The sequence below is a fragment of the Methylobacterium sp. TK26 genome (assembly GCF_055361565.1).
Window position 1 is genome coordinate 1,247,172 of the sequence record NZ_CM143965.1, and the last position, 57,671, is coordinate 1,304,842.

Sequence of the window (57,671 nt, forward strand, 5' to 3'; positions counted from 1 at the left end):
CATCGCCGAAGACCTCGGCACCGCGCCGGAGGGTTTTTCCGACGCGCTGATGAAGGCCGGGGTGCTGAGCTACCGCATCCTCGCCTTCGAGCGCGAGGGCGACGGCCGGTTCAAGGCGCCCGGCGCCTACCCGCGCGACGCGCTCACCGCCATCACCACCCACGACCTGCCGACCTTCGTCGGCTGGTGGCGCGGGGTCGACACCGACACTCGCCAGTCGCTCGGCCTCTACGATCAGGACCGGGCCGAGGCCGAGCGCGGCGAGCGCGTGGTGGAGCGCCGCCGCCTCGCGGAGGCCCTGGCCGGGGAGCAATTGCTGCCCGAGTCCGAGCCGCCGGAGGCCGCGCCCTTCGAGGGCGCCGCGCGCTACCTCGCCCGCGCCCCCTCGGTGCTGACGGCCGTGCAATACGAGGACGTGGTCTCCGAACTCGCCCAGGCCAACGTGCCGGGCTCGACGGAGGGCTATCCGAACTGGCGGCGCAAGCTCGACCGCGACCTCTCCGAGATCGCCGCGCCGGGCGGGCCGCTGGCCAAGCTCGCCGCCGCCCTCTCGGCCGAGGACCGGGGCGCGCGCAGCGCCTCGCGGCTGGCGGATGCCCCGCCGCGGGCGACCTACCGCCTGCAATTCCACAAGGACTTCACCTTCGCCGATGCGGAAGCCATCGTCCCCTATCTCGCCAAGCTCGGGATCAGCCACGTCTACGCCTCGCCCCTGCAGAAGGCGCGGCCCGGCTCGACCCACGGCTACGACATCGTCGACCATGGCCGGATCAACCCGGAACTCGGCGGCGAGGAGGATTTCGCGCGCCTCGCGGACGCCCTCCACGCCAACGGCCTGAAGCTCCTCCTCGACATCGTGCCCAACCACATGGGCGTCGGCGGGTCCGACAACCCGTGGTGGCTCTCGGTGCTGGAATGGGGCGCGCTGTCCCCCTTCGCGCACGCCTTCGACATCGATTGGCAGCGCCTCGGCGCCGGCCGCAACCTCGTGATCCCGTTCCTCGGCGAGCGCTACGGCGAGGCGCTGGAGAACGGCCTCCTCGAACTGAAGTTCGACCCGGAGAAGGGCGCGTTCAGCGTCTGGCACTTCGAGCACCAGCTTCCGATCCGGCCCTTCAGCTATCCGACGATCCTCAGCCGGGTGCTCGCCGCCATCGGCGCCGTCGATGACGACACGACGGCGGAACTGCTCGCCATCTCCGAGCGCCTGCGGGCCATGTCGCTCGACACCGACGAGACCCGCCGCCGGGGCTTCCCGGAGGAGGCCGAGGACCTGAAGCAGCGGCTCGCGGCCGTCTACGCCACGTCGCCCTCGATCCAGCAGGCGACGGAGCGGACGCTGGCGCTGCTCAACGGCTTCAAGGGCCGGCCCGACAGCTTCGGCACCCTGCACCGGCTGCTCGAATCCCAGGCCTACCGCCTCGCCCATTGGCGGGTGGCGTCGAGCGACATCAACTACCGCCGCTTCTTCGACGTGAACTCGCTGGCCGGCCTGCGGGTGGAGAAGTCCGACATCTTCCACCGCTCGCACGAGGTGGTCTTCCGCCATATCCGCGAGGGGCGGATCGACGGGCTGCGCATCGACCACATCGACGGCCTCGCCGACCCGGCGGGCTATGCCCGCGCCCTGCAGGCAGCGGTGGGCCCCGGCTTCTACGTGGTGGTGGAGAAGATCCTCGAACCCGGCGAGCGCCTGCGGCCCTGGCCGGTCGCCGGCACCACCGGCTACGACGTGCTGAACCAGCTCGACGGCGTGCTGGTCGACAAGGGGAAGCAGACCAAGGTCCGCCGCCTCTACGAGTGGGCGAGCGGCATGGACGAGCCCTACGGCGTGCAGCTGCGCGCCGCCAAGGCCGAGATCCTCGAGATCAGCTTCGCCAGCGAGCTCGAGGTGCTGACGAGCGACCTCAAGGAGGTCGCCGACGGCGACCGGCGCACCCGCGACTTCACCGTCAACGCCCTGCGCCGGGCGCTGATCGAGATCATCGCGCGCTTCCCGACCTACCGCAGCTACCTGCCGGCCGACCTGGAGGAGGGCGAGGTGGAGCCGGAGGACGTGCGGCTCATCGAGGGCGCGGTGGCCAAGGCCAAGCGCTGGTCGAGCCTGCCCGACCGCTCGGTCCACGACTTCGCGAGGGACGTGCTCCTCGGCCGGATCGAGACGACGGGCCCCGGACGGCCCGACCCGCACGTGGTGCTGCGCTTCCGCCGCCGTTTCCAGCAATTGACCGGCCCGGTCATGGCCAAGAGCCTGGAGGACACGCTGTTCTACCGCTACGCGGCGCTGCTCGGCCTCAACGAGGTCGGCGGCGATCCGGGCGAGTACGGCATCGACGTGGAGCATTTCCACGACCTGCAGGCCGCCCGCGCCCGCGACTGGCCGAACGCCATGATCGCCACCGCGACCCACGACACCAAGCGCGGCGAGGATGCCCGCTCGCGCCTCCTCGCCCTCTCGGAGATGCCCGAGGGCTGGGCCGGCGCCTGGGACCTCTGGCAGAAGACCACCGGCCCGCATCTCTTGCGGATCGACGGCGAGCCGGCGCCCGACGCCAACGACCAGTGGATGTTCTTCCAGGCCATCCTCGGGGCGTGGCCCCTCGAACTCCTGGAGGGCGAGGACCGGCCGGCGGTGGAATCGTTCCGCGAGCGCCTGAACGCCTATGCCGAGAAGGCGATGCGCGAGGGCAAGCGCCGGTCGAGCTGGGTCAACGTGGACGAGACCTACGAGGGCACCGTCCGCAAGCTGTTCGAGGCGATCATCGCGCCGGGCTCGGACTTCCTGCGGGAACTGCGCCCCTTCGCGCAGCGCCTCGCCCATCTCGGGATGCTCGCGGGCCTCGGCCGCACCGTGCTGAAGACGACGCTGCCGGGCCTGCCCGACACCTACCAGGGCACGGAGATCTGGGACTTCTCCTTCGTCGATCCCGACAACCGCCGCCCGGTCGATTACGCCGCCCTGACGCGGATGATCGACGGGGAGGGAGAGGTGGCGCCGCTCCTGTCGCATTGGCCGGACGGCCGGGTGAAGCAGGCGACGCTTCACCGGATGCTGGCCGAGCGGGCCGCCCGGCCGGAATTCTTCGCCCGCGCCGGCTACGAGGCGGTGGACGCCACGGGCGAGCGGGCGGCGCATGTGCTCGCCTTCCGCCGCACCGATCTCGATCCGGCCGGGGAGGGCGACCTCGTCGTCGCGGTGCCGCGCCTGTTCTCCGGGCTCGTCGGGGACACGATGTGGTCCGGCGAGGCCTTCGCCGGCACCACCCTGGCGCTGGGGGCGGGGACGCGCTGGCGCGACGTCGTCACCGGGCGGACGATCGACGGGGAGGGGGCCGACGCCGGCACCCTCTTCCGGGACCTGCCCTACGCCGTGCTGCGGCGGGTGGGGTGAGGCGACCCGAGACCGTCACAGGTCTCGGGCTAGGGCAGGGCACGCGTGAGGCCGGCACGGCAGGCCACCTCACGCGTTAGCGAGCAGCAGAAGAGGCATCCGCATGAACGCACCGACCAAGGCCGCAGCGCCCGCTCAGGCGACGGGAACCCCCGGCACGCTGCCGGCTTCCCTGGCGCCCCGGGCCGAGGGGCCGCGGATCTACAACCTGTTCCCGCTGCTCGTGGGACGGGTGTCGGACTGGGCGAATGAGTTGCCGCGCATCGCCGATCTCGGCTTCGACTGGATCTACCTGAACCCGTTCCACCAGACCGGCGGCTCGAAGAGCCTCTACGCGGTGGCCGACACGGACCATCTCGACGAGCGCCTGCGCGACCAGGACGGCACCCCCGACGACGAGCAGATCCGCCGGTTCTGCGCCGCCGCCCGCGCCGCCGGCATCTCGGTGATGACCGACCTCGTCATCAACCACACCGCCGACAACGCCCGCCTCGTGCAGGAGCGGCCCGACCTGTTCATGCGCGAGCCCGACGGCGCGATCATGCACCCGGCCGCCGTCGATCCCGACGACCCGTCGATCCGCACCGTCTGGGGCGACCTCGCCGAACTCGACTATCACAGCCCCGCCGCCCGGCAGGCGCTGACGGAAATCTTCACCGCCTACGTCGCGCGGATGCAGGATCTCGGCGTCGGCGGCTTCCGGTGTGATGCCGCCTACAAGGTCCCGCCGGAGGTGTGGCGCGTGCTGATCGCCGCCGCCAAGGAGAAGGACCCGGCCTGCCTGTTCGCCGCCGAGACCCTGGGCTGCACCTTCGAGGAGGCGCGGGCCACCGCCGGCGCGGGCTTCGACTACCTGTTCAATTCCTTCGCGTGGTGGGACCTCAAGAAGCCCTGGGCGCTGGAGCAGTACGAGCGCCTGCGGGTGCTCGCCCCCTCCATCGCCTTCCCCGAGAACCACGACATGCCCCGGCTCGCCGCCGGGATCGGCGGGGGCAAGGAGGCGGTCGCCGCGCAGTTGCGCACCCGCTACGCGCTCGCCGCCTTCTTCTCGGCCGGCGTGCTGATGCCGATCGGCTACGAATGGGGCTACCGCCGGGCGCTCCACGTGGTCGAGACCCACCCGGGCGACCGGGAGCACGACACCGGCATCGACATCTCGGATGCGATCCGCGCCATCAATGCCCTCAAGGCCGAGTTGCCCGCCGCCAATGTCGAGGGCGCGCAGATGCGCCTCTCGGCGCCGGATGCGGGCTTCGTCGCCCTCGTCCGCTACGACACCGGCCACCATGCCTCGGCGGGCCACGCGGTGCTGGTGCTCTACAACCCGACCGGCGCCCCGGTGCCGGTGGAAGCCGGGCCGCTCATCGCCCGCACGGGCGGGATGCTCGGCCCCTTCGTGGACCGCACGCCGGGCGCCGAGCCCATCGCCTTCCACGGCGGCAGCCATGTCGACCTCGCGCCGGGGGAACTGCGCATCCTCGCCGCGAGCCGCGCGGGCGTCGCCCGCCAGCCCTCGCGCGGTGAGCCCGAGGGCGAGGGCCGGGTTGTCATCGAGGCAGTCACGCCCGAACTCGACGGGGGCCGCTCGGCGGTGAAGCGCATCGTCGGCGAGGATGTGCGCGTCGAGGCCGACATCTTCTCCGACGGCCACGAGATCATCGCCGCCGCGATCCTGTCGCGGGTCGTCGGCACGACGGAATGGCGCGAGGACCCGATGGTCTTCGTGGACAACGACCGCTGGGCGGGCCGCTTCCCCCTGGAGCGCAACGCCCGCTACGAGTTCACCATCGACGCATGGCGCGATCCCTTCGCCTCGTGGATGCGCGACACGATCAAGAAGCGCGACGCGGGCGTCGATGTCCGCCTGGAGACCATCGAGGGCGTGACCCTCGTGGAGAGTGCCGCTTCCCTCGCGACCGGCCGTGACAGGGACCGCTTGGCGGCCCTGGTGGCGGCCCTCGGCGCCGAGCCAAGCGGGTCCGCCGCCCAGCTCGACAAGATCCTTCAGCCGGATTCCGTCGCCCTGGTGCGGCCCCATGCGGAGCGGGTGAACCGCTCGCGCTATCCGGTGGCGATCCCGGTCATCGCCGACCGCCTCGCGGCCCGGTTCTCGGCCTGGTACGAGATCTTCCCGCGCTCGCAGTCGATGGACGTCAACCGCCACGGCACGTTCGACGACGTGATCGCCCGGCTGCCGGAGATCCGCGAACTCGGCTTCGACGTGCTCTACTTCACGCCGATCCACCCGGTCGGGCGCACCAACCGCAAGGGCAAGAACAACACCCTGAAGGCGCTGCCCGGCGATGTCGGCTCGGTCTACGCGGTCGGCGCGGAGGAGGGCGGCCACGAGGCCGTGCACCCCGATCTCGGGACGCTCGCGGATTTCGAGCGTCTGGTGGCGGCGAGCCACGCCTACGGCATGGAGATCGCCCTCGATTTCGCGATCCAGTGCTCCCCCGACCATCCCTGGATCAAGAACCACCCGGAATGGTTCGAATGGCGCCCGGACGGGACGCTGAAATTCGCCGAGAACCCGCCGAAGAAGTACGAGGACATCTCGAACGTCCATTTCTACGGCGGGGCCCTGCCCTCCCTCTGGATCGAGTTGCGCGACATCCTGCTCGGCTGGTGCCAGCGCGGGGTGCGGATCTTCCGCGTCGATAACCCGCACACCAAGCCGATCCCGTTCTGGGAATGGGTGATCGGCGAGGTGAACGGCGCCTTCCCCGACGCGATCTTCCTCGCGGAGGCCTTCACCCGGCCGAAGATGATGAAGAAGCTCGCCAAGGCCGGCTACCAGCAGAGCTACACCTACTTCACGTGGCGCAACACCAAGGCCGAGCTGATCGAGTACGGCACGGAACTGGCCGGCGAGATGGGCGAGTATTACCGCCCGAATTTCTTCGCGAACACGCCGGACATCAACCCGTACTACCTCCAGACCAGCGGGCGCGCGGGCTTCGTGGTGCGGGCGACGCTCGCGGCCACCCTCTCCTCCGTCTACGGGATCTATAACGGCTTCGAGCTGTGCGAGGCCGCGCCCTATCCCGGCAAGGAGGAATACCTCAACTCGGAGAAGTACGAGTTGAAGGCCTGGGATTACGACCGGCCGGGCAACATCCGGGAGCACGTCGTCAAGCTCAACCAGATCCGGCGCGACAACCCTGCCTTGTGGGACTTCCGCAACGTCGTGTTCACGCCGGCCTGGAACGAGAACATCATCGCCTACGCCAAGACGACGCCGGAGGGCGACAACTGCGTGTTCGTGATGGTCAACCTCGATCCCAAGAACCGTCAGGAATGCAGCTACGAGGTGCCCCTCTGGCTCTTCGGCCTGCCCGACGACGGGGCGGTCGAGGTCGAGGACCTGCTGCAGGGCTACACCTTCTCCCTCCGGGGCAAGGGGCACCGTATCGCCCTCGATCCGGCGGAACGCTCCTGCGTGATCTGGCGTCTCACTCCACCACGCCGGGTTGCGGGCTGAGGCTGCCCGTGGCACCTGCGGCTCCTGACGACGGCCGCCCGGCCGCCGGCCAACTCCTGGCCGGCTCCTTCGACTTCATCGATGAGGCAGCGACGCGATGATCGATCGCAGCGATCCGCAATGGTACCGGGACGCCATCATCTACCAGATCCACGTCAAGTCGTTCTTCGACTCGAACAATGACGGGATCGGCGATTTCGAGGGGCTGACCCAGCGCCTCGACTACGTCCGAGACCTCGGCGTGACGGCGATCTGGCTGATGCCGTTCTACCCCTCGCCGCTCCGCGACGACGGCTACGACATCGCCGACTACGAGGGCATCAACCCGTCCTACGGGACGATGGAGCAGTTCCGTGCCTTCGTGGAGGCCGCCCACGAGCGCGGCCTGCGCGTGATCACCGAATTGGTCATCAACCACACCTCGGACCAGCATCCCTGGTTCCAGGCCGCCCGCGAGGCGCCGGCCGGTTCGCCGGAGCGCGAGTTCTACGTCTGGTCGGACACCGACGAGCCGTACAAGGACACGCGCATCATCTTCCTCGACACCGAGGCCTCGAACTGGACCTGGGATCCGGTCGCCAAGCAGTATTTCTGGCACCGCTTCTACAGCCACCAGCCCGACCTGAACTTCGACAACCCGAAGGTGCTGGAAGCCGTCATCGAGACGATGCGCTACTGGCTCGACATGGGCGTCGACGGCCTGCGCCTCGATGCGATCCCCTACCTGATCGAGCGCGACGGCACGAACTGCGAGAACCTCAAGGAGACCCACGACGTCATCAAGGCGATCCGTGCGGCGCTCGACGAGAGCTACCCCGACCGGATGCTGCTGGCCGAGGCCAACCAGTGGCCGGAGGAGACCGCGCAGTATTTCGGCGACGGCGACGAATGCCACATGGCGTTCCACTTCCCGCTGATGCCGCGCATGTACATGGCGATCGCCCGGGAGGACCGGCACCCGATCACCGACATCATGCGCCAGACCCCGGAGATCCCGGAGGGCTGCCAGTGGGCCATCTTCCTGCGCAACCACGACGAGCTGACCCTCGAAATGGTCACGGCGGAGGAGCGTGACTACCTCTGGTCGTTCTACGCCGCCGAGCGCCGCGCCCGGATCAACCTCGGCATCCGCCGCCGCCTCGCGCCGCTCCTGGAGAACGACCGGCGCAAGATCGAGTTGATGAAGTCCCTCGTCCTGTCGATGCCCGGCACGCCGGTGCTCTACTATGGCGACGAGATCGGCATGGGCGACAACATCTATCTCGGCGACCGCGACGGCGTGCGCACGCCGATGCAGTGGAGCCCGGACCGCAACGGCGGCTTCTCCCGCGCCAACCCGCAGAAGCTGTTCCTGCCCGCGATCCAGGACCCGATCTACGGCTTCGACGCGATCAACGTCGAGGCGCAGACCCAGGCGCAGACCAGCCTCCTGAACTGGACGCGGCGGATGATCGCCATCCGCAACAACAGCGTCGCCCTGGGGCGGGGCTCGATCCAGTTCCTCTACCCCTCGAACCGCAAGGTCCTGGCCTGGATCCGCGAGCACGAGGGCGAGCGCATCCTGTGCGTCGCCAACCTGTCGCGGGCGCCGCAGGCGGTGCAGCTCGACCTCTCCGAGTTCCGCACGGCGGTGCCGATCGAGCTGACCGGCGGCACCGAGTTCCCGGCCATCGGCGAGTTGCCCTACCTCCTCACCCTGCCGGCCTACGGCTTCTACTGGTTCTCCCTGTCGGCGGCCCAATCGGGCGTGGTCGGCCCGCAGCAGGAGCCGCCGGAACTGTTCACGATGGTCCTCACCGGGGGCATCGAGAGCCTGATGGCGGGGCGCGAGCGCGTCGCCTTCGAGCGCACCGTGGTGCCGCCCTTCCTGATGAGCCGCCGCTGGTTCGGGGCCAAGGGCTCGCGGATCAAGGGCGTGAAGGTGGTCGATTGCGCGGCCTTCGGCCCCCGCGAGGGCGGTGAGCCGCGCTACCTGCTGCCGCGCCTGGCCGTCTCGCTCTCCAACGGCGAGACCCACGAGTACTTCGTGCCGGTGGGCGTCGATGAGGGCCGCGAGGACGTGGACCTGATGGAATTCGCCGTGGCGCGGGTGCGGCGCGGGCCGCGCACCGGCCTGCTCTTCGGGGCGGCGGGCTCCAACGACTTCGCCGCCTGCCTCATCGAGGACATGCGCCAGCACCGGGAGATCCCGACCGAGCGCGGCCGGCTCGTCTTCGCCACCACCTCGGCCTTCGATCCGGGCGTGAGCGTGGACGTCGCCGACATCCGCCGCCTCAGGGCCGAGCAGAGCAACACCTCGATCGCGGTGGGCTCGAAGCTGATGCTCAAGCTCCTGCGCCGGCTCCAGCCGGGCACGCATCCCGAGATCGAGGTCGGGCGCTTCCTCACCGAGGTGGCGGGCTTCCCCCACACGCCGGCGCTTCTCGGTACCCTGGAACACGTCGCCGAGGACGGCACCCGCACCGCGCTCGCCGTGCTGCAGAAGTTCGTCCTCAACCAGGGCGACGCATGGACCCTGATGCTGGAGGGCCTGCGGCGGGACTTCGAGACCGTGGTGCTCGCCCCCGAGAGCGAGGCCCTGAGCCCGCAGGAGGCGTTCCGCGATCACATGCGCTGGGCCGACCTGCTGGGCCAGCGCACGGCGCAGATGCACGCCGCCTTCGCCATGGAGACGGACGACCCGGCCTTCGCGGCGGAAGCCTTCGAGGAGGACGACCTCGCGATCCTCGCCAGGGACGCCCGCCACCAGGCCGAGCGCGCCTTCCGGGGCCTGAAGGGCCTCGCGGAGCGCGGCCTCGATGCCGGCAAGGACGCCTGCGCCGACCTCCTCGGCCGCCGGGCCGAGGTCGAGGCGCTGATCGAGCGCCTGACCCAGGGCCCGCTGCGGGGGGCGCACAAGATCCGCATCCACGGCGATTATCACCTCGGGCAGGTGCTGGTCGCCGAGAACGACCTCATCATCGTCGACTTCGAGGGCGAGCCCTCGCGGCCGGCGGACGAGCGGCGGGCCAAGTCGATGCCGCTGCGCGACGTCGCCGGGATGATGCGCTCCTTCGCCTACGGCGCCGAGACCGTGATCCGCGAGATCGCGAGCCGCTTCGCGGATTCGCAGGACCGCGCCCGCGCGGCGGCCACGGCGTGGCGTGGCATGATCGATGCGGCGTTCCTCGACGGCTACCAGGGGGCCGTGGACGGCACCCGGGCCGCCGTGACCGACGAGCCGACCCGTGACCGTCTCCTGCGGCTCTGCCTCCTCACGAAGGCGCTGTACGAGGTCGATTACGAGGCCAACAACCGCCCCGACTGGATCGAAATTCCCGCACGTGGGGTTCTGTCCATTTTGGATGAGGACGGAGAGCGTACCGAATGACGGTGACCGACGAGACCTTCGCGCTACGGGCCGGAGAGGGAGCTTCCGGCTCGCCCGCTGGCTCCGAGCGTGCCGCGTCCCCGACGATCCCGACCGTCCACGCGGATGCGATCGCTGCGATCATGGGCGCCAGCCACGGCGATCCCTTCTCCGTGCTCGGGCCGCATAAGGTCGGCCCGAACCACTGGGAGGTGCGCGCCGTGTTGCCGGAGGCCCGCGCCGCGAGCCTGATCCTCGGCGAGCGCACCGTGCCCTTCGAGAAGCGGCACGCGGACGGCTTCTTCGTCGCCCGCGTCGAGGGCGACGGGCGGCCCCTCTACGAGATCGAGATCGAGGCCTGGGACGGCGCCACCCGCCGCCGCTTCGACCCCTACGGTTTCGGCTCCTCCATCGAGCAATACGACGTCGCCGGCCTGCGCGAGGTCGGCACCAACCTCGTCTACCGCATCCTCGGCGCCCAGGCCGGGCGCCTCGACGGGATCGACGGGTTCCGCTTCGCCGTCTGGGCGCCGAACGCCAAGAAGGTCAGCGTCGTCGGCGACTTCAACGAGTGGGACGGCCGGCGCCACCCGATGCGGCTGTGGCAGGACGGCGGGGTGTGGGAACTCTTCGTTCCCGGCCTCCAGCCCGGCGGGCGCTACAAGTTCGAGATCCGGGGGCCGGACGGCGCCCTGATACCGCTCAAGGCCGACCCGGTGGCCTTCGCCGCCGAGCATCCCCCGGCCACGGGCTCGATCCTGCACGGCCTCGGGGCCTTCGACTGGCACGACGACGGCTGGATGGACAGCCGCGGCGCCAAGGATCCGCGCCACGCCGCGATCTCGATCTACGAGGTCCATCTCGGCTCGTGGATGCGGGTGCCGGAGGAGGGCAACCGCTACCTCACCTACAAGGAACTGGGCGAGCGCCTCATCCCCTACGTCAAGGAGATGGGCTTCACCCATATCGAGATGCTGCCGATCACCGAGTTCCCCTTCGACGGGTCCTGGGGCTACCAACCGGTGTCGCTGTTCGCGCCGACGAGCCGCTTCGGCACGCCGGATGAGTTCTCGGCCTTCGTGGAAGCCGCCCACGAGGCCGGCATCGGCGTGATGCTCGATTGGGTGCCCGGCCACTTCCCCCTCGACGCCCACGGCCTCGGCCAGTTCGACGGCACGCATCTCTACGAGCATGCCGACCCGCGCCAGGGCTTCCACCAGGATTGGGGCACCTACATCTACAATTTCGGTCGCACCGAGGTCGCGACCTTCCTCACCGCCAACGCACGGTTCTGGCTGGAGCATTACCACCTCGACGGCCTGCGCGTGGATGCCGTCGCCTCGATGCTCTACCTCGACTACTCGCGCCGCCAGGGCGAGTGGATCCCGAACCGCTACGGCGGCAACGAGAACCTCGAGGCCATCGACTTCCTGCGCAAGACCAACGAAGCCACCTACAGCCACGCCCCCGGCACGATCACGGTGGCCGAGGAATCGACCTCCTGGCCGGGCGTCTCGCACCCGACCTACACGGGCGGCCTCGGCTTCGGCTTCAAGTGGAACATGGGCTGGATGCACGACACCCTGCATTACATGCAGGAAGACCCGATCCATCGCCGCTACCACCACCACAACCTGACGTTCGGGCTGCTCTACGCCTTCTCCGAGAACTTCATCCTGCCCCTGTCCCACGACGAGGTGGTGCACGGGAAGGGATCGCTCCTGTCCCGGATGCCGGGCGACCGCTGGCAGAAGTTCGCGAACCTGCGGGCCTATTTCGGCTTCATGTGGGGGCACCCCGGCAAGAAGCTGCTCTTCATGGGCGGCGAGTTCGGCCAGGAGCGGGAGTGGAACCACGATGCCAGCCTGGACTGGCACCTGCTCGACGATCCCCTGCACAAGGGCGTGCAGGATGTGGTGCGCGACCTGAACCATCTCTACGCCGCGACGCCGGCCCTTCACAGCCGCGACTCGGAGCAGGCCGGCTTCCAGTGGCTCGTGGCCGACGACCAGGACAACAGCGTCATCGCCTGGGCGCGGAAGGGCGCGGGGGGCGAGATCGCCATCGTGGTCTCGAACTTCACGCCGATCCCGCGCGAGGGCTACCGCGTCGGCGTGCCGGCGGGGGGCCATTACCGCGAGGCGTTCAACTCGGACGCCGCGCAGTATGGCGGCGCGAACCTGGGCAACGGCGGCGGCCGCACGGCGGAGGCGCAACAGAGCCACGGCCAGCAGCACTCGCTCAGCCTGACGATCCCGCCGCTCGCGACGGTGATCCTCGTGAGAGAGGGGTGAGGGGGTTCCCTCTCCCCGTTCGCGGGGAGAGGGCGGCGCCTTAGACCGTGCTCCACCGCAGGGCGACGCTGTTGCCGATCGCCCTGGCGTAGAGGTCCGCGTAGTTGTCGGCCGCGCGGTCCCAGCCGAAGCGGGTCGCCATGGCCCTGCGGCGCATGGTGTTGAGGCGCTTCTTCTGGCCGAAGGTGTCGAGCGCCCGGCGCACCGCACCCGTCAGCCCGCTGGGGGACGGGTCCGAGAAGGAGAAGCCCGTGGCGCCGTCCTCGACCGTGTCGGCGAGGCCGCCGGTCTGCCGCACGATCGGCAGGGAGCCGTAGCGCTGGGCGTACATCTGCGCGAGGCCGCAGGGTTCGAAGCGCGAGGGCATCAGCAGGAAGTCGCTGCCGGCGAAGATCCGGCGGGCCTGCCCCTCGTCGAAGCCGACATGCACGCCGACCTGCTCGGGATGCCGTTTGGCGAGGCCGCGGAGCGCCCCCTCGAACCGGCCCTCGCCCTGGCCGATCACCACGAGCTGGCCGCCCTCGGCGACGATGGTCTGGGCCGCCTCCAGGCTGAGGTCGATACCCTTCTGGTGCACCAGCCGCGAGACGATGGCGAAGAGCGGCCCGCGCGAGACCGCCATGCCGAAATCCTTGCGCACCGAGTCGGCGTTGGCGCGCTTGCCCTTCCAGTCGTCCGCCTCGAAGGGCAGGACGAGGTGCGGGTCGGTGCGCGGATCCCAGGATTCGTCGATGCCGTTCAGGATGCCCGCGAGGCGCCCCTGGCCGGCGCGCACCCGCAGCAGCCCGTCGAGGCCGCAGCCCATCTCCGGCGTCTGGATCTCGCGGGCATAGGTCTCGCTCACCGTCGTGACCTGCGAGGCGTAATAGAGCCCCGCCTTCAGGAAGGAGAGCTGCCCGTAGAACTCGCAGCCATCGACCTGGAAGGCCGAGTCCGGCACGCCGATCCGGTGCATCCCGTCGCGGGGGAAGAGACCCTGGTAGGCGAGGTTGTGCACGGTCAGCACGCTCGGCAGCCGCACGCCGCGCCATGCGAGATAGGCCGGGGCCAGGGCGGCCTGCCAATCGTGCAGGTGCAGGAGGTCCGCTGCCCAGCCGGCATCGACGCCCAGCGCGAGGTCCGCCGCCGCGAGGCTGAGGCGGGCGAAGCGCACGTCGTTGTCCGCGAAGTCACCCGCGGCGTCGCCGTAGGGCGTGCCCGGACGCTCGTAGAGTTCCGGCGCGATCAGCACGTAGACGCGCAGGCCGTCGGCCGTCTCGGCGAGGCCGAGGTCGCAGGAGGGAATGCCCGCGAGTCCTTCCAGGCGGGCCACCACCGGCATGTCCGGGAAGGCCGCGCGCACCTGCGGGTAGCCGGGGATCAGGACGCGGACGTCGTAATGCGCCCGCAGCGCCCGGGGCAGGGCGGCCGAGACCTCGCCGAGGCCGCCGGTCTTCACGAAATCGGCCATTTCCGGGGTGGCGTAGAGGATGCGCCGGCCCATCGGGATCGCAGAGGGCAGGGGCGTGTACGTGCACATGTCGGACGTCCGCGCGGTCAGTCCGGAGCGGTGCACGTGAAGCATGGGCGGTCTTCCAGCCCGGGAGAGATGCCCCGGATGCGCAAAGACCGGGTCAAACGAAACTGCCGCGATCTCAACCACGCCTAACGCTCCCTGTGCGCGACGGTTCCGCTGCGACGCACAAACGAGGCCACTTTTTCCGTTAAGGCTCGGTTATTGGTGGTTGCAGTGCGTCAATAAAAATCACGCCTGCGCTGTGAAAAGCAGTTGGGCCGGGCTTGCTAGTCTTTTGTGCAGAGCCGTCCAGGGGTCTGCCCTTGATCGTCAAGTCACTGTGCCTATAAAGACACAGCATCGAGGCACTGAGGCCGGAAATAGCGGCGTCACAAGGTGTTGCCTCGACTTTGCCCGAGACCGTCCACAGGATCGGTGCGATCGGGCCCGGATGCCGGCCCGTTCATGCGGCGGCAATCTGGAACAGAACATAATCCGCCGACGTTATTGGGGGTTCGACTGTGCTCACCGAAGTTCAGACGCGTGCCGCTTCGCCCAGTGCCCCGTCCGAGACCGGACGCGACTCCATGAAGGCGGCCGTCATCCCGGCGAAGGTGCGTCCGGTCCTCGCCGGAACCGGCGATCCCGTGGTCGACCTGCGGGAGGCGATCCGGGCCAAGCTCGGCATCGTCCTCGGCACGACGCCGGAGAATGCCCGCCCGCGCGACTGGTTCGTGGCGACGGCGCTCGCCCTGCGCGACCGGATCGCGGAGGCCGGCCTGCCGAACGCGGGCAAGATCCCGCACAAGCGCGTCTATTATCTCTCCCTCGAATTCCTCATCGGCCGTCTGATGTCGGACGCGCTGAACAATCTCGGCCTCACCGAGACCGTGCGCGAGGCCCTGGCCGAACTCGGCATCGACCTCGACGCCGTGCAGGACGCCGAGCCCGACGCGGCGCTCGGCAATGGCGGCCTCGGGCGTCTGGCCGCCTGCTTCATGGAGAGCATGGCGAGCCTGTCTATCCCCGCCATCGGCTACGGCATCCGCTACGATCACGGCCTGTTCCGCCAGTCCTTCAAGGACGGCTGGCAGCAGGAGGCGCCGGAGACGTGGCTCGCCGAGGGCAACCCCTGGGAGTTCGCCCGCCGCGACGCGACCTACCGGATCGGCTTCGGCGGCGGCGTGACTATGTCGCTCTCGGGCGAGGGGATCGAGCGGCGCTGGCAGCCGGCCGAGACCGTCCTCGCCGTGGCGCACGACGTGCCGGTGGTGGGCTGGCGCGGCCGGCAGGTGAACAGCCTGCGCCTGTGGAAGGCCGAATCCGAGGCGCCCCTCGACCTCGCCCGGTTCAACGGCGGCGACCATGTGGGCGCCCTCTCCCAGCGGATGCGCGCCGAGGCGATCTCCCGCGTCCTCTATCCGAGCGACGCCTCCGCCGAGGGGCAGGAACTGCGCCTGCGCCAGGAATACTTCTTCACCTCGGCCTCGCTGCAGGACCTCGTGGCCCGGCACAAGGCCGAGCGCGGCGACCTGCGCTCGCTGCCGGACCATGCCGCGATCCAACTCAACGACACCCACCCGGCCATCGCCGTGCCGGAACTGATGCGCCTCCTCACCGACGACCACGGCCTCTCCTGGGAGGATGCGTGGCACGTCACCACCAACACCCTGCACTACACGAACCACACCCTCCTGCCGGAGGCGCTGGAGACGTGGCCGGTGGAGCTGATGGAGCGGCTGCTGCCGCGCCACATGCAGATCATCTACCTGATCAACTGGATGCACCTCGAGGAGCAGGGCCAGTCGGGCAAGGGCGATGCCGCCCACCTCGCTTCGGTCTCGCTGATCGACGAGGCGAATGGCCGGCGGGTGCGGATGGGCCACCTCGCCTTCCACGGCGCGCGCCGGGTGAACGGCGTCTCGGCGCTCCACACCGACCTGATGCGCTCCACCGTCTTCTCCGACCTGCACGCGCTCGATTCGGACAAGATCGTCAACAAGACCAACGGCATCACCTTCCGCCGCTGGCTGCACACGGCCAATCCCGGCCTCACGAAGCTCGCCGTCGAGGCGGTGGGTGAGGGCGTGCTCGACAATCCCGAACTGCTCACCGGCCTCGACCGGTTCGCGCAGGATGCGGGCTTCGTCGCGCGCTACCGAGCCGTGCGCCGCGAGCGCAAGGAGGCGCTGGCGTCGATCGTCGCCGACCGCACCGGGATCGACATCGACCCCGACGCGCTCTTCGACGTGCAAGTGAAGCGCATCCACGAGTACAAGCGCCAGCTGCTGAACGTGCTGGAGACGGTGGCGCTGTATCAGGCGATCAAGGCCGAGCCGAACCGGAACTGGACGCCGCGCGTCAAGATCTTCGCCGGCAAGGCGGCGCCGAGCTACGTCCAGGCGAAGCTGATCATCAAGCTCGCCGCCGACGTCGCCCGCGCGGTGAACGACGATCCCGACGTGGCGGGCCGCCTCAAGGTGGTGTTCCTGCCGAACTACTCGGTGAGCCTCGCGGAGGCGATCATCCCGGCCGCCGACCTGTCGGAGCAGATCTCGACGGCGGGCCTCGAAGCCTCGGGCACCGGCAACATGAAGTTCGCCCTGAACGGCGCGCTGACGGTCGGCACGCTGGACGGCGCCAACATCGAGATCAAGGATCACGTCGGCGCGGAGAACATCTTCATCTTCGGCCTCGACGCGGCCGGGGTGACCGCCCGCAAGGCGGTGCCGGGCTATGCGAGGGCGGCGATCTCGGCCTCCCCGCGCCTCGCGGCGGCGTTGGACATGATCGCCTCCGGCCGGTTCTCGCCGGAGGAGCCGGGCCGCTTCCGCCCGCTCACCGACGACCTGCGCAACCGCGACCCCTACCTGCTGACCGCCGACTTCGACGATTACTGGCGGACCCAGCGCGCCATCGACGCCGCCTGGGGCGATTCGGCGACGTGGTGGGCCAAGGCGATCCACAACACCGCCCGGATGGCGTGGTTCTCCTCCGACCGGTCGATGCGCGAATACGCGCGGGAGATCTGGCGCGTCCGCCTGGACTGAGGGCGATCCCCAAGGGCGATCCCTTGGGTGGGGTGCCGGGGCGACGCCCCGGCATCGTCGGCGTGGAAGGACAGTGATGCGTACCGTGTTCCGGCTGGCCTTCTGGGGCATGCTCGGCCTTCTGGCCTTCGTCACCCTCTCGCCCATCGGGCTGCGGCCGGAGGTCGGCCCGGCCACCGTCGAGCGCGCCCTGGCCTACGCGGCCTTCGGCACGCTGGCGGCTTTGGCCTATCCGCGCCAGCGCCTCGCGATCCTCGTGTTCGTCGTCGTCGCGGCGGGCCTGCTCGAGGCCGGGCAGAACCTGTCGGCAACCCGCCACGGCCGGATCGGCGACTTCCTGGTGAAGGCCGCGAGCGGCGTCGCCGGCTGGCTCGCGGCGAGGGCAATCACCGCGCTCGCCCCGCGCCCGAAGGCCGGCTGACGGGGCCTAGTCCTCGTCGGAGCCGAGATAGAGGCCCTCGGCGATGCCGTCCTCCATCATCATCCGGGCGCGGGCGCGCAGCTTCTCGGTCTCGCTCTTGAGCTGGCCGCAGGCGGCCAGGATGTCTCGCCCGCGCGGCGTGCGTACCGGCGAGGCGTAGCCGGCGTTGAACACGATCTCTGAGAAGCGCTCGATCTGCTCCCAGTCGGAGCATTCGTAGCGGCTGCCGGGCCAGGGGTTGAACGGGATCAGGTTGATCTTGGCCGGGATGCCCTTGAGCAGCCGCACCAGTTCCCGCGCATCCGCATCGGAATCGTTGACGCCCTTCAGCATCACGTACTCGAAGGTGATGCGCCGGGCGTTGTTCAGGCCCGGATAGGCGCGGCAGGCGGCGAGCAGGTCGCGGATCGGATACTTGCGGTTCAGCGGCACCAGCTCGTCGCGCAGGTCGTCGCGCACGGCGTGGAGGGAGATCGCGAGCATCGCGTTCGCCTCGGCCCCTAGGCGGGGGATCTGCGGCACCACGCCGGAGGTCGAGACGGTGATGCGCCGCCGGGACAGGCCGAGGCCCTCCTGGTCCGACATCACGCCGACCGCATCGACCACCGCGTCGAAATTGTAGAGGGGCTCGCCCATGCCCATGAAGACGATGTTCGTGACGAGCCGCCCGACCTCGCCGGCGCCCCCGGCGTCGCGGCTCGGCATCTGGCCGGTCCAGTCGCCGAGTTCGTCGCGGGCGACGACGAGCTGCTGCACGATCTCGGCCGAGGAGAGGTTGCGCACGAGGCGCTGGGTGCCGGTGTGGCAGAACGAGCAGGTGAGGGTGCAGCCGACCTGGCTCGACACGCAGAGGGTGCCGCGATCCGGGCCGGGGATGTAGACGCACTCGATCTCCGCGCCGCGATTGTGCTCCTGCGCGTTGGTCGGCGCCATGCGGATGAGCCACTTGCGGGTCCCGTCGCGGGAGACCTGCCGCGTGACGACCTCGGGCCGCTCCAGGGTGAAGTGCTGGGCGAGTTCGGCCTTCAGGCCCTTGCCGACATTCGTCATCTCGGCGAAGTCCTGCGCCCCGCGCAGGTTGACCCAGTGCCAGATCTGGCCGGACCGCATCCGGCTCTCGCGCTCGGGCACGCCGGCCTCGATGAGGCGGGCCTTCAAGGCGTCGCGGGTGAGGCCGACGAGGGAGAGCTTCCGGCCGGGCAAGGCCTCGGGCCGGAACTCGGGGGTCTTCTCGATCGCGGAGAAAGCGGCCGCGCGGGCGCTGTCGAGCGACGGCGTCGCCATGGTGATGCATATCCCTTCGTGTGAAGGGAGTTCATATAGTCGATCTCGCGGGCGGATGCGACCTTGGGGGCCGCATGCCAGCTTTCTCCCGAGCAGCTCCTCATCCTTCGAGGCGGCTGACGCCGCACCTCAGGATGAGGAGGAGAGTGGGATCTCCCCCAGAGGAGGGCGGCCCCGGCTCACGCGGCGGCGGTCTTCACCGGGATGCCCTTCTCGGACAGGAAGGTCTGCAGCTCGCCGGACTGGAACATCTCGCGGGTGATGTCGCAGCCGCCGACGAACTCGCCCTTCACGTAGATCTGCGGGATGGTCGGCCAGTTGGAGAAGGCCTTGATGCCCTCGCGGATGCTCTGGTCGGCCAGGACGTTCACGCCCTTGAACGGCACGCCGAGGTAATTGAGGATCTGCACCACCTGCCCCGAGAAGCCGCATTGCGGCATCTGCGGCGTGCCCTTCATGAACACCACCACGTCCTGGGAGGCGATCTCGTTCTGGATGGTCGAATTGGCGTCGGTCATGGGGTCTTCCGTCCTCGTTCCTGATCCGTGATCTAGTGACGGTCGGGCGTGGATTCCAACGGGGGTCGGTCTCAATCCTGCGGGACGCCCGTCGTCAGCGCAAGGGCGTGGAGCACCCCGCCCATCCGGCCCTGCAGGGCGCCGTAGACCATCTGGTGCTGGGCGACCCGGGTCTTGCCCTTGAAGGCGTGGCTCAGCACCGTGGCGGCGTAGTGGTCGCCGTCCCCGGCGAGATCGCGGATCTCCACCTTCGCGTCGGGCAAGGCCTCGACGATCATGCGTTCGATCTCGCGGGCATCCATCGGCATGGGGTTTCTCCGGATTCAGGCGGCGGGGGCGGCCGGCTGGCTCGCCATGTAGGCCGGCAGCCAGCCCTCGTGGGCCTCGCGCAGGTCGGCGATGGCGAGGGTCTCGCCGCCCGGCAGGGTCAGGCGGTCGGACCCGGTGATGCCGATGACGGCCGCGTCGATGCCCTGCGCCGAGGCGCTGTAGAGCAAATCGGTCGCCGCCTCGGGCGGGATGGCGATGAGGTAGCGGGCCTGATCCTCGCCGAACAGGTAGGCGTGGGCGGGCAGGTCCACCGGCACCTCGGGGAGCGCCGCGCCGATGCCGCCGGCCATGGCCATCTCGGCGAGCGCCACCGCGAGGCCGCCATCCGACAGGTCGTGGACCGTGTCCGCGACGCCGGAGGTGATGAGGTTGCGCACGAAGTCGCCGTTGCGGCGCTCCAGGCCGAGATCGACCGGCGGCGGCGCGCCCTCCTCACGGCCCTCGACCACGGCGAGGTAGGCGGACTGGCCGAGCCAGCCCTCGCCCGCGCCGATCAGCACCAGGGCATCGCCCTCGCGCTTCAGGGCGATGGTGGCGTGGCGGGCCACGTCGTCCATCACGCCGACGCCGCCGATGGTCGGGGTGGGCAGGATGCCGACGCCGTTGGTCTCGTTGTAGAGGGAGACGTTGCCGGACACGACGGGGAAGTCGAGGGCGCGGCAGGCCTCGCCGATGCCCTTCAGGCAGCCGACGAGCTGGCCCATCACCTCGGGCTTCTCCGGGTTGCCGAAGTTCAGGTTGTCGGTGATGGCGAGCGGCTTGCCGCCCACCGCCGTGATGTTGCGCCACGCCTCGGCCACCGCCTGCTTGCCGCCCTCGACGGGATCGGCCTCGCAATAGCGCGGCGTCACGTCGCAGGTGATCGCGAGGCCCTTCGGCCCGTCCTCGACCCGCACGATCGCCGCGTCGCCGCCGGGCTTCTGCACGGTGTTGCCGAGGATGAAGTGGTCGTACTGCTCGTAGACCCAGCGCTTCGAGGCGAGGTCCGGCGAGGCGACGAGGCGCTTCAGGGCGTCGGCCAGGGAGGCGGGGACGGCGACATCGGCCGGATGGATGACGTCCTGGTGGGTGTTGGCGAGGTGCGGCCGGTCGTAGAGCGGCGCCTCGTCGCCGAGTTCCTTGATCGGCAGGTCGGCGACCGTCTCGCCGTGCCACTTGATGACGAAGCGCAGGGTGTCGGTGGTCTTGCCGATCACCGCGAAGTCGAGCCCCCACTTCACGAAGATCGCCTCGGCCTCAGCCTCCATGCCGGGCTTCAGCACCATGAGCATCCGCTCCTGGCTCTCCGAGAGCATCATCTCGTAGGGGGTCATGCCCTCCTCGCGGGCGGGCACCTTCTCGATGTCGAGTTCGACGCCGAGGTCGCCCTTGGCGCCCATCTCCACCGCCGAGCAGGTCAGCCCCGCCGCGCCCATGTCCTGGATGGCGATGACCGCCCCCGAGGCCATCAGTTCGAGACAGGCTTCGAGGAGCAGCTTCTCGGCGAAGGGGTCGCCGACCTGCACGGTCGGGCGCTTGGCCTCCGTGCCCTCGTCGAACTCGGCGGACGCCATGGTGGCGCCGTGGATGCCGTCGCGGCCGGTCTTGGAGCCGAGATAGACGATCGGGTTCCCGACGCCGGCCGCGGCGGCGTAGAAGATGCCGTCCTGCTTGGCGAGGCCCACCGCCATGGCGTTGACGAGGATGTTGCCGTCGTAGCGCCTGTGGAAGCCGACCTGCCCGCCGACGGTGGGCACGCCGAAGGAATTGCCGTAGCCGCCGACGCCCGCCACCACGCCGGAGACGAGGCCCCGGGTGCGGGGATGCTCGGGATCGCCGAATCGCAGCGCGTTCAGGGCGGCGATGGGGCGCGCGCCCATGGTGAACACGTCGCGCAGGATGCCGCCGACGCCGGTCGCCGCGCCCTGGTAGGGCTCGATGAAGCTTGGGTGGTTGTGGCTCTCCATCTTGAAGACGCAGGCCAGCCCGTCGCCGATGTCGATGACGCCCGCGTTCTCGCCGGGGCCCTGGATCACCCACGGCGCCGAGGTCGGCAGGCCGCGCAGGTGCTTGCGCGAGGACTTGTACGAGCAATGCTCGTTCCACATCGCCGAGACGATGCCGAGCTCGGTCAGCGTCGGGTCGCGGCCGATGAGCGCCCGGAAGCGGTCGTACTCGTCCGGTTTGAGGCCGTGCTGGGCCACAAGCTCGGGCGTGATCGGGACATCGTTGCGGAACATGCGGCGGTCTCGACGAACAGGCCTACGACGGCGGACCCGGACAAGGTGCTGGAGTGGGCCGCGACGGATTAGTGCCTTCCTGACCTGCGATGCAACATCTGGGGTGAGTATCGCCTCACGGAACAGGGGATCAGGCGGCCGTGGGATGGGTCAGGAACTCCTTGATCGCCTCGGCGAAACGGTCTCCGTACGCCTCGCGCTTGCGCTCGCCGACGCCGTGGATGCTGCGCATCGCCCAGAGATCCACGGGTTTCTGCCGCGCCATCTCGATCAGCGTGCGGTCCGGGAACACCATGAAGGCGGCGATTCCCTCGGCCCTGGCGATGGTCGCGCGAAGACCACGCAGATGCTGGAACAGCGCCTCGTCCGCCTCGGGCAGGCCCAGTTCCTCGGCCGCGCGGGGTGCGGTGCGGCGGCGCTCGCGGGATTCGGGCTTGGGCTCGGGGTCCGGCCGCAGGGTGATGGGCTCGCGCCCGTAGAGGATGTCCGTGCCCTTCTCGGTGAGGCTGAGGCCGCCATACCCGTCGGCGTTCTCGGCCACCGCCCCGGCCGCGAAGAGCTGGCGCAGGATCGCCCGCCACGCCGCCACCGGCTTGTCGGCGCCGACCCCGAAGGTCTTGAGCCCGTCATGGCCGTTGCGGCGGATCGGGTCGCTCTCCTTGCCGTGCACCACGTCGCAGACATAGGCCGCGCCGAAGCGCTGCCCGGTGCGCACGATGGCCGATAGCAGCTTCTGCGCCGGCACGGTGCCGTCCACGAGTTCCACCCCGTCGCGGCACAGGTCGCAGCGGCCGCACCGCCCGCTGGTCTCGCCGAAATAGGCGAGCAGCGATTGCCGGCGGCAGGAGGCGCCCTCGCACAGCGAGATCATCGCCTCCAGCTTGCGCCGCTCGACCCGGCGGCGCTCGTCGGAGATCTCCTTCTCGTCGATCTGGCGGCGCCGCAGCGCCATGTCGTCGAGGCCGTAGAGCGTGAGAGTGTCGGCGGGCAGCCCGTCGCGGCCGGCGCGGCCGATCTCCTGATAGTAGCCCTCGACGTTGGTCGGCATGTCCGCGTGGATGACGAAACGCACGTCGGGCTTGTTGATGCCCATGCCGAAGGCGACGGTGGCGGTCATCACCATCCCGTCCTCCTGCAGGAAGCGGTCCTGGTTGCGGGCCCGCGTGCCCTGGTCGAGGCCGGCATGGTAGGGCAGGGCGGTGAACCCGTCCTTGCTCAGGGTCTCGGCCAGCTGCTCCGTGCGCTTGCGCGACGAGCAGTAGATGATGCCGCTCTCGGAGCGGCGGTGCCGCAGGAAGCGCTCGATCTGCCGGGACGGGTTGTCCTTCGGCTGGAAGGTCAGGCGGATGTTCGGCCGGTCGAAGGAGTGGACGAAGATCCTCGGGTGCCGCCCCTCGGGGAACAGCCGCTCGGCGATCTCAGCCCGGGTGGCCGCGTCGGCGGTGGCGGTGAGCGCCACGGTCTGGACGTTGCCCAAGGCTTCGCGGGCGCGGGCGATCTCCCTGTATTCGGGGCGGAAATCGTGCCCCCATTGCGAGACGCAATGCGCCTCGTCCACGGCGAGCCGCTGGACCCCGGCCCCGCGCAGGGCCTCCATGCAGCCATCCATGAGGAGGCGCTCGGGGGAGACGAACAGCAGGCGCATCTCCCCTGAGCGGATCGCCCGCCATGCCTCGCGGGATTCGGCCTCCGGCACGGTGGAATTGAGGGTCGCCGCCGGGATGCCGACGCTGCGCATCTGCTGCACCTGATCGTGCATCAGGGCGATGAGCGGCGAGACCACCACGGTCAGCCCGGCATCGACCAGGGCCGGCAATTGGTAGGTCATCGACTTGCCGGAGCCCGTGGGCATCACGGCGAACACGTCCTGCCCGTCGAGGACCGCGCCGATCACCTCATCCTGGCCGGGCCGGAAATCCTCGTAGCCGAAGGTCTCCTTCAGCGCGGCGCGGGCCTCGTCGAGGCGGGTCATCCGGGTTCTCTCAATGTCTGGTATGCTTGCGGCAAGGGGCGGGCGGGCTTACGTTTTTTGCGCTCGCCACGGAGGCAGCCATGCCGCTCACCATCGCCAGCGACGAGGTCGATCGGCTCGCCGAGAAATTGGCATCGCGGACGGGCGTGAGCAAGGCTAAGGCGGTGCGGGTCGCGTTGGTGCACGAACTGGCGCGGACCGGCAAGACGCTCGCCGAGCGCATCCGGCCGATCCAGGACGAGTTGGCACCCTAACCCCAAGACCGGCGTCAAGGCGGACAAGGCGTTCGACGACAATCTGGACGGAGGGCCGTCAAGACAATCGTGAGGGTGCGCGCGAGGCGGCTATCCCCCGCACCGTCATTGCGAACGCAGTGAAGCCATCCAGCAGCGCTACGGTCGGAAACGTCCCGCCTCCCTGGATGGATTCGCTTCGTTCGCAATGACGATGAAGCGGGAAGGGCGGACCCAGCCCCCCTCACCCCCCGTGGAACTCCGCGATGTGCTGGGCCACGATGGCGTCGAACGAGGCGTCCGCCCGGAAGCCCAGTTCCGTCGCGGCCTGGGTGTCGAACGCCTCCGGCCACGTCTCCACGATGCGCAGGACCGCCTCGTCCGGCTCCCGGCGGATCAGGGCGACCGCCTTGTCGCCGGCCGCGCGGCGCAGGGCCTCGATCTCCTCGGCGACCGTCGCGGAGACGCCCGGCATGGTCAGGCTCCGGCGGGTGCCGAGACGGGTGAGGTCGAGCCCCGCCGCGTGGGTGAGGAAGCCCACCGCCGCCGCCGGGCTCGCGAACCAGTGCCGCACCGTGTCCGGCACCGGCAGGCGGGCTTCCTGCCCGGCCAGCGGCTCGCGGATGATGCCGGAGAAGAAGCCCGAGGCCGCCTTGTTCGGCTTGCCCGGCCGGACGCAGATCGTCGGCAGGCGCAGGCCGATCCCGTCGAAGATGCCCCGGCGGGCATAGTCGGCGAGCAGCATCTCGCCCATCGCCTTCTGCGTGCCGTAGGAGGTGGCCGGGCGCAGGATGTGGTCGTCGGGGATCACCCCCGGGAAGGGCGGGCCGAACACGGCGAGCGAGGAGGTGAACACCACCTTCGGCCGGTAGCCCTCGATCGCGCGGATCGCCTCGAACAGGAAGCGCGTGGCGTCGAGGTTCACCCGGTAGCCGAGGTCGAAATTCGCCTCCGCCTCGCCGGAGACCACCGCCGCGAGGTGGAAGATCACCTCCGGCCGGTCGCGCACCGCCGCCTCGGCGGCGCCGGGCCGCGACAGGTCGGCGGCCTCCGCCCGCACCGGGCCGGGCACGCCGTCGGGGGCGGTGGGGGCGACCACATCGAGGAGCGTCAGGCCGGTGAGCGGCTGCCCGCCGACCATCCCCTCGCTCACGAGGGTGTCGACGAGGCGCCGGCCGATCATGCCGGCGGCACCGAGGATCAGAGCGTGCATCGAAACCTCACTGCATCATGTCGAGGGCGCGGGCGAAGAAGTCGGGGCCGCCGAAATTCCCCGACTTGAGGGCGAGCAGCATCGGCTCCGGGCGGCCGGCGCTGCGCAGCACGGGCACGCCGGCCGCGATCTCCGGCCCGACGAGGAAGGCGCGCAGGCCGAGGCGGTCGACGCAGGCGCCGGAGGTCTCGCCGCCTGCGATCACGAGGCGCCGCACGCCCGCCGCGACCAGCCCTTCGGCAATGGCCGAGAGGGCCGCCTCGACGGCATGGCCGGCGGCTTCCGAGCCGTGGCGGGATTGGAGCGCCCGCACCGCCTCCGGCTCGGCCGACGAGGCGATCAGCACCGGGCTCTGCGCGATCCGCTCTCTGGCGAAGGCCAGCGCCTCGGCCACCACCGCCTCCGACTCCGACAACAGCCGTCCGGCATCGAGGCGCAGGACCGGCATCCGGGCTTCCGCCGCCGCGACCTGCCCCAGGGTCGCCTGCGAGCAGCTTCCGGCGAGGCAGGCGGCATGGCCGCCGACCGGCTCGCCCACGGCGGCGCCGGCCGCGTCGCGCGTGCCCCGGCCGTCCTCCGCCAGGGCGCGGGCGAGGCCGAGACCGAGGCCTGAGGCGCCGACCGAGAATCGCCTCGCCACGATGGCGCGGCCCAGCGTTTCGAGGTCGCGGTCGAAGATGGCGTCGGCGATGGCCGCGCCCTTGCCCTCGGCGGCGAGCGCGTCGAGCTTGGCGGCGACGGCCTCCGGCCCCTTCGTGACGGTGGCCATATCGATGAGCCCGACCCCGCTCGCGCTCTGGCGCGACAGCACCCGCACGAGGTTGGCGTCCCGCATCGGGTTGAGGGGGTGGTCCTTGAGCGGGCTCTCGTTCAGGGGCAGGGCGCCGACGAACAGGTTGCCCTGGTAGACGCTGCGGCCCGTCTCCGGGAATGCGGGGGTCACGAGGGCGATGGCCTCGCCGGCCGCCTCCCTCAGGGCGTCCGTGACGGGGCCGATATTGCCCTCGTCCGTCGAGTCGAAGGTCGAGCAGATTTTGAACATCACATGCGCCGCGCCGCGCCCGCGCAGCCACGCCTCCGCCTCCCGCGAGCGGGCGACCGCCTCCGGCGCCGGGATCGAGCGGCTCTTGAGGGCCACCACCACCGCATCCGTCTCCGGCAGCGGGAGGTCGGGGGCGGGGATGCCGATGGTCTGGACCGTGCGCAGGCCCGCCTTGGTCAGGGTGTTCGCGAGGTCCGAGGCGCCGGTATAGTCGTCGGCGACGCAGCCGAGGGCGAGCGGCATCGGGGTCAGGCCTTCCTGTAGGGGGCGAACCAGCCGAGGCCCGCCTCGGTGTTCCCCGCCGGGATGTATTCGCAGCCGACGAACCCGTCGTAGCCGAGCCGGTCGAGTTCCGCGAAGAGGAACGCGTCGTCCATCTCGCCGGTGCCGGGCTCGTGCCGGTCGGGCACGCTCGCGGTCTGCACATGGCCGACCATCGGCATCAGGTCGCGCAGGCGCATGGTCACGTCGCCGTGCAGGATCTGGCAATGGTAGAGGTCGAACTGGAGCTTCAGGTTCGGCAGGGCCAGCTCCCGGATCAGGGCCGCCGCCGCCCCGAAATCGTTGAGGAAATAGCCCGGCATGTTGCGGCTGTTGATCGGCTCCAGCACGAGGTCGAGCCCGGCCGGGGCGAGCTTTTCGGCGGCGTAGGCCACGGCTTTCCGGTAGGCGTCCCGGGCCTGTGGATCCGCCGGGTCGGCGAGCCCGGCCATCAGGTGCAGGCGCTTCACCCCCGTCGCCTCGGCGTAGCGGAGCGCCGTCTCGACGCCCGCCCTCACTTCATCGAACCGGTGAGGAAGCGCCGCCAACCCCCGCTCGCCACTCGCGAAATCCCCCGGTGGCATGTTGAACAGCGCCTGGGTCAGACCGTTCGCGCGCAGGCGCTCGGCGATGGCCTCCGGCGAATGCTCGTAGGGGAACAGGAACTCCACCGCCGCGAACCCCGCCTTGGCGGCGGCCGCGAACCGGTCGAGGAACGGCACCTCGTTGAACATCAGGGTGAGGTTGGCGGCGAAGCGGGGCATGGGTTTCGGACTCCCTGGGTCGAGGACGGCGGTCTACTTCTCTGGCAGCACGGCCCCGGAGACCTGCGCGTAGAGCCTTGCCACGGAGGCATCGTCGTCCCGGCCCATGCCGGCGCCCGAGGCCATCAGGAACATCTGCAGGGCGGCGGCGGCCACCGGCACCGGGTACTTTTCCGCCCGCGCCATGTCCTGCACGATGCCGAGATCCTTCACGAAGATGTCGACGGCGCTCTTCGGGGCGTAATCCGCATCGAGGATGTGCGGCACGCGGTTCTCGAACATCCACGAATTGCCGGCCGACTTCGTGATCACCTCGTAGACGCGCCGCAGGTCGAGGCCCTGCTTGGCCGCGAAGCTCATCGCCTCGCAGGCGGCGGCGATGTGTACCCCCGCCAGCAGCTGGTTGATCATCTTGAACGCCGCGCCTTGCCCCGCTTCGTCGCCGAGTTCGTAGACCGTGCCGGCCATGGCGGTCAGCGCGTCCCGCGCCCCCGCGAACGCCGCCTGCGAGCCCGAGGCGAGGAAGGTCAGTTCCCCCTCGGCGGCGCGCGCGGCGCCGCCGCTCATCGGCGCGTCGAGATAATGCCGGCCGGTCTCCTCCAACTGGGCCGCGAGGCGCCGGGCGATGGCCGGGTCCATCGTCGCGGAGGAGACGAACACCGCCCCCTCCGGCATCGCCGCCGCCGCGCCGTCCGGCCCGAACAGCACCGCCTCGGTCTGGGCGGCGTTCACCACCACCGCGACCACCACCGAGGCGCCCTTCGCCGCCTCGGCGGGGGTGGACGCCGCCTCTCCGCCGGCCTCCCGGAAGCGGGCGACCGCCTCCGGGTTCACGTCGCAGGCCGCGACGGAAAAGCCCGCCCGCAGGAGCGAGGCCGCCATGCCCGAGCCCATCGAGCCCAGGCCGATCACCGCCGCGCGGCGCTGTCCGTTGTCCGTCATCGCGGGCTCCTCACTTGTTCACGAGGCGGGCCGGCACCGCGAACACGCAGGCCGCGCCGAGGACCAGCGTCACCGCCAGCACGTACATGCCGGCGGCGGTGCTGCCGGTGTAGTCGCGCAGCGCCCCGATGGCGTAGGGGCCGGCGAAGCCCGCGAGGTTGCCCACCGAGTTGATGAGGGCGATGCCCGCCGCCGCGCCCGCGCCGCTGAGGAAGGCGGTCGGCAGCGACCAGAACAGGGGCGAGCAGGCGAGCACGCCGCCGGCCGCCACCGAGAGCGCCGCGATGGCGACGACCGTGTCGGTGCTGGAGGCCGAGACCGTGAAGCCCACCGCGCCGATCAGCGCCGGGATGATGAGGTGCCAGCGCCGCTCGCGGAACCGGTCGGCGCTGCGGCCGAGGGCCACCATCACCACCGTCGCCACGAGGAACGGGATCGCGCTCACGAGGCCGATGTTGAAGTTGCCCTGGATGCCCGACGCCTTGACGATGGTCGGCACCCAGAAGGCGAGCCCATACTGCCCGGCCACGAACAGGAAGTAGATCAGGCTCATGAACCACACGCGGCCGTTGCGGAACACGGTGGCGAGGGAGTGCGGGCTGTCGGTCTTGGTGCGCTCCTCGGCGGCGATGTCGCGCTCCAGCACCTGCCGCTCGGCGGTGTCGAGCCACTTCGCCTCGGCGGGGCGGTTGTCGAGGTAGAACAGCACCGCGATGCCGACGAGGACGGCGGGAATCGCTTCCAGCAGGAACATCCACTGCCAGCCGGACAGGCCGTGGGTCTCGTGGAACGTGTCCATGATCCAGCCCGAGAGCGGGTTGCCGAACACGCCTGAGACCGGGATCGCCGCCATGAACACGGTGATCACCCGCGCCCGGCGGTGGGAGGGGAACCACGAGGTCACGTAGAGGATGACGCCCGGATAGAACCCGGCCTCGGCCAGCCCGAGGAGGAAGCGCATCGCGTAGAAGCTCGCCTCCGAGTTCACGAACACGAACGCCCCGGAGATCAGGCCCCAGGTGATCATGATCCGCGCGATCCAGACCCGCGCGCCGACCCGGTGGAGGATGATGTTCGAGGGCACCTCGAACAGGAAGTAGCCGAGGAAGAAGATGCCCGCGCCGAGGCCGTAGGCGGTCTCGGAGAAGCCGAGCTCCTTCGACATCTGCAGCTTGGCGAAGCCGACATTCACCCGGTCGAGATAGGCGACGATGTAGCAGAGCATCAGGAACGGCACGAGCCGCCAGAAGACCTTGGCGTAGGTCCTGTCGATGAAGCCCTTGTCGCTGGACGCGGTGCTCCCCGGCGCCGCGGCGGCCTGCACTGGCATGGCTGTGTCCCTCCCTCGCCCCCCGTTGTGGGTGGGCCGATCCACCGCTCCCCGGCGGCTGTGAATCGCGCTATATCTCTCTTTGGCAGCGCTGCCAATTCTGTTGTGAAACAAAATGCAGCCCTGTATGCCGGTCCCGGGGAAGGGCGCCGGGAGGGTGCGGGGATGACAGGGTTCGACCCGCCGGGACGGCTCGTGACGCTCACCGACGTGGCGCGGGAGGCCGGCGTCGGCGAGAGCACGGTCTCGCGGGTGCTGCGCAACCACGGTTCCTATTCGAAGCGCGCGGGCGAGCGGGTGGCGGAGGCCGTGGCCCGCCTCGGCTACGTGCCGAACCGGCTGGCGGGGAGCCTCGCCGGGGGCGGGGCGGGCACGGGGTCGGGCCTCGTCGGGGTGGTGATCCCCTCGCTCGCCAACATCGTGTTCCCGGACCTGCTGCGCGGCCTCACGGCGGCCCTCGACGGCACGGGGATGCAGAGCGTCGTCGGCGTCAGCGAATACGATCCCGACCGGGAGGAGGCGCTGGTCGCCGCGCTCCTGTCCTGGCGGCCGGAGGCCCTGCTGCTCACCGGGCTGGAGCATAGTCCCGGCACGGTGAGCCTCGCCCGCGCGGCGGGGGTGCGGGTGGTGGAGATGATCGACACGGACGGGGAGGGGATCGACCGGGTGGTCGGCTTCTCGAACCGGGCGGCGGGGGAGGCGAGCGCCCGGCATCTCCTGGCCCGGGGCTACCGGCGGATCGGCTATATCGGCCTCGATCCGGGGAGCGACCTCCGAAGCGGCAAGCGGCTCGCGGCCTTCGAATCGGTGCTGGCGGAGGCGGCCCTGTCCCTCGCGGGGCGGGAGGTCCGGGAGGGCCGGTCCTCGGCCGCCATGGGCCGGGCGGGGTTCGAGGCGCTGCTGGCGCGCCACCCGGACCTCGACGCGGTGTATTTCGCCAACGACGACATGGCGCTCGGCGGCTGGTTCGCCTGCCTCGCGGCGGGGCTCGCGGTGCCGGAGCGGATCGCCCTGTTCGGCTTCAACGGGCTCGACTTCACGGAGGCGATGCCCCAACCCCTCTCGACGATCCGCACGCCGCGCCTCGCCATCGGGCGCGAGGCCGCCGCCTGCCTCACGGGCGACGGCCCGGCCCGGATCGACCTCGGATTCGACCTCATCGAAGGAGCCACCGCATGAGCGAGGAAGCCCGCCTGCGCGAGGAGATCTGCCGCTACGGCCGGTCCCTGTTCGAGCGCGGGCTGACGCCCGGCTCCTCGGGCAACATCTCGCTCCGCCTGCCCGACGGCGGCTGGCTGGTGACGCCGACCAACGCGTCGCTGGGCTTCCTCGACCCGGCGCGGATCTCGCGCCTCGACGGGGCGGGGCGGCTCCTGTCCGGCGACAAGCCGACGAAGGAGATCCCCCTCCACACCGCCCTCTACGAGAGCCGGGGGAGCGCGAAGGCCATCGTGCACCTGCACTCGACGCACGCGGTGGCGGTGTCGATGCTGCCGGAGATCGACCCGAAGGCGGTGCTGCCGCCGATGACGCCCTATTACCTGATGCGCACCGGGGGCACGGCTCTGGTCCCCTACTTCCGCCCCGGCGACCCGGCGGTCGCGGACGCGATCCGGGGCTTGGCCGGGCGCTATTCCTCGGTGCTGCTGGCCAACCACGGGCCGGTGGTGGCGGGCGATAGCCTGGAGGCGGCGGTCTTCGCCACGGAGGAACTGGAGGAGACGGCCAAGCTCTACCTCCTCCTGCGCAACCTCAACCCGCGTCACCTGTCACCGGGGCAGGTGCAGGACTTGGTGAGCCATTTCGGGCTGACCCTGCCGGAGCATCACGGGCACGATCACGGGTGAGGGACGACCCTCTCGCGTCGCGTGGGGCAAGAGGACACCGAAACCCTCGCCCCGCCTCATCCTGAGGTGCCCGCGTCAGCGGGCCTCGAAGGAGGGCTCCAGGGATCGCAGCGCCGTCTGGAGCCCTCCTTCGAGGCGGCTATCGCCGCACCTCAGGATGAGGGTGGAGGGGCGGGCGCCAGCCGCCGGCTTCGCCTCTCCCCGAGGGGGCGTAAATTGCGTCGCTTCGCTCGCGAAGACGGAAGGCGCAACATGAACCGAGTTTCCCCGGAAAAACTCTAATAAGAAACCTATCGCTTCAGGATGTGTTCGTACGGCGATTTCTTGAGATAACTTTTAAATTGCCAAGCCGGGTCTTCAACGTTGATCAAGTAACCCAGCCTTTCCCCAATCCATTTTTTAGCCAAAAAATTTGTCAGAATGGCAAAAACAAATGTGTCCGAATTGTTGTTTATATTTACGATTTTTAGACCATTATCAGCTGCATAGGCAGCTAATGGGCCGAAAAGCCAGCCCATTTCACTGCCGCGCTGGATCGGTTGCTTGCTGTCCAGGTAGGCGAGAATGGATTCAACCTGATCCTGCGGCATGGGGCCAACAAGTGGTTTCATTAGTTTTTCAAATTCTTCCAGTATAGATGAATAATCTTCCGACCAGTCTATATATTTCACAAGGCCATAATGATCGCATTTATCTATAAAAATAGCCCATCTAACTTCATCGATCTTCGAGTGCTTATCTACTCCCGACCATTCAAGTAACGATCGTGAATCTTCGGGGCGGCTTAAAGACTGAATGTAGTCTCCACAAGCCTCTGGCGCACCGTATAAATCTGCAAGATCACTCAGAAATTCGTAACGACGATTTATTGAATTTCGTGACCGTCTCTCTTCCCGCCAGATAAGAATTAAGATTATACCTATCGTGAGGCACGATACTGCCTGTAAAGCCATGCGCTGATCCCCTCCCCTCTGCTGCCCAAGCCTCGCACGTCTTGGGCTTGAGAGGCGGTAGCAAGAAGCAGAGGGGATTTTATACGAGCCTTGTCTTCAAGATCAGCGCTGTGCACGAGGCTATCGCACCGCTATCCCCCACTGATGAAGTGGCGATTCAACCCTCGATCTTCGAGAAGTCGGCGACCTCCCGCGTGGCGGCGCGGAGCGCGTTGAGGAGCGCCAGGCGGTTCTCGCGGAGCTTCGGGTCGTCCGCGTTGACGGTGACGTCCGTGAAGAACGCATCGACCGGGGCGCGCAGCGTCGAGAGCGCCCGCATGGCGCCGGCGAAATCCTCCGCCGCGACCGCCTTCGATGCCTCCGCGCGGGCCGACTGCAAGGCCTCGGCCAGCGCCCGCTCCGCCGGCTCGCCGGAGGCCGCGAGGGCGGAATCGGGCGCGGCGTTGTAGGCGCGGCCGTCCTTCTTCTCCTCGATGCGCAGGATGTTGGCCGCGCGCTTGTAGCCCGCGAGCAGGTTCTTGCCGTCCTCGGTCTCCAGGAACTTCTGCAGCGCCTCGACCCGGCGGGCGATGAGCAGCAGGTCGTCCTGGCCGGGCAGGGCGAAGACCGCGTCCACGAGGTCGTGCCGGGCGCCCATGTCCCGCAGGGTGATCTTCAGGCGGTCGGCGAAGAAGGCGAGAAGGTCGAAGCTCTTGTCGCCAACTGAAAGAGTTCCAACAAGACTTGGCCGGCCTGCCATTTTGTCAAGGGCGACTCGATGAATATCATTTCCGACAAGCGCTGAATGCTTGTTGAAAATGCTATAGAGTTTTAACCGCTTGCCTTCGAGAACATACCGAATAACACCCAAAGCCGCCCGCCGGAGCGCATAGGGGTCCTTGCTACCGGTGGGCTTCTCGTCGATGGCCCAGAAGCCGACCAGCGTGTCGAGCTTGTCGGCCAGCGCCACCGCGATGGCGACGGGGTCGCTCGGCACCCGGTCGGAGGGGCCGAGCGGCTTGTAATGGTCGCCGAGCGCGGTCGCGACGCTGGGCGGAAGGCCTTCCAGCGCCGCGTATTTCGCGCCCATCAGGCCCTGCAACTCGGGGAACTCGCCGACCATCTCGGTGACGAGGTCGGCCTTGGCCAGCCGCGCCGCCTGCTCGGCGAGCGCGGGGTCGGCGCCGACGAGGGGCGCTAGTTCCTTCGCGAGCGCCGCGATGCGAGCCACCCGCTGCCCCTGCGTCCCGAGCTTTTCGTGGAAGACGATGTTGTCGAGCTTCGGCAGGCGGTCTTCCAACCGGATCGCCTTGTCGGTCTCCCAGAAGAACTTGGCATCCGAGAGCCGCGCCCGCACCACCCGCTCGTTACCGGCGGTGATGGCCAGACCGCCGTCGCTGGCGACGAGGTTCGAGACGAGGATGAAGGCCGGGGCCAGTTCCTCGGAGCCGGCTGTCCGCAGGACGAAGCACTTCTGGTTGGCGCGGATCGTGGCGCGGATCGCCTCGGCGGGGATGTCGAGGAACGCCTCGTCGAAGGAGCCGAGCAGCACGACCGGCCATTCGACCAGCCCGGCGACCTCCTCCAGCAGGCCCTCGTCCTCGACGAGTTCAAGGCCGCGGGCGAAGGCGAGGTCGCGGGCGTCGTGCAGGATCACGTCCTTGCGGCGGTCCGCGTCGAGGATGACCTTCGCCTTCTCCAGCGCCTGGATATAGTCGTCGAAGCGGCGGACCTCGATCGGGCCGGGCGCCAGGAAGCGGTGGCCGTAGGTCGTGGTCCCGGCCTTGATCCCGCCGACCTCGAAGGGGACCACCTCCGGCGTCTCGGTCTCGGGGCCGAAGGTCGCCACGATGGATTGCAGCGGGCGCACCCAGCGCAATGCGCCGGGCTGGGCCGAGGCCACGCCCCAGCGCATCGCCTTCGGCCAGGGGAAGCTCTTGACGATCTCCGGCAGGATCTCGGCGAGCACGTCCAGCGTCTCGCGCCCGGCCTTCTCGATCACCGCGAGGTAGAACTCGCCCTTCTTCGGGTCGGTGATCGTAGTCGCCTGATCGAGGCTCGTGAGCCCGGCGCTCTTGAGGAAGCCCTGGATCGCGGCCTCGGGGGCGCCGACGCGGGGGCCGCGCCGCTCCTCGCGCACGGCCTCGCCGCGCGCCGGCAGGCCGGCGACGTGCAGGGCGAGGCGGCGGGGCGTCGCGAAGGCCTTGGCGCCCTCGTAGAGGAAGCCGCGCGCCACGAGGGCGTCGGTGACGAGCTTCCGGAGATCCTCGGCCGCGCGCCGCTGCATGCGGGCGGGGATCTCTTCCGAGCGGAGTTCGAGCAGGAGGTCGGGCATGGCGCGGCCATATCGCCGCGCCGCAACCCTGTCGAGGGCTCAGGCCGGCCTCAGCGCGCCTCGCCCTTCAGGATGGTGGAGAGCTGCCACTTCCGGTCGCCGATGGAATGGGCGTCCGAGACCCGCCACGCCCCATCCTCGCGCACGAGGTCGTAGACGATGGACTTCGCGCCGTCGCCGCCCTTGCGCTGGACCGTGACCTTCGCCTGGTCCGTGCCCTCGGTGGCCTCCTTGAAGGTGAGGTTCTTCACCGTGTCGGGCTTCATCGGCTCGCCGTTGAGGCGGAAGTCGAAATCGAGGTTGCCGGTGGCACCGTTCGCCTGCTTCGCGTCCGCGTCGAACAGCCCCTGCAGGCGCTTGGTGTAGACGGCCGAGTGATTCGGGTGCGGCTCGGCATAGAGCTTCTTCACCACGGCCTCCGGGCCGGGCTCGGCAGCGAGCGCCGGGGCGAGGCCCAGCGCGAGGAAGCCGAGGGCGAAGGCGGTCTGTTTCATGATGCAAATCCCGCTGTGAGAGGCGCCGGAGACGCCTGCCTGAGCGGGGTGTGGAACGCGCGAGGGGCCAACGGGCTCCCTTGAGGCTGTCTCAGCAGTCCGATCTTCCGGCAGCAGGCGCCGGTTGCGGAGGGGGGATTCGAAAGCAGGATTCGGGACGCCCGCCTCCCAGGTCGCCTCGTATCACGGGTCGAACCCACGGGAGGCTCGTCATGCCGCCAGCAATGAATCGCACGATGTCGACGCCCGAATGGGCGATGCTCCTCAGCCTTTCGGTGCTTTGGGGCGGATCGTTCTTCTTCACGCATGTCGCGCTCTCCGCCCTGCCGCCGCTCTCGCTCGTCGTTCTGCGTGTCGGCCTCGCTGCTCTGATCCTGAATGCGGTCGTGCCAGTGCTCGGCCTCGCGATGCCGCGTGGCATCGAGGTTTGGACGGCCTTCCTCTTCATGGGCCTGTTGAACAACGTGGTGCCCCTCAGCCTCATCGTCTGGGGGCAGACGCACATCGCCTCCGGACTCGCCGCGATCCTGAATGCCACCACGCCACTGTTCGCCGTCCTCGTCGCCCATGTGGGCACGTCCGACGAGAGGATGACAGGCAAGCGGCTGGCGGGCGTCCTCGTCGGCCTCGCCGGCGTCGTCGTGATGGTGGGGCCGGTCGTCCTCTCGGGCTTTGGGACCAATCTGCTGGCGCAAGTGGCCGTCCTCGGCGCGGCCCTATCCTACGCCTGCGCAGGCGTCTTCGGCCGACGCTTCCGTCGGATGGGTGTTCCGCCGCTTGCGACGGCGGCGGGGCAGGTCACGGCGTCCACGATCCTGCTTCTGCCCATCGTCCTCATGGTGGATCGACCCTGGACGCTCGCCATGCCGGGCGCATCGGTGTGGGGCGCGATCGCGGGGGCGGCGGCCTTGTCGACTGCTCTCGCCTACGTGCTGTACTTCCGGATCCTGGCGACGGCGGGAGCGACGAACCTGCTCCTCGTCACCTTCCTGATCCCGGTGTCGGCCATCCTCGCAGGGGCTCTCGCGCTGGGGGAGAGGCTTGATCCGCGTCATGGCCTCGGCATGGCGCTGATCGGTTGCGGACTTGCCGCCATCGATGGGCGCCTCTTGGCCATGGGCCGGCATCGGCGACGGCTTCCGCCCGAGATCTATCAGGGGCGGGACATCTGACGAGGCGGATCCGCTTACGCCCCGCCGCCCGCCGTCTTCAGCCACGCCGCGCCGCAGGCCTTGGCGAGTTCCCGCACCCGCAGGATGTAGCTCTGGCGCTCCGTGACCGAGATCACCCCGCGCGCGTCGAGCAGGTTGAAGACGTGGCTCGCCTTGATGCACTGGTCGTAGGCCGGCTGCACCATGCGGTGGCGTTCGCCCTCGTTCGGCGCACCCGCGTCGAGATAGGCGCGGCAGGCGGATTCCGCGTCGGTGAACTGGCGGAACAGCATCGTCGTGTCCGCCGCCTCGAAGTTGTGCCGGGAGTATTCCTGCTCGGCCTGCAGGAAGACGTCGCCGTAGGTGACGCGGTCCTCGCCCTCGGCGCCGTTGAAGTCGAGGTCGTAGACGTTCTCGACGCCCTGCACGTACATGGCGAGCCGTTCCAGGCCGTAGGTCAGCTCCCCCGCCACGGGGGCGCATTCGAAGCCCGCGACCTGCTGGAAGTACGTGAACTGGCTCACCTCCATCCCGTCGCACCAGCATTCCCAGCCGAGGCCCCAGGCGCCCAGCGTCGGGCTCTCCCAATCGTCCTCCACGAAGCGGATGTCGTGCAGCTTCAGGTCGACGCCGATCGCCGCCAGGGAGGCGAGGTAGAGTTCCTGCAGGTTCGGCGGGTTCGGCTTCAGGATCACCTGGAACTGGTAATAATGCTGCAGCCGGTTCGGGTTCTCGCCGTAGCGCCCGTCCTTCGGCCGGCGGGAGGGCTGCACATAGGCGGCCTTCCACGGCTTCGGCCCCAGCGCCCGCAGGGTCGTGGCCGGGTGGAACGTGCCCGCGCCGACCTCCATGTCGTAGGGCTGCAGGATCACGCAGCCCTTGTCCGCCCAGTAGGTCTGGAGCGCCAGGATCAGCCCCTGGAAGGATCGGTTGGGAGTGGGCGCGGCGCTCGGCATGCTCGGTCGGTGCTTTCGGACTCGGCCGGGGGTCTAGGAGAGCGGGGCCGTCGGCGCAAGGCGGGGCGGGCGCCCTATGGCGCCGGCACGAACCGTCAAGATTGCTGCGACGACCGGAACCGGGACGCCCACAGCCAAGTTATTCGCGCAACCAGGGGTTATCCGGCGCCCGATGTGCTGCCGAATGTTGCGGAAATGGACCATGACCACGTCGCCCAGGAAGTCGTTCGCCCGTCGTAACCTTGCCCTCGTCGCCACCCTCGCCCTCTCGGCGATGGCCGCGACGCCCGTCGTGATGAATGCGAGCCGCGCGCTGGCGACCTCGGACGACCCCGTCCCCGCCGCGACGCTCCGCGTGGAGCCGGTGGAGGTCGCCCCCATCGCCCCGGTCGCCAAGCCGGCGTGCCCGCACAAGGTGCGCGTCGTCTACGGCAGCTACGGCACGCCGGAGGGCTGCGCCGCCCTCCGCTAAGCCTCAACCGTGCCCGGCGGCCTCCCCCGAGAGCCGCCGGAGATGCAATTCCTCGAGGTCGAGTTCGGCCTCGATGGCCCTCAGCACCGAGCCGTGGATGCGGCCCTCCCGGTGCAGGGCGGCGAGGGCGGCCCGCCCGGCCCGGACGGCCCCGAGCGCGGCCAGCATGTGCGCGTCGCGCTCCACTTCGGCCACGGAGCGCTCGTCGCGCAGGCGCGATGTCGCCCAGACCCGGCGGCGATATTGCTCCACCAGCACCGGGTGGCGGTGCTCGCCCGAGTCGGGGGCCAGCAGGGTTTCCAGGGCGGCGAGCCCGGCCTCGTTCACCGCGACGCGGGCCATGGCGGCGTCGAGATGCCCGTCCGGCAGGCTCGTGCGCGCGTCGAGGCGCAGGCGCCGGATCAGTGGGCCCAGCGTCGTGCCCTGCACCAGCACCGTGAACAGGATCACCGCGAAGGCGGCCAACAGGATCGGGTCGCGGCCGGGGAAGCCGAGCGGCAGGGCGAGCGCCGCCGCCAGCGTCACGACCCCGCGCATCCCCGCCCAGCCGACCACCAGTGGGATCGCCGGGCGGAGCGCGGGGAGGGGGTCCCGCCAGGGCCGGGGCAAGAGCCGCGACAGGTAGACGGCGGGGAACACCCAGGCGAGCCGCGCCGCGACGCAGGTGGCCGTCGCTGCCAGCGCCAGGGGCAGGCCGGCGATGAGCGCGTCCGCGCTGCCGCCCATCCGGTCGAGCACGCCGCGCAGCGCCAGCCCGATCAGCACGAAGACCAGCGCCTCCAGCACGAACACCACGAAGCCCCACACGGCCAGCGCATGCGTGCGGGTGCGGGCGTCGAAGGTCTCGTGCTCGCGGCCTCCGAGCATCAGGCCGCAGGCCACCACGGCGAGGACGCCGGAGGCGTGGATTTCCTCCGCCGCGAGATAGGCGAGGTAGGCGACGAGGAAGGTGACGATCGTGGCCGCGTTGGCATCGTGAAGGCGGGCGACGACCCGCGTGGCGACGAAGCCGAGGGCCACGCCCACCGCGACGCCCGCCACGGCGAGCCACGCGAAGCTGCCGAGCGCCGCCCAGGCATCGAAGGCGCCGGTGAGGGCGGCGGCCACCGCGAAGCGGTAGAGCACGAGGCCGGAGGCGTCGTTCACGAGGCTCTCGCCTTCGAGGACGGTGACGGTCTTGCGCGGCAGCGTCACCCGCGCGAGCACCGCCTTGGCCGAGACGGCATCCGGCGGCGAGACGATGGCGCCCAGCGCGAAGCAGGCGGCCCAGGGCAGGCCGGGGGCGACCGCATGGGCGACCACCCCGACGACCAGCGTCGTGAACAGCACGGCCCCGAGGGACAGGGAGAGAATCGGCCTGATCGCGGCGCGAAAATCCCGCCAGACGGTGAAATAGGCCGATTCGAGCAGGAGCGGCGGCAGGAACAGGACCAGGATCAGGTTCTGGGTCGAGGTCGAAGGCCGGCAGGCCCGGCGCGACGGCGAGCGCCATGCCGCCGACCACGAGGGCCACGGCGGGCGGCAGGCCGAGCCGGCTGGCGACCAGGGACAGGACCAGCGCGGCCGCGAGCAGCGCGAGCACCAGTTCGAACAGGGCGACGGGTGTCATCCCCCCGCTGTGGACGCGGCGGCGCTTCGGAGCAAGCCTCCTCGGTGTCCGGCCGGGAAGCCGGACATCCCTACCACGACCTCATCCTGAGGTGCGGCGTCGGCCGCCTCGAAGGAGGGCGAGGGAAGGAGGCTCCCTCCCGGCGGAACTCTCAGAGCGCGCCTTCGCGGATCGCGCCGGGGTCGGCGAGCGCGTGCAGGAGCCTCGCGGCGCTGTGGGCGAAGCGGAGCGTCACCGCCTTGCGCCGGGGGCCGCTGAGGGCATGCTCGGGCGCCTCGCGCAGGATCGCGGCACCGTAGGCGTCGGCGACGATCAGGCCGCATTCCTCGGGGATCAGGTCTTCCGGCACGTCGTCGGGGATGGCGAAGAAGAACCGGTCGCAGAAGTCCCGGTAATCCGGCCATTTCCGGTCGGCGCGGAAATCGGCCACGCTCGACTTGATCTCCACGATGGTGAGCCGCCCGGCGCCGCAGAGGGCGATCACGTCGGCCCGGCGGCCGTTCACCAGGGAGAATTCCGGCAGGGTCACGCAGCCCATTTCCGAGAACAGCCGCCGCACCCCGCGCTGGATCCGCAGGGCGGTGGGGGATTGGCGCCGGTCCGGGGGGAGGATCAGCGCGGGTTCTGATGTGGCGGTGGGGCTGGCGGTGGATGTCATGACCGAATCGGTATCGTGCCGAATCGGGACATGGTGAAGGCGCACGCCGGCCGCGTCACCTGCGGCGCGGCATCACGCGGCTCACTTCTCGAACCATGCGAGCAGCCCGGCGCCGGGCGCCAGCAGCACGAAGGCCCAGACCAGCGCCGAGGCGACGTTGGCGAACTGGAAGGGCAGGCGGCTCATGCCGAGCACCCCGGCCAGCAGCGGCACGAGGGCCCGCGCCGGGCCGAAGAAGCGCCCGAGCGCCACGGCGGCGACGCCCCAGCGCTGGATGAAGCCCTCGGCCTTGGCGGTCATCTCGGGGTAGCGGCTCAGGGGCCATTTCTGCTTGGCGCCCGGCCCCAGCCAGTGCCCGAACTCGTAGGAGACCCAATCGCCCAAGGCCGCCCCGACGGCGGCGCCGATCACCACCGGCCAGAAGGCGAGCCCGGCCCCGCCGACCAGCGCGCCCACGGCCACGAGGATCACCGTCGCGGGGACGAAGATCGAGAGGACGGCGATCGATTCGCAGAAGGCGAGCCCGGCCGCGATCAGCGGTGCCCAGGCCTTGTGGGTCTCGACGAAGGCCATCGTCGAATCCTTGAGGGCTTCGATGTCCATGGGGGCGGAAAACTCTCCTTACGTCGGTCCCATCTGAGTCCGACATGGCTGCCCGGCAAGTCCGGGGATGCGAAGGCGCGTGGAACGGGCTAACCACGGCGTGTCGAGGAGCCTTTCCGTGAACGTCCTCTCCATCCAGTCCCACGTCGCCTACGGCCATGTCGGCAACGCCTCGGCGGTGTTCCCGATGCAGCGGCTCGGGGTCGAGGTGTGGCCGGTCCACACCGTGCAGTTCTCCAACCACACCGGCTACGGTGCTTGGCGGGGCGAGGTCTTCGCCGCCGAGACGATCCGCGACGTGGTGCGGGGCGTGGGCGAGCGCGGGGCGCTGGCCCGCTGCGACGCGGTGCTCTCCGGCTACATGGGCTCGGCCGCCATCGGCGAGGCGATCCTGGAGGCGGTGGCCGCCGTGCGCGCCGAGAACCCGGCCGCCCTCTATTGCTGCGATCCCGTGCTCGGCGACACGGAGGAGGGCGTCTACGTCCGCCCCGGCATCACCGAGTTCATGCGCGAGCGCGCCGTGCCCGCCGCCGACATCCTCACCCCGAACCAGTTCGAGCTGAACCTCCTCACCGGCCTGCCGAGCGGCACCCTGGACGAGGCGCGCGCCGCCATCGCCGCCCTGCAGGCGCGGGGGCCGAAGGTGGTGGTCGTGACCTCGGCGGCCACCGCCGAGACGCCCGCCGACCGCATCGACCTGCTGGCCGGGGAGGGCGGGCGGCTGTTCCGGGTGCGCACCCCGCGCCTCGACCTCGCGATCAACGGCGCGGGCGATTGCATCGCCGCCCTGTTCCTCGTCCACTACGCCAGGGAGCGCTCCGCCGCCCTGGCGCTGGAGAAGGCGGCGGCCTCGGTCTACGGCCTGTTGCGCGCCACCGCCGAGGCGGGCTCGCGGGAGATCCTCACCGTGGCCGCGCAGGACGAGTTCGTCGCCCCCTCCGCCGTGTTTCCCGCCGAGGCGGTCTGAGGACGGCCCCCACCAGAGAGGTGTTGCCATGACGCGCCGCTTCGCCACCCTCGACGTGTTCACCACGCAGCCGCTCGCCGGGAACCCCCTCGCGGTGGTCCTCGACTCCGAGGGTCTCGACGGGGCGGCGATGCAGGCCATCGCCAGGGAGTTCAACCTGTCGGAGACGGTGTTCGTGCTCCCGCCGGACGAGCCCCGCCACCGGGCGCGCTTGCGCATCTTCACCCCCGCCCGGGAACTGCCCTTCGCCGGCCATCCCACCGTCGGCACGGCGGTGCTCCTCGCCCTGCGGGATCCGCCCGGCGCCGACGCCCGCGCCTTCGGCCTGGAGGAGGGGATCGGCATCGTGCCCTGCGTCGTCGAGACCCTGCCCGACGGCACGGGCGGCCGCGCCCGGTTCAAGCTGCCTGCCCTGCCCGAGTATCTCGGGCCGGGGCCGGAGCCGGAGGGGCTGGCCGCCCGCCTCGGCCTGGAGCCGGGGGAGATCGGCTTCGGCCGCCACCGCCCGAGCCGGCACGGGGCGGGGCCGCGCTTCACCTGCGTGCCGGTCGCCTCGGCCGCGCGCCTCGACGCCGCCCGCCCCGCCGCCGCGCCGGAGGAGGGCGACGGGCTCTATCTCTACGCCCCCGACCCGGAGGGGACGGGCCTCGCCTTCCGCACGCGGATGTTCGCCCCCCGGATGGGCGTGCCGGAGGACCCCGCCACCGGTTCGGCGGCGGCGGCCTTCGCCGGGGTGCTGATGCAGTTCGAGGCGCTGGGCGACGGAATCCACGACATCGCCATCGCCCAGGGGCAGGCGATGGGCCGCCCGAGCACCATCGCCCTGCAGATCGACATCGTGGCCGGTGCCCTGCGCTCGGTGGAGATCGGCGGCGCGGCGGTCCTCGTGTCGGAGGGCACCCTGCGTGCCTGACGGTTTCCGGACCACGCGGCTGCGGGGGATCGAGGGGCGCCTCGTGCCCTACGAATGGCCCTGGGCGCGGGACAACGCGGAGCGGATCGCCGCCCATTGGGAGCGGCGCCGCGCGGCGCGGCCCGCGCTATTCGACGGCATCGTCCTCCTGTCCTGCGCCTGCACCGTCGAGGGCGGGGTCGCCCGTGTCGACCTGTTCGAGGCGCGGTTCTCGCAATTCGTGGCCTATCGCGACGGCGGGGCCTTCGACGGCGCGGTCGCCAACGCCTTCGCGGCCATCGTGCCCTGGGGCGCGGACGGGGCGGTGCTGGTGGGCGAGATGGGCGCCCACACCGCCAATGCCGGCCAGCTCTACTTCCCCTGCGGCACCCCCGACCGGGACGACCTGCGGGGCGAGACGGTCGATCTCGCGGGCAGCGCGGCGCGGGAATTCACCGAGGAGACCGGGCTGTCGCTGCCGGACGACCCGGCGGGCGAGTGGATCCTCCTCGACGGGGAGGGGCAACTCGCCTTCCTGCGCCCCGTGCGATTCCCCGAGGCGGGCGAGGCCCTGCGCGCGTGGGCCGAGGCCCACCGCCGGGCGGAGGCCGACCCGGAACTCGCCGCCCTGCGCCTCCTGCGGGGGCCCGCCGACCTCGATCCGCAGCGCATGCCGGGCTTCGTGCGGGTCTATCTGGCGGGCGCCTTCGGCTAGATCGGACCCGCACCAAATTTTCGCCGGGTGGCGGGGAGCTTCGCCGTGTCCGGCACGTTCCCGCACTGCCCCCGCCGTGACGTGGCGGGCCGAGCACCGGAGACCCCATGTCCGATTCCCCTCGTTCGACGTTTCAGGCCCGTGCGGCCCGCTCGCGCATCCTGGAGGGTCTGCCCTATCCGCTCGGTGCCACCTGGGACGGGCTGGGGGTGAACTTCGCCGTGTTCTCGGCCTACGCCACCAAGGTCGAACTGTGCCTATTCGACGACCAGGGCGAGCGCGAGATCGAGCGGATCGAACTGCCCGAATACACGGACGAGATCTGGCACGGCTACCTGCCCGACGCCCGCCCCGGCACGATCTACGGCTTCCGCGTCCACGGCCCCTACGAGCCCACCGCCGGGCACCGGTTCAACCCGAACAAGCTCCTCATCGACCCCTACGCCAAGGGTCTCGTCGGCTCCATCACGTGGAACCCGGCCCTGTTCGGCTACAAGATGGAAACCGGCGACGACACCACCTTCGATGACCGCGATTCCGCCGCGTATACCCGCCGCTCGCGGGTGATCGACCCCGCCTTCACCTGGGGCCGCCACCAGAAGCCGAACGTGCCGTGGGAGCGGACCATCATCTACGAGGCCCATGTGAAGGGCCTCACCAAGCTCCACCCGAAGGTGCCGGAGAAGCTGCGCGGCACCTATGCCGGCCTCGGCACGCCGGAGGTGCTCGACTACATCAAGAGCCTCGGCGTCACGTCGGTGGAATTGTTGCCGGTTCACTCCTTCGTGCAGGACGATTACCTGCAGGAAAAGAACCTCGTGAACTATTGGGGCTACAACACCATCTCGTTCTTCACCCCCGCCCGGCGCTACGCGGCGGTGCCGGACTTCGCCTTCTCCGAGTTCAAGGAGATGGTCTCCCGCCTGCACGGGGCGGGCCTCGAAGTGATCCTCGACGTGGTCTACAACCACACGGCCGAGGGCAACGAGAAGGGGCCGACCCTCTCGTTCAAGGGCATCGACAACGCCTCGTACTACCGGCTGCTGCCGAACGAGAAGCGCTACTACATCAACGACACCGGCACCGGGAACACGTTCAACCTCTCGCATCCGCGCGTGCTGCAGCTCGTCACCGATTCGCTACGCTACTGGGCGACGGAGATGCGCGTCGACGGCTTCCGCTTCGACCTCGCCACGATCCTCGGCCGCGAGCCCTACGGCTTCGACGAGGGCGGCGGCTTCCTCGACACCTGCCGCCAGGACCCGGTGCTGAACTCGGTGAAGCTCATCGCCGAGCCGTGGGATTGCGGGCCGGGCGGCTATCAGGTCGGCGGCTTCCCGCCGGGCTGGGCCGAGTGGAACGACCGGTTCCGCGACGACGTGCGCGGCTACTGGAAGGGCGACGGCGGCCTCTTGCCGGACATGGCGGCGCGGGTCAGCGGCTCGGCGGACAAGTTCGACAAGCGCGGCCGCAAGCCGTGGGCGAGCGTCAACTTCCTCACCGCCCATGACGGCTTCACCCTGCACGACACGGTCGCCTACAACGACAAGCACAATGAGGCCAATGGCGAGAACAACCGCGACGGGCACTCGCACAACCTCTCCTACAATTACGGGGTCGAGGGCCCGACGGAGGACCAGGGCATCCGCGCGGTGCGGCTGCGCCAGATGCGCAACATGCTGGCGACGCTGTTCTTCTCGCGGGGCACGCCGATGCTGCTGGCCGGCGACGAGTTCGCCCGCACGCAGAACGGCAACAACAACGCCTATTGCCAGGACAACGAGATCTCCTGGCTCGATTGGGACGCCATCGGCGAGGAGGAGCGGGACCTCGCGGAGTTCACGCAGCGCCTGATCATCCTGCGCAACGCCCTGCCGATCCTCAACCGTGGCCGGTTCCTGACCGGGCGCTACGACGAGGAGTTCGGCGTCCAGGACGTGACGTGGCTGCGCCCGGACGGGGGCGAGATGGCCCCGGAGAACTGGAGCGATGGGGAGGCCCGCGCCTTCGCCGTGCGCCTCGACGGCCGCGCCCAGGCGACCGGCCTGCACCGGAAGGGCGGCGACGCGACGCTACTCCTCCTGTTCAACGCCTACCACGACCTCGTGACCTTCAACCTGCCGGAGACGGTGGGCGGCGAGGCCTGGACGCGGCTCCTCGACACGAACCTGCCCGACAGCCAGGACGCGGAGAGCTTCGGCTTCGCGCAGCCCTACGAGGTGACGGGCCGGTCGATGCTGATGTTCGTGCTGAAGCCCGAGGACACGCCGGGCGATGCGCCGACGGAGATGGAGCGCTCGTACCAGCACGTGATGCAGTCCTTCGAGCGGGCCAATGTCGAGCAGGTGCGGTTCCACCTCGCCGAGAACGAGTGACGGGAACCATGATCGGGACGGGAGGCGTGATTTTCCTCCCGTCCCGCCTTGCGTGACTCCCCTCGCGCAGGATACAGGACGCCCTCCGCGCGGCCGATCCGCGCCCGGCCCCGCGCCGGGCGCCTGGCCCCGGACCGGAGGGGTGGCCGAGTGGTTGAAGGCGCACGCCTGGAAAGTGTGTATACGGGAAACCGTATCGCGGGTTCGAATCCCGCTCCCTCCGCCAACGCTTCTGTAAGTGGTTGATCCACTAGGAAGCTCGCCGAAATCAATGGCTTACGACTAGTCGACTGCTACCCCACGGTGCTATCCGGGAGCATGAGCGACGTGAGCCGCCACACCTACCTTGCGCAGCGTAAGAACAGCGCCAGTTGGTATTTTAAGGCCAAGGTCCCCAGAGATCTCGTAGCCGCCTTTGGGCGGGAACAGGTGTGGAAGTCGCTCCGCACCGCTGATCTCGCGGAGGCGAAGCGTCGGGTCCGCGATGAGGCGGACGCCTTCGAAAAGCAGTGCCGTGCGCTGCGTGACCGGGCTGCAGCCGACGACTGCGATACGATCGGCAGTGTCCCACTCATTTCGCTGAGCGAGGCCGCGATCGAGCAAATGGCAATCGGCTGGTTCACAGCCGTAGCTGCCGATGGGGAGCCGCGGGCGCGGATGGCGGTGCCGCTTGATAGGGATGAAGCGCTTATCCGCTTGAACCAGGAAGAGGCCGCGCTGAACGATCCGAATGACTTAGGTCTCGATGCATCATATCAAACCGCGATCCGCGTTCTCAGAGCCAACGACGTTCGATTGCTTCGGCGCCAGCTCAATTCGATCCGCGCTGCCGGATCGCCGTTGCCGTTTGTGGTGAGCAAAGAGGACGCCGCGTCTGGCCAGTTCCGGCAGCTCTTGGCCCTCCTGCGCAGAGGGCGGTTGGAGGACCTGCACCGCAGCCAAGCGCGTCTCGCAGGTGATTACCAAGCGGTGGCATTCGATCCCGTCTTCCGGCCCCGAGCCGAGCCGAGCGGGAAGACACTTGCACAGGCTATCGCGGCATTCCGTGCCGAGCCTCAGCGCGCCACCCTCATCGCCAAATCACAGCAGACGTACGACGTGGTCTTCCGCCTCGCGGGGGAGTTGTTCGGCAGCGATCGGCCCATCCGCAAGATCGGCCGCGAGGACTGCAAGACCTTTCGGGCGACCGTCCAGGCGTTGCCGCCGAACGCTGCCAAGCGCTTCCCAGGAAGGCCGCTTGTGGAAGTTGCGAACCTGAAGCTGCCAGCCATAGACCGGCTGCACGTTACTACCGTGAACCATTATATCCACGGCCTTTCCGCGCTGATGAACTACGCTCAACACGAGGGCTGGATCGTTCAGAACCCTAGCAAGAGCCTCGCAATTAAGGGGGTCAAAAAGCGCCATCGCCGGGACCCGTTTACGGGCGCCGAGTTGACGAAGATCTTTCAGGCGCCCCTCTTCACCGGCTGTCTGGACGATCAGAACGGCTATGCGAAGCCGGGACCGAATAGGCCGCGTAGGGGGCGCTTTTGGATCCCTTTGATTGGGCTCTACACCGGAATGAGGCAGGGCGAGATCGCGCAACTCCGAACAGAGGATGTTCGCCTGTTCCAGGGCATCTTATGCATCTTCATCGCGGCGGACGGTGACGACGTGGATGAGGCCGATCGGAAGCGCGTCAAAACCGAGGCAGGCGAGCGCTATGTGCCCGTTCATCCAGTGTTGGAGCGGATTGGCTTCGCCCAACACGTCGAGCGGATGCGGACAGCCGGCAACGAGCGCCTATTCCCAGACATCGTACGCGGGGCTGACGGCTACTTTAGCCCCTTTTCGAAATGGTTCTCGCGCTTCCTTGCGGAAGCTGGCGTGAAACGCGATCGGAACGCGTTCCATTCGTTCCGCCACACGTTCCGGGACGCGATGCGTGAGGCGAGCGTTCCGCCGGATGTAGTGACAGCCTTGGGCGGGTGGGTTCGTGGTGGCCTTGAAGAGCACTACGGAAGCGGACGGATCACGGCGCGGGTGCTTCAGGAGCATATGACGCGCATCCGCTACGACGGGCTAGACCTTTCTCATCTTACTCATCTCTGACGCCCGGCCCGTGGGTTCTCGCGGCGGCACGAACGGCGCAGGGCTCGGCCTACCGGATGGATGGGTCCGGAAAGCCGAGCCCTCGGGCCGCCGTTGAGGGGACTTAGCCGTGTTCGTGGGTTCCTTTTACCGGGGCGGGCGGCGGGGGCGGGGGCGCGATTGCGAGGCCATCAGCAGCGTAGAAGCCGATGCGCTTCTCGATCTCCGCGATGTGCTGCCTCGGTTCTTGCAGCGCGTCATCCTCCAATAGTGTGGCCCGCCATTCGCCAGCCTCGCGCCGCAAGACTGCTAGCCGCACGGGGGGGGGCCTACCCCACCGGGGGCGTAGTGGATGGCGTGCTCGATCGCCCAACATAGGCCGACGGTGGCCGCTGCGACCGTCGGCTCGCGGCCGTCCCAAAGCACGCGGCTGACGAAGGCGAGGAATGGGTCGGCGAGTGTCTGTCCGGCCCCCATCGCTACCCAGTGCCGCCGGCGCGTCTTCCGTTCAGGCTGCAGGTCGAACGTGTTGAACTCAACGAGTTCCGGGGCGTCGTGGATCGGCGCGGCGACCATAGCACCAAAATCCAGTCCTGCGTTGGACGAGAAGTGGACCCCGCTGCTGGTGAATTCTTGGCGCGCGTGGGCGGCGATGGATGCACCACATTCCTGGCAGCCGCGCTCGAACACCTCGTCCCGCCAGGATTGCTCGACGATTGCCTCGAACCGCTGCGCAAGGCCGATGCTGCCGGTGCCCACGACAATGACCTTGTCGTCTATGATCCGGATCTTGTCGTCGGAGCGGACCTGGATCAGCGGGTTCCGGCCGTTCCCCGACGTCGACATGCTGTCGGCCCCGATGACGATGCCATCGGAACACAGCGCTCCCACGATGACTGTCAATGGCCGTGGTCCACGAACACGCTGTTGGCCCTCATGCTTGGATAGGCCGCGTAGATCGAGCGGACGAGGTTGCCGAACTCCTGGGCGCGGACCCAGCGGGCGATGTCGTCGATGTACCGGGCGAACTGCGGGGCGAGGCCGTTAAGGACCTCGCGGCCGCGGGCGACCCCCATCTCGCTGGCGGCATAGGTCTTCCAGCGGCCGGACGCGGATGGACGGACAACGGCAAGGCCATCGCGCGCAAGTTGCTCGGCTTCAGCGTAGACGGCCCTGTCGAAAGGGCCGTAATCATAAGGCTCGAACGCGAAGGCCGGGCCCTCGTCCACCAACCAGGGCAGGTTCGTAAGCACGAGAAACGTCGCCTTCTGGACCTGCACCGGCTCGTACGGTTGCCCGTTGGCGGCAGCCAGAATGGACAGGAGCAGATCGCGTCGGGTCATGGCCTCTCGTCGCGCCGGCGCGGGGGCAGGTTCTAGGCGCAGGCCTACCAGCCAATGGTAGCCTATGGCGCGGCAATGAACAAAGCGTGGCCTTTTACGGACAGGCGTGCGGTTTTAGGGGACCGAATACCTCCGCCATCAGCTCGCGGACGTCGTCCTTGTCCGACTTGCTGAGCTTGCTGCAGCCCGCGGCGAGGATGACGGTGACGTGGCCGTGCCAGTCGCCTTCAGCTGGCTCATGGGTGACGGAGAAGCGGTGTCCTCTAGTCGAGGACTGCCTACGGATCCCTCCGGCCAGGGCGTCGGTGCATCCACGGTAGGTTGGACCGGCCCGTCCCTTCGCACGCTCCCGCTCGCGATCCTTGTCCTGCTTCTCGCACCCTAGCCGATGCACGTCTGCGTCTGCGGGCACTACGTTGCGTACGGCGACACTCTCGGCCATGCCGCGGTCGCTGGGGAACTGGAAGATTTCGTGCCAGACGAACTCGTCGGCCGCCCCGAGCATGCGGGGCGCGTAGACGTGCCGGGAAACGGTGTCGGCGTCTTCGATGGTGCGCACCGCCGGCACAGGGACCGGCGGTGTGTCGTCAGCCGCGGGTGGGGATATGGACGACGAGCCCGGGGGGGATATGTCCGCCATTGTAGATGGTGGGCTCGACGTGCTGCGAGGTAGCGCCGGGGTTGACCGTCATGTGCAGCACGGACCCCTCGAAGGTCAACGCGCAACGGCCGGTCGGGCCGGACCACCGCATCAGGATATCGCCCTCGTCGTCGACCGCAACCTTGGGCAGCGCACGGTTGTGCGGGAGGCGCAGGACGAAGTCCTGTGCCAGACAAAGGGTCATCGGCTTCACCTTCGGGTATCCCATGGCGTCCGCGTATGCCGGCAATTGCCTGATCGCATCCAAGAGATGCGCGCGGCGCTGCCGCTCGGAAGCGCCGTCGGCGGTCAAATCGAGGTCCGAATACAGTTCGAACGGCGTGCCCGTGGATATGACGGGCATCGCGTCCGCGAAGCTCGCTCGGGCGAAATTCATGTGTGCCTCTCCCAGACCTTGTTCTGCACGTCCCGGCTTGTGATGTCCGAGAAGGTTGTCACGATGGAAGCGTGCGCGAGGTCGAACCAGTTCCATATAGCATGAGTTTCCAGCGCCGGCGAGAATTTGCGCGCGAGCAGGTCCAGGCGAACCAGCCCCTGCCCGTCGCTGGGGCGCTGAGTTGTGTTGAGCCCGATGTGGAGGTGTCCTTCGCCGTCAGCGAGGTCGAGCTGCGCGTTCCAGTTGAGCCCGGACAGCGCCAGGCGGTCGAGGGGGCCTACCGGGGGGCGCCAAGCGAGGAACGGGACGACCGATCCGATGTCTGTCGGGCCGTCGAGGTCGCGGCCGAACTGGAGGGCGTTGACGTATGCTAGCTCCAAGCCGACGAGGTCCGGCGTCCTGAGAGACTGCTCTTCGAGAAAGCCGACCAGTAGCCCGAGTACGTTGCGCAGCCTAGCGACAATGGCGTCGTAGCTGGGATACGGGCTGTCCTCGGCGCGGCGCCGCCAGTTGATGATGAGCCGGTCGCGCTGCAACTGCACCAGTGTGGCGTCGTCGGCGGACACGAACCAGACGCGCGGAAAAGGGCTCGCCTCAATCGGACCGAACTGGAACTGGATCTGGAAGTCCGCCAACCCGTTCGCTACGACAGCGGGCGGCAGGGGTGGCAACGTCTCCGTGCGGGGGAAGTCCCGTCTTAGACGCTCCCAAAGGGCACCGACATGGGCGACCTGCAGATCGTCGAGGGACTGGAAGTAGACGCCGCACACCACCTCCGTAACGGGGGGGCTCCCATATTTGGGTAGCGGGGCGAGCGGCATGGCTGTCCGTTGTCCCACGGCGATTGCTCGGGCGAATAAGGTTCATCGCCGTCGGGGTGTCAAGCGAACCGCTGCCTAACGCCGCGGCGGCGATCCCTGCACCCACAGGCAGATCCGTCACGCAGTCGGACGAGCCAGGCCGCAGATCGGAGGCGGCTTGCCAAGTCTCGTGAGTGAAACCGGTTTCACTCAGGCGGCCCACCGGGCAAGGGCAACTTCCGCTTCCGCCCGGTTGTCCTTGATCCTATAGACGGTTTGCCGGGTGAGCCCGGTGGCCTTGGCGATGGCTGCTACAGCGTCGCCACGATCGAGGCCGGCGACCACATCGGCGAACTGGCCAGCAGAGTATGAGGGCTTGCGACCGAGATAGGCGTCGCCCCTGCCCTTGGCGTGGTCGATACCGGCTCGTTGCGCGTCCCTGGTAGCTTCAGCCTGGGCCTGGGCGGTCGCGGCCATGAAGCCGATCAACGCGTCACGGACTGCCATCTGCACCGGGTGTCAAACGGCGTTGAACTTTGACCCTGGATCGGCGTCGAACTTTGGCTCTGACTCACTTTCGCTGATGCCGGCGGCGTTGAGGTTGCGGATATCCAAGATGGAGCCGCAGCATGAGCCCTCGCTTCAGGCCGTCGAGCCTCGTACCTGCCGGACTCGTCGTCGATCACCTCGATATCGGCACCGATCGGATCAGTCTGGTCGTGAGGTCCGGATCTGCGACGGCGACGTGCCCAAACTGCCGAACCTCTTCACGTCGCATCCAAAGCCGCTACCAGCGCCGTGCCGCCGACCTGCCGCTTGGTGGTCGGCGCGTCGAACTCCGAGTCATGGTGAGACGCTTCTGGTGTGACGCAGCGGCTTGTGGGCGGAAGATCTTCGCCGAGCGCTTCTCCGAGGACGTCCTGCCTACCTTCGCGCGACGCACCTCGCGGCTGGAGTAGATCGTCCATCACCTCGGGCTCGCACTCGGTGGTCGGCCCGGTGCAGGCCTCGCTCAGCGCCTGATGCTGCCCGTCAGCCGCGACACGCTCCTGCGCGTGATCCGCCGTCGGGCGACGACACACTCCGATCCACTCAGCGTCATCGGCATCGACGACTTCGCCTGGCGGCGCAATCACCGCTACGGCACTCTCGTCTGCGATCTCGAACGCCGCCGCATCGTAGCGCTCCTGCCCGACCGCGAGCAGGCCACCGCACAGACATGGCTGAAGATGAACGGCTCGATCCGGATCGTCGCCCGCGACCGCGGGGGCGGATATGGTGAGGCCATCGCCCGTGCTCTGCCGCAGGCTATCCAAGTCGCCGACCGGTGGCACCTCTTGGAGAATGCCAGCCGTGGCTTCCTCGATGCTGTGCGCAGGTCGATGCGACAGGTTCGCGAAGTCGTCGGCGCAACCACGATCGATCCGGCGCTGCTTACTGCAGCCGAGCGCATCCAGTACGAGGGTTACCTGCGACGGGAGGAGGCGGACGCGGCCATCCGCGCACTCGCCGAGGCGGGCGTTCCGATCCGCCGGATCTGCCAACGTCTTGGCCACAGCCGCAAGGTGGTGCGTGCGGTCCTGCGTGGGGAGCGTACCGACGTCTTCCGGGTCCGCCAGAGTTCGCTCGACGCCTACCTACCCTGGCTCGATGCCCAGTGTGATGCTGGCAGCCGCAACGCGACCGAACTTTGGCGCAGGGCGAAGGGACAAGGCTTCCGGGGATCGCTGCGCGTGGTCGGGGAATGGGCGACGCGGCGTCGACGCGCCGAGCAGGCCAAGATCGAACGGCTGCAGCGTGTGCCGTCGGCACGAACCCTGGCGCGATGGCTGACGATGGGTCGCGACCGCTTGACCAAGGCGGAGACGCTGACCGTGGCTGCCGTCGAGGACGGCGTGCCGGCGCTGGTCGAGGCGCGCGAGGTGGTGGGCGCTTTCCAGACGATGGTCCGGGCGATGGCGCCGGACAGGCTCGAAGGGTGGCTCACACGTGCTGGCTCAGGCCTCGTCGCCTCGTTCGCCCGCGGTGTCGGTCAGGACCGAGCTGCGGTTCTGGCAGCGATCACGTTGCCATGGTCGAACGGCCAGACTGAAGGGCAGATCACCAAACTCAAGCTGGTGAAGCGTCAGATGTACGGCCGCGGCAAGATTGACCTGCTGCAAGCTCGCCTGATCGGCCTCACGCCTCCATGATCAGCGAGATTGCATCAGAGCCAAAGTTGCACGCCGAAACACACTATACGCCCCGAGCCTACGTCGAGCGCCTAGTGGTCGCCACCGTCATCGAGCCTCTACGGACGGACTGGGCGACGGTGCTCTCGACCGCCGAACGGCAGAAGGTGGAGGGCCGGAGCCGGGATGCTATCGCAACAGTGCGCGCCTTTCACGACCGCCTCTGCGGGCTGCGCATCCTCGACCCCGCCTGTGGAATCGGCCACCGATCTCCGGCGCAGGCAGGCTTGCCGCATGATAGCCGGCCTTTCCGCTCTAGTATGATGCGGAAAATGGCTGAAAGGTTTTCCGCGTTGGACCGTCCATTCTCGGCGGTTGCACGAACGCTCCACATTGCTGACATGTACCCTTTCGAAGATCAGCGAGTGGCAGGATGCATCAGCGCAACGCGCCATTCAGGGCGGGAAGTGCTGTGCTCCAATCGCGGGCTGGGCTTCGTCTAGGGCCCGGATCAGCCGCACGACGGACGCGTAGTGAGGGCTCAGACGGTAGTGGATCACGTTCCGCGTTTGTGCAGATCGGACCCGAACAATTAGTCGGCGTCTAACCATCTGCGGAACCAGCCGATCTATGTCGACGTGTCCTGTACGGATGATCCCCCCGTGGGCCAGCAGAAGGTTCAGCACCTGCGTCAGGAGAGGGCCAGTTCCACAGATAGAAGACAAGGTGCTGATGAAGACGACAAGCTGAGCTCGGGTTGGCCGCCCTTTCGGGAGGCTCGCATGAAGTTCATTCAGCCACTGCGCCATGCGCTGAGCGGCCTCCAACGACGTGTCCTGAATGAGATCCGTCATCCCGCTGTGGCGCTTTTCGTATTCGGTCGAACGCAGGCCAGCGATGGTCGCGGGCGTCATCTGGTAGCGGATCTCCGCGCGCACGCGGTCTAGCGTCTTGGCGTATAGGACCATGTAGGCCCCCTTGCGGCCCAAACTCATCGACAGGGATCGCGCATTTTCCTGACGGGCTGTTTCGGAGAGCAGGTGCTTTCCGTACTGGCGGACCCCGACCTCGCGGCTCAGGCTCAAAGCATAGGGTTCGACGCGTCGGACGGCCTCGACGGCGTCCTCGGTCGCGTATTCGTGGTAAAACTCGGTCTGCCGGAGGCCCCATCGCTGGGGCGCAGGCATGTCCAACAGGCATTCGAACTTGTCCGGACCATCCTCCCGCTCGGCGCCGACATCGTAGACGGTGCCGATGGCGCTGGAGATGCAGTCGATGACACGCTGGGCGTAGGCGTGGCAGAACCTCGGCCAATCCAGACGGATCGCAGCGCCGATCAGGTCTTCGGGGATAACGTTGTCCGAGCCGTCGAGGGTACAGCCCCGCAGCGTTTCGGCGCGATCAGAACACGATCGCAAATCCCAGTCTGAAAGGGCAGGTACGGCACCGGCCACGACCTCGGGGGCCATGTGGGCAAAAAGGCGCGTGGGGTTCAGCGTGATGTCAGCCTGTCCCTTGTACGGGTGGACCTGGGCCCTCGCACGACTTCCAGCTCCAGTTGCCCTTGAAGGAACAGGCCAGAACGCCAGCTTCGCGCTGAAGAGCCACTGGCTCCCCTGGAACTCGATAGTATGCAGGCGGGCTGGGGTGCGCCCAAACTGGAATGGCCCGATCCCCTTTCGCTCCATTAGATACGGGTAGAGGTCCCCCGCGGTGCGGCGGATGCCGATGGTAGGCATGTGGAAGCGGACGCGGTCGATCCAGAGGGGGTCACGCTCGGCGTTTCGGCCAATGAAACCGGTTTCACTGACGGAGAATGAGCGGAGGGCTTGGATACGCTCGCGATACCGTGGGGGCGGGCTCTTCGGTTCAGGCATGCGGAATGGCGATACCAGTGGGCTTCTATAGAGGGAGCGACTGCCGAAGCGGACATAGCTGTGGGGACCGCCAGCGATCCTTAACAGACCCGCGGAAGGTCCGCTTCGCGGCGGCTTGATGGACATCGACCTAAGACCGGGTCGGGTGGATTTCTGCCATTCGGCTTTCGAGTGCAGAATCTAAAAAGCAGATGGGGTGGATGGCTCCCGCTCCGACTGACGGCATCTCGGTGCAAAGATGTGGTCGCTGCCGAAGCAGCAGTCATGCAGAGGCAGGATCCATTCCCATGGAGATCACCACCGTCGGTATCGACCTAGCCAAGAGCATCTTCCAAGTTCATGCCATCGACGCGGCTGGGCGCGTCATCGTGCGCCAAGCTCTGAGGCGGGCGCAGGTCGTGCCCTTCTTTGTTAGGCTGCCGCGCTGTCTGATTGTCATGGATTAACTTGCTTCAGTGTAAAGGCGATCTCATTTTCGGTGAATATGCACTTCTTCACTGCTCTGCTCCCCCCTCAGGGTTTCACGAAACCGGAAGATTTGCACTCACGCCAGGCCAAAGCTATGGGGGGACGTTAGACCTACTGGGCCTTTGCATCCGGAGATCGCTTCAGGGACATCAAGTCACTTTTAATGCTAGTGCCCTCCGTCAGCATCATGACTGCGATGAAGACAGCTGCTGCCACGCCGATGGCACCACACAGCGTCCCAAGGCTGGTTTCGCCAACTAGCAAGATTCCCCAGCAGACGGCACCGGCCAGAAAGCTGGCGCAGAACGAGCTACCCACTCCCCGTAGCAGGTCCGAAAGTTTCGCTCCCACGATATTCTTCAAGGAAAGCCAGACGACGATACTGTAGATGATGTGAGCGATGGTTACCAGCATAACGGACTGCCACGCTTCAAGGTAAATTCCGGCACCTACGGCGATAACTCGGCCTCCAGCAAGCAAGACCGTTAATAGAAAGAATACGAGATTAGCGTTGAAGGCTAGCAGCAGCGCCGTCCCAATTGAGGCCGTAGCGCCAAGCGCATAACCTGGCGCAAGGATCTGCGCGAAAGTGCCCGCCTGCCTCCAGGTCAGACCGAGACTATAAGCCATCAGCTCCGGACCTGCCGCTGTTAGGATTGCCGCCGTGGGAAAGGTGATGAACGCCATGAAGCGGCTCACCTTATAATAAATTTGAACTAGACGTCCGCGCTCCTCGCTGAGGCCATGAGCGAACAGCACGGACCAGCATGGATTGCCGAAGGCTTCGAACAGGAATCGGGGGATCTGAGTCGCTAAGTTGTATGCGCCGAGGCTCGCGGGGCCGAAGGCGTTGCCAAACAGCAAGCTCTCACTTGAGCGGCAAGCCAGGTCGGCGACCCGGCTCCCCATTAGGATACCGCCGGACGATAAGTGGCCGAGCATCGCGGACGGGCGGAAGACCGCTCTCGGCCGCTCGAATGCGTAGAAGCTCAGGATGATGGCCCGGACGACGGAGGCGGCCAAATACTGTACGGCTAAACTCTTTGCTCCGAAATCGAGTAGCCCCAACCCGATCGCGCAGGCGGCGCCAACCACCGTGGAGACGAAGTCGGCGAAGGCGCAGGTTACGAGATTACCCTGACGGTTCAACCGAGCGATCGGTAAAACCGAAGGCTGAGGAAGGGAAAGCTGGCCGCTAGAATCAGCATAATAGTCACGAGTTGCGGTTCGGACGAAGCCCTGGCGAGAAGAAGTCCGCACGCGACGACGATCACCGCCATTGCCAAGCCAGAGATGACGAGCAGCCAGAATGCCGTTGACCAGATTTCGGGCGCGTCCGTCCTCTCACGTGCGAGCGACAAGCCAATGCCGCCATCCGCGATCACGGTGAGGAAAACCACCACGGGAATTGCCAGAGCGTAGATACCGAACTCTCTAGGGCCGAGTAGAAGTGCCATGATGGGCAGCAGCGCGAACTGAATAAGAATTTTTGAGATACTGGCGATGCTACCCGCGCCCACGTTCTTAAGAAACAGCACGGTCCGTTCTTGGACCGCCCTGGAGGCCGGGCTGGCACCAGCGACAATCACCGCCGCATCGAGAGGAACGACGGCCCCGGGGTTTGCCTCTGGGGCGGCAGCGAGTGCAGGCGGGCCACTATCGCTCTCCAACCTACTGGTCCCGCTCCTAAACAAGCCGGCGCTTCCGCTGATCAATTTCGACATTCCCGCATGAATCGGACCATCGGCCATGATGGACGCACCCCTCTTGCCTAAAATATTTATCGAGATGCATTGCGATGCAGGTCCTGCGACTATCGATAATTTATATGGCGCACCGCCCAGGAATAATCCCAAAGTACAACAAACCGGCTGCTTGTCGTCCAAACTCGCTACCAGGCGCGCCTGGGTTACTGAAGTACGTTGAATAGCGGATTCCGCAAGTCAGATGTGAGCAGACGAAAACGTAAAATCTTACCGATCCGCGTGCCGCAATATACTTGTCTAGGTTAGAGATTTCGGCCTGATGCCAAACCGCCACTTGAGGGTGTAACCGCCTAAGCTTTTCGATGCGAGACGCACGTCCACCGCACGCCCTGGATCCGACACGATCTCTCCTGTGTGTATGATTTTCCAAGGATGGGCAAGGCCACTTCAACATTTCCCAGGCAGATCGATGGTAGCGCGCACTTTCCGGATTTAGTATTAAAACATTCGCTGCGGTGCTGTTTTCAGTCGATCCTGACGCACTGTGCGGATTAGCGGGCCGACCCGCATCACCAGGTGAAATTATTGATCAAGTTCG

Annotated in this window: 39 protein-coding genes, 1 tRNA gene and 5 pseudogenes (1 of these 45 only partly in view); 19 read left to right on the forward strand and 26 right to left on the reverse strand. The window is 68.5% G+C overall.

Annotated elements, in window-relative coordinates:
* The 4 genes from ACXJ1Y_RS06170 to glgB form a co-directional block, all read left to right on the forward strand.
* On the forward strand, positions 1-3,391 hold the 3' portion of the coding sequence (locus ACXJ1Y_RS06170) for a malto-oligosyltrehalose synthase (protein WP_463849233.1). Its footprint begins 1,511 nt before the window's first position; only the last 3,391 of its 4,902 coding nucleotides appear in the window; its start codon lies beyond the left edge, outside the window; its stop codon occupies positions 3,389-3,391.
* A 103-nt stretch (positions 3,392-3,494) separates the two neighbouring features.
* Positions 3,495-6,875, forward strand: coding sequence for a maltotransferase domain-containing protein (locus ACXJ1Y_RS06175; protein WP_463849234.1), 3,381 nt, complete (start codon positions 3,495-3,497; stop codon positions 6,873-6,875).
* 97 nt (positions 6,876-6,972) lie between these two features.
* Positions 6,973-10,245, forward strand: coding sequence for a maltose alpha-D-glucosyltransferase (gene treS / locus ACXJ1Y_RS06180; RefSeq protein WP_463849235.1), 3,273 nt, complete (start codon positions 6,973-6,975; stop codon positions 10,243-10,245).
* Entirely contained in the window at positions 10,242-12,518 is a 2,277-nt protein-coding gene (gene glgB, locus ACXJ1Y_RS06185) for a 1,4-alpha-glucan branching protein GlgB (protein ID WP_463849236.1), read from the forward strand. Before treS ends, glgB begins: the two co-directional genes overlap by 4 nt.
* 40 nt (positions 12,519-12,558) lie before the next feature.
* On the opposite strand, the gene glgA is transcribed toward glgB, so the two are convergent.
* On the reverse strand, positions 12,559-14,037 hold the full coding sequence (gene glgA, locus ACXJ1Y_RS06190; RefSeq protein WP_463849237.1) for a glycogen synthase GlgA: 1,479 nt from the start codon (positions 14,035-14,037) through the stop codon (positions 12,559-12,561).
* A 563-nt stretch (positions 14,038-14,600) separates the two neighbouring features.
* On the opposite strand from glgA, the gene ACXJ1Y_RS06195 reads away from it, so the two are divergent.
* On the forward strand, positions 14,601-17,063 hold the full coding sequence (locus ACXJ1Y_RS06195) for a glycogen/starch/alpha-glucan phosphorylase (protein ID WP_463849238.1): 2,463 nt from the start codon (positions 14,601-14,603) through the stop codon (positions 17,061-17,063).
* Between the two features lie 76 nt (positions 17,064-17,139).
* Positions 17,140-17,484 (forward strand): hypothetical protein, encoded by a 345-nt coding sequence (locus ACXJ1Y_RS06200; RefSeq protein WP_463849239.1) that lies wholly within the window; start codon positions 17,140-17,142, stop codon positions 17,482-17,484.
* Between the two features lie 6 nt (positions 17,485-17,490).
* Here the strand turns inward: ACXJ1Y_RS06200 and rlmN are convergent, their stop codons facing one another.
* The 5 genes from rlmN to recQ all read right to left on the reverse strand — a co-directional run bounded on the left by rlmN (position 17,491) and on the right by recQ (position 23,807).
* On the reverse strand, positions 17,491-18,768 hold the full coding sequence (gene rlmN / locus ACXJ1Y_RS06205; RefSeq protein WP_463849240.1) for a dual-specificity RNA methyltransferase RlmN: 1,278 nt from the start codon (positions 18,766-18,768) through the stop codon (positions 17,491-17,493).
* Between the two features lie 179 nt (positions 18,769-18,947).
* Positions 18,948-19,286 (reverse strand): Grx4 family monothiol glutaredoxin, encoded by a 339-nt coding sequence (grxD, locus tag ACXJ1Y_RS06210; RefSeq protein ID WP_463849241.1) that lies wholly within the window; start codon positions 19,284-19,286, stop codon positions 18,948-18,950.
* A 71-nt stretch (positions 19,287-19,357) separates the two neighbouring features.
* Positions 19,358-19,594 (reverse strand): BolA/IbaG family iron-sulfur metabolism protein, encoded by a 237-nt coding sequence (locus ACXJ1Y_RS06215; protein WP_238206256.1) that lies wholly within the window; start codon positions 19,592-19,594, stop codon positions 19,358-19,360.
* A 15-nt stretch (positions 19,595-19,609) separates the two neighbouring features.
* Positions 19,610-21,835: a phosphoribosylformylglycinamidine synthase subunit PurL gene (gene purL, locus ACXJ1Y_RS06220; RefSeq protein ID WP_463849242.1), complete on the reverse strand. Its 2,226-nt coding sequence runs from the start codon at positions 21,833-21,835 to the stop codon at positions 19,610-19,612.
* A gap of 130 nt (positions 21,836-21,965) precedes the next feature.
* On the reverse strand, positions 21,966-23,807 hold the full coding sequence (recQ, locus tag ACXJ1Y_RS06225; protein ID WP_463849243.1) for a DNA helicase RecQ: 1,842 nt from the start codon (positions 23,805-23,807) through the stop codon (positions 21,966-21,968).
* Between the two features lie 80 nt (positions 23,808-23,887).
* Here recQ and ACXJ1Y_RS06230 point away from each other — a divergent pair, with 80 nt between their 5' ends.
* On the forward strand, positions 23,888-24,061 hold the full coding sequence (locus tag ACXJ1Y_RS06230) for a type II toxin-antitoxin system VapB family antitoxin (RefSeq protein ID WP_463849244.1): 174 nt from the start codon (positions 23,888-23,890) through the stop codon (positions 24,059-24,061).
* A 223-nt stretch (positions 24,062-24,284) separates the two neighbouring features.
* On the opposite strand, the gene denD is transcribed toward ACXJ1Y_RS06230, so the two are convergent.
* From denD to ACXJ1Y_RS06255, 5 genes are read right to left on the reverse strand one after another with little or no spacing between them, the layout of a single operon-like run.
* The gene (denD, locus tag ACXJ1Y_RS06235; protein ID WP_463849245.1) at positions 24,285-25,253 is read right to left on the reverse strand and encodes a D-erythronate dehydrogenase; all 969 of its coding nucleotides are present in this window, start codon (positions 25,251-25,253) and stop codon (positions 24,285-24,287) included.
* Positions 25,254-25,260: 7 nt separating this feature from the next.
* The gene (otnK, locus tag ACXJ1Y_RS06240; RefSeq protein ID WP_463849246.1) at positions 25,261-26,538 is read right to left on the reverse strand and encodes a 3-oxo-tetronate kinase; all 1,278 of its coding nucleotides are present in this window, start codon (positions 26,536-26,538) and stop codon (positions 25,261-25,263) included.
* A 5-nt stretch (positions 26,539-26,543) separates the two neighbouring features.
* Positions 26,544-27,320: a 2-oxo-tetronate isomerase gene (gene otnI, locus ACXJ1Y_RS06245; protein WP_463849247.1), complete on the reverse strand. Its 777-nt coding sequence runs from the start codon at positions 27,318-27,320 to the stop codon at positions 26,544-26,546.
* A 33-nt stretch (positions 27,321-27,353) separates the two neighbouring features.
* Positions 27,354-28,262, reverse strand: a complete 909-nt coding sequence (gene ltnD, locus ACXJ1Y_RS06250) for an L-threonate dehydrogenase (RefSeq protein WP_463849248.1) — start codon at positions 28,260-28,262, stop codon at positions 27,354-27,356.
* 10 nt (positions 28,263-28,272) lie between these two features.
* Complete coding sequence (locus ACXJ1Y_RS06255) at positions 28,273-29,592, reverse strand: MFS transporter (RefSeq protein ID WP_463849249.1); 1,320 nt, start codon at positions 29,590-29,592, stop codon at positions 28,273-28,275.
* Between the two features lie 165 nt (positions 29,593-29,757).
* Between ACXJ1Y_RS06255 and ACXJ1Y_RS06260 the strand changes: the two genes are divergently transcribed.
* Both ACXJ1Y_RS06260 and otnC read left to right on the forward strand, forming a co-directional pair.
* Positions 29,758-30,771, forward strand: coding sequence for a LacI family DNA-binding transcriptional regulator (locus tag ACXJ1Y_RS06260; protein WP_463849250.1), 1,014 nt, complete (start codon positions 29,758-29,760; stop codon positions 30,769-30,771).
* Positions 30,768-31,439 carry a 3-oxo-tetronate 4-phosphate decarboxylase gene (gene otnC, locus ACXJ1Y_RS06265; RefSeq protein WP_463849251.1) on the forward strand — a complete coding sequence of 224 codons (672 nt, stop codon included), beginning with the start codon at positions 30,768-30,770 and terminating at the stop codon, positions 31,437-31,439. Before ACXJ1Y_RS06260 ends, otnC begins: the two co-directional genes overlap by 4 nt.
* 290 nt (positions 31,440-31,729) lie before the next feature.
* Here otnC and ACXJ1Y_RS06270 read toward each other — a convergent pair whose 3' ends face one another.
* From ACXJ1Y_RS06270 to ACXJ1Y_RS06280, 3 genes are all read right to left on the reverse strand, one after another.
* Positions 31,730-32,392, reverse strand: a complete 663-nt coding sequence (locus ACXJ1Y_RS06270) for a DUF6630 family protein (protein WP_463849252.1) — start codon at positions 32,390-32,392, stop codon at positions 31,730-31,732.
* 157 nt (positions 32,393-32,549) lie between these two features.
* Positions 32,550-34,706: a glycine--tRNA ligase subunit beta gene (gene glyS, locus ACXJ1Y_RS06275; protein ID WP_463849253.1), complete on the reverse strand. Its 2,157-nt coding sequence runs from the start codon at positions 34,704-34,706 to the stop codon at positions 32,550-32,552.
* Positions 34,707-34,756: 50 nt separating this feature from the next.
* Positions 34,757-35,200 (reverse strand): hypothetical protein, encoded by a 444-nt coding sequence (locus tag ACXJ1Y_RS06280; RefSeq protein ID WP_463849254.1) that lies wholly within the window; start codon positions 35,198-35,200, stop codon positions 34,757-34,759.
* Between the two features lie 212 nt (positions 35,201-35,412).
* On the opposite strand from ACXJ1Y_RS06280, the gene ACXJ1Y_RS06285 reads away from it, so the two are divergent.
* A complete protein-coding gene (locus ACXJ1Y_RS06285) occupies positions 35,413-36,372 on the forward strand; it encodes a DMT family transporter (RefSeq protein WP_463849255.1) in 960 nt (319 codons plus the stop codon).
* Positions 36,373-36,386: 14 nt separating this feature from the next.
* Here the strand turns inward: ACXJ1Y_RS06285 and ACXJ1Y_RS06290 are convergent, their stop codons facing one another.
* The gene (locus ACXJ1Y_RS06290) at positions 36,387-37,307 is read right to left on the reverse strand and encodes a glycine--tRNA ligase subunit alpha (protein ID WP_463849256.1); all 921 of its coding nucleotides are present in this window, start codon (positions 37,305-37,307) and stop codon (positions 36,387-36,389) included.
* Between the two features lie 202 nt (positions 37,308-37,509).
* On the opposite strand from ACXJ1Y_RS06290, the gene ACXJ1Y_RS06295 reads away from it, so the two are divergent.
* Positions 37,510-37,779: a hypothetical protein gene (locus ACXJ1Y_RS06295; protein ID WP_463849257.1), complete on the forward strand. Its 270-nt coding sequence runs from the start codon at positions 37,510-37,512 to the stop codon at positions 37,777-37,779.
* A gap of 3 nt (positions 37,780-37,782) precedes the next feature.
* On the opposite strand, the pseudogene ACXJ1Y_RS06300 reads toward ACXJ1Y_RS06295, so the two are convergent.
* The 3 genes and pseudogenes from ACXJ1Y_RS06300 to ACXJ1Y_RS06310 form a co-directional block, all read right to left on the reverse strand.
* Positions 37,783-39,388, reverse strand: a pseudogene (locus tag ACXJ1Y_RS06300) (Na+/H+ antiporter).
* A gap of 151 nt (positions 39,389-39,539) precedes the next feature.
* The gene (locus tag ACXJ1Y_RS06305) at positions 39,540-40,046 is read right to left on the reverse strand and encodes an MmcB family DNA repair protein (RefSeq protein ID WP_463849258.1); all 507 of its coding nucleotides are present in this window, start codon (positions 40,044-40,046) and stop codon (positions 39,540-39,542) included.
* Between the two features lie 81 nt (positions 40,047-40,127).
* A complete protein-coding gene (locus ACXJ1Y_RS06310) occupies positions 40,128-40,649 on the reverse strand; it encodes a DedA family protein (protein WP_463849259.1) in 522 nt (173 codons plus the stop codon).
* A 118-nt stretch (positions 40,650-40,767) separates the two neighbouring features.
* Here ACXJ1Y_RS06310 and pdxY point away from each other — a divergent pair, with 118 nt between their 5' ends.
* The 6 genes from pdxY to ACXJ1Y_RS06340 all read left to right on the forward strand — a co-directional run bounded on the left by pdxY (position 40,768) and on the right by ACXJ1Y_RS06340 (position 47,692).
* On the forward strand, positions 40,768-41,616 hold the full coding sequence (gene pdxY / locus ACXJ1Y_RS06315; protein WP_463849260.1) for a pyridoxal kinase PdxY: 849 nt from the start codon (positions 40,768-40,770) through the stop codon (positions 41,614-41,616).
* A gap of 28 nt (positions 41,617-41,644) precedes the next feature.
* Complete coding sequence (locus tag ACXJ1Y_RS06320; RefSeq protein ID WP_463849261.1) at positions 41,645-42,529, forward strand: PhzF family phenazine biosynthesis protein; 885 nt, start codon at positions 41,645-41,647, stop codon at positions 42,527-42,529.
* Positions 42,522-43,223 carry an NUDIX hydrolase gene (locus tag ACXJ1Y_RS06325; RefSeq protein ID WP_463849262.1) on the forward strand — a complete coding sequence of 234 codons (702 nt, stop codon included), beginning with the start codon at positions 42,522-42,524 and terminating at the stop codon, positions 43,221-43,223. Before ACXJ1Y_RS06320 ends, ACXJ1Y_RS06325 begins: the two co-directional genes overlap by 8 nt.
* Before the next feature lie 107 nt (positions 43,224-43,330).
* Complete coding sequence (gene glgX, locus ACXJ1Y_RS06330; protein ID WP_463849263.1) at positions 43,331-45,598, forward strand: glycogen debranching protein GlgX; 2,268 nt, start codon at positions 43,331-43,333, stop codon at positions 45,596-45,598.
* A 136-nt stretch (positions 45,599-45,734) separates the two neighbouring features.
* Positions 45,735-45,824 (forward strand) — tRNA-Ser (locus tag ACXJ1Y_RS06335).
* Positions 45,825-45,916: 92 nt separating this feature from the next.
* Positions 45,917-47,692 (forward strand): DUF6538 domain-containing protein, encoded by a 1,776-nt coding sequence (locus tag ACXJ1Y_RS06340; protein WP_463849264.1) that lies wholly within the window; start codon positions 45,917-45,919, stop codon positions 47,690-47,692.
* Positions 47,693-47,980: 288 nt separating this feature from the next.
* On the opposite strand, the gene ACXJ1Y_RS06345 is transcribed toward ACXJ1Y_RS06340, so the two are convergent.
* The 6 genes and pseudogenes from ACXJ1Y_RS06345 to ACXJ1Y_RS06370 form a co-directional block, all read right to left on the reverse strand.
* Entirely contained in the window at positions 47,981-48,574 is a 594-nt protein-coding gene (locus ACXJ1Y_RS06345; protein ID WP_463849265.1) for a hypothetical protein, read from the reverse strand.
* Positions 48,571-49,014: a hypothetical protein gene (locus tag ACXJ1Y_RS06350; RefSeq protein WP_463849266.1), complete on the reverse strand. Its 444-nt coding sequence runs from the start codon at positions 49,012-49,014 to the stop codon at positions 48,571-48,573. The genes ACXJ1Y_RS06345 and ACXJ1Y_RS06350 overlap by 4 nt, the downstream gene beginning before the upstream one ends.
* A 94-nt stretch (positions 49,015-49,108) precedes the next feature.
* Positions 49,109-49,573: a hypothetical protein gene (locus ACXJ1Y_RS06355; protein WP_463849267.1), complete on the reverse strand. Its 465-nt coding sequence runs from the start codon at positions 49,571-49,573 to the stop codon at positions 49,109-49,111.
* A 28-nt stretch (positions 49,574-49,601) separates the two neighbouring features.
* Positions 49,602-50,051, reverse strand: a complete 450-nt coding sequence (locus ACXJ1Y_RS06360) for a hypothetical protein (RefSeq protein WP_463849268.1) — start codon at positions 50,049-50,051, stop codon at positions 49,602-49,604.
* Positions 50,048-50,872, reverse strand: coding sequence for a TIGR04255 family protein (locus ACXJ1Y_RS06365; RefSeq protein ID WP_463849269.1), 825 nt, complete (start codon positions 50,870-50,872; stop codon positions 50,048-50,050). The genes ACXJ1Y_RS06360 and ACXJ1Y_RS06365 overlap by 4 nt, the downstream gene beginning before the upstream one ends.
* Positions 50,873-51,061: 189 nt before the next feature.
* Positions 51,062-51,367: pseudogene (locus tag ACXJ1Y_RS06370) on the reverse strand (helix-turn-helix domain-containing protein); the annotation flags it as partial.
* 113 nt (positions 51,368-51,480) lie between these two features.
* Between ACXJ1Y_RS06370 and ACXJ1Y_RS06375 the strand changes: the two are divergent.
* Positions 51,481-53,043: pseudogene (locus ACXJ1Y_RS06375) on the forward strand (ISL3 family transposase).
* A 434-nt stretch (positions 53,044-53,477) separates the two neighbouring features.
* On the opposite strand, the gene ACXJ1Y_RS06380 reads toward ACXJ1Y_RS06375, so the two are convergent.
* Entirely contained in the window at positions 53,478-54,899 is a 1,422-nt protein-coding gene (locus ACXJ1Y_RS06380; RefSeq protein ID WP_463849270.1) for a hypothetical protein, read from the reverse strand.
* Positions 54,900-55,186: 287 nt separating this feature from the next.
* Between ACXJ1Y_RS06380 and ACXJ1Y_RS06385 the strand changes: the two are divergent.
* Positions 55,187-55,342: pseudogene (locus tag ACXJ1Y_RS06385) on the forward strand (IS110 family transposase); the annotation flags it as partial.
* A gap of 136 nt (positions 55,343-55,478) precedes the next feature.
* Here ACXJ1Y_RS06385 and ACXJ1Y_RS06390 read toward each other — a convergent pair.
* Positions 55,479-57,118, reverse strand: a pseudogene (locus ACXJ1Y_RS06390) (oligosaccharide flippase family protein).
* Positions 57,119-57,671: the final 553 nt, after the last annotated feature.

What these genes read in the sequence shown, in the direction of transcription:
- ACXJ1Y_RS06175 (WP_463849234.1), top strand. Translation starts at nt 3,495, where the DNA reads ATGAACGCACCGACCAAGGCCGCAGCGCCCGCTCAGGCGACGGGAACC.
- treS (WP_463849235.1), top strand. Translation starts at nt 6,973, where the DNA reads ATGATCGATCGCAGCGATCCGCAATGGTACCGGGACGCCATCATCTAC.
- glgB (WP_463849236.1), top strand. Translation starts at nt 10,242, where the DNA reads ATGACGGTGACCGACGAGACCTTCGCGCTACGGGCCGGAGAGGGAGCT.
- glgA (WP_463849237.1), bottom strand. Translation starts at nt 14,037, where the DNA reads ATGTGCACGTACACGCCCCTGCCCTCTGCGATCCCGATGGGCCGGCGC.
- ACXJ1Y_RS06195 (WP_463849238.1), top strand. Translation starts at nt 14,601, where the DNA reads ATGAAGGCGGCCGTCATCCCGGCGAAGGTGCGTCCGGTCCTCGCCGGA.
- ACXJ1Y_RS06200 (WP_463849239.1), top strand. Translation starts at nt 17,140, where the DNA reads ATGCGTACCGTGTTCCGGCTGGCCTTCTGGGGCATGCTCGGCCTTCTG.
- rlmN (WP_463849240.1), bottom strand. Translation starts at nt 18,768, where the DNA reads ATGGCGACGCCGTCGCTCGACAGCGCCCGCGCGGCCGCTTTCTCCGCG.
- grxD (WP_463849241.1), bottom strand. Translation starts at nt 19,286, where the DNA reads ATGACCGACGCCAATTCGACCATCCAGAACGAGATCGCCTCCCAGGAC.
- ACXJ1Y_RS06215 (WP_238206256.1), bottom strand. Translation starts at nt 19,594, where the DNA reads ATGCCGATGGATGCCCGCGAGATCGAACGCATGATCGTCGAGGCCTTG.
- purL (WP_463849242.1), bottom strand. Translation starts at nt 21,835, where the DNA reads ATGTTCCGCAACGATGTCCCGATCACGCCCGAGCTTGTGGCCCAGCAC.
- recQ (WP_463849243.1), bottom strand. Translation starts at nt 23,807, where the DNA reads ATGACCCGCCTCGACGAGGCCCGCGCCGCGCTGAAGGAGACCTTCGGC.
- ACXJ1Y_RS06230 (WP_463849244.1), top strand. Translation starts at nt 23,888, where the DNA reads ATGCCGCTCACCATCGCCAGCGACGAGGTCGATCGGCTCGCCGAGAAA.
- denD (WP_463849245.1), bottom strand. Translation starts at nt 25,253, where the DNA reads ATGCACGCTCTGATCCTCGGTGCCGCCGGCATGATCGGCCGGCGCCTC.
- otnK (WP_463849246.1), bottom strand. Translation starts at nt 26,538, where the DNA reads ATGCCGCTCGCCCTCGGCTGCGTCGCCGACGACTATACCGGCGCCTCG.
- otnI (WP_463849247.1), bottom strand. Translation starts at nt 27,320, where the DNA reads ATGCCCCGCTTCGCCGCCAACCTCACCCTGATGTTCAACGAGGTGCCG.
- ltnD (WP_463849248.1), bottom strand. Translation starts at nt 28,262, where the DNA reads ATGACGGACAACGGACAGCGCCGCGCGGCGGTGATCGGCCTGGGCTCG.
- ACXJ1Y_RS06255 (WP_463849249.1), bottom strand. Translation starts at nt 29,592, where the DNA reads ATGCCAGTGCAGGCCGCCGCGGCGCCGGGGAGCACCGCGTCCAGCGAC.
- ACXJ1Y_RS06260 (WP_463849250.1), top strand. Translation starts at nt 29,758, where the DNA reads ATGACAGGGTTCGACCCGCCGGGACGGCTCGTGACGCTCACCGACGTG.
- otnC (WP_463849251.1), top strand. Translation starts at nt 30,768, where the DNA reads ATGAGCGAGGAAGCCCGCCTGCGCGAGGAGATCTGCCGCTACGGCCGG.
- ACXJ1Y_RS06270 (WP_463849252.1), bottom strand. Translation starts at nt 32,392, where the DNA reads ATGGCTTTACAGGCAGTATCGTGCCTCACGATAGGTATAATCTTAATT.
- glyS (WP_463849253.1), bottom strand. Translation starts at nt 34,706, where the DNA reads ATGCCCGACCTCCTGCTCGAACTCCGCTCGGAAGAGATCCCCGCCCGC.
- ACXJ1Y_RS06280 (WP_463849254.1), bottom strand. Translation starts at nt 35,200, where the DNA reads ATGAAACAGACCGCCTTCGCCCTCGGCTTCCTCGCGCTGGGCCTCGCC.
- ACXJ1Y_RS06285 (WP_463849255.1), top strand. Translation starts at nt 35,413, where the DNA reads ATGCCGCCAGCAATGAATCGCACGATGTCGACGCCCGAATGGGCGATG.
- ACXJ1Y_RS06290 (WP_463849256.1), bottom strand. Translation starts at nt 37,307, where the DNA reads ATGCCGAGCGCCGCGCCCACTCCCAACCGATCCTTCCAGGGGCTGATC.
- ACXJ1Y_RS06295 (WP_463849257.1), top strand. Translation starts at nt 37,510, where the DNA reads ATGACCACGTCGCCCAGGAAGTCGTTCGCCCGTCGTAACCTTGCCCTC.
- ACXJ1Y_RS06305 (WP_463849258.1), bottom strand. Translation starts at nt 40,046, where the DNA reads ATGACATCCACCGCCAGCCCCACCGCCACATCAGAACCCGCGCTGATC.
- ACXJ1Y_RS06310 (WP_463849259.1), bottom strand. Translation starts at nt 40,649, where the DNA reads ATGGACATCGAAGCCCTCAAGGATTCGACGATGGCCTTCGTCGAGACC.
- ACXJ1Y_RS06320 (WP_463849261.1), top strand. Translation starts at nt 41,645, where the DNA reads ATGACGCGCCGCTTCGCCACCCTCGACGTGTTCACCACGCAGCCGCTC.
- glgX (WP_463849263.1), top strand. Translation starts at nt 43,331, where the DNA reads ATGTCCGATTCCCCTCGTTCGACGTTTCAGGCCCGTGCGGCCCGCTCG.
- ACXJ1Y_RS06340 (WP_463849264.1), top strand. Translation starts at nt 45,917, where the DNA reads ATGAGCGACGTGAGCCGCCACACCTACCTTGCGCAGCGTAAGAACAGC.
- ACXJ1Y_RS06350 (WP_463849266.1), bottom strand. Translation starts at nt 49,014, where the DNA reads ATGACCCGACGCGATCTGCTCCTGTCCATTCTGGCTGCCGCCAACGGG.
- ACXJ1Y_RS06360 (WP_463849268.1), bottom strand. Translation starts at nt 50,051, where the DNA reads ATGAATTTCGCCCGAGCGAGCTTCGCGGACGCGATGCCCGTCATATCC.
- ACXJ1Y_RS06365 (WP_463849269.1), bottom strand. Translation starts at nt 50,872, where the DNA reads ATGCCGCTCGCCCCGCTACCCAAATATGGGAGCCCCCCCGTTACGGAG.
- ACXJ1Y_RS06380 (WP_463849270.1), bottom strand. Translation starts at nt 54,899, where the DNA reads ATGCCTGAACCGAAGAGCCCGCCCCCACGGTATCGCGAGCGTATCCAA.